The organism is Pedococcus cremeus, assembly GCF_900111375.1.
In the GTDB taxonomy this organism is placed as follows: Bacteria; Actinomycetota; Actinomycetes; order Actinomycetales; family Dermatophilaceae; genus Pedococcus_A; species Pedococcus_A cremeus.
In genome coordinates this window covers 114160-169948 of the sequence record NZ_FOHB01000003.1, presented here as the reverse complement: position 1 = coordinate 169948, position 55789 = coordinate 114160, and the positions used below count along the sequence as shown (strand labels likewise).

The 55789-nt window shown below is 72.1% G+C and carries 55 protein-coding genes and 2 tRNA genes (2 of these 57 running past the window's edge); 32 read left to right on the top strand and 25 right to left on the bottom strand.

Annotated elements, in window-relative coordinates; genetic code table 11:
* Window positions 1-655, top strand: the 3' portion of a protein-coding gene (locus BMW78_RS06800) for an AI-2E family transporter (RefSeq protein ID WP_218144269.1). 575 nt of this gene lie to the left of the window's left edge; only the last 655 of its 1230 coding nucleotides appear in the window; the start codon falls outside the window, past its left edge; it ends in the stop codon at window positions 653-655.
* Window positions 656-721: 66 nt separating this feature from the next.
* Here BMW78_RS06800 and BMW78_RS06795 read toward each other — a convergent pair whose 3' ends face one another.
* The gene (locus BMW78_RS06795; RefSeq protein WP_091757717.1) at window positions 722-1993 is read right to left on the bottom strand and encodes a lamin tail domain-containing protein; all 1272 of its coding nucleotides are present in this window, start codon (window positions 1991-1993) and stop codon (window positions 722-724) included.
* A 162-nt stretch (window positions 1994-2155) separates the two neighbouring features.
* On the opposite strand from BMW78_RS06795, the gene BMW78_RS06790 reads away from it, so the two are divergent.
* The 6 genes from BMW78_RS06790 to BMW78_RS06765 all read left to right on the top strand — a co-directional run bounded on the left by BMW78_RS06790 (window position 2156) and on the right by BMW78_RS06765 (window position 6892).
* Window positions 2156-3265 carry an acyltransferase family protein gene (locus tag BMW78_RS06790; protein WP_177180296.1) on the top strand — a complete coding sequence of 370 codons (1110 nt, stop codon included), beginning with the start codon at window positions 2156-2158 and terminating at the stop codon, window positions 3263-3265.
* Window positions 3266-3300: 35 nt separating this feature from the next.
* Entirely contained in the window at window positions 3301-3927 is a 627-nt protein-coding gene (locus BMW78_RS06785; protein ID WP_245735740.1) for a copper resistance CopC family protein, read from the top strand.
* 59 nt (window positions 3928-3986) lie between these two features.
* A tRNA-Lys gene (locus BMW78_RS06780) sits at window positions 3987-4062 on the top strand.
* Between the two features lie 174 nt (window positions 4063-4236).
* Complete coding sequence (gad, locus tag BMW78_RS06775; RefSeq protein ID WP_091757711.1) at window positions 4237-5622, top strand: glutamate decarboxylase; 1386 nt, start codon at window positions 4237-4239, stop codon at window positions 5620-5622.
* A gap of 254 nt (window positions 5623-5876) precedes the next feature.
* Complete coding sequence (locus tag BMW78_RS06770) at window positions 5877-6539, top strand: hypothetical protein (RefSeq protein WP_218144268.1); 663 nt, start codon at window positions 5877-5879, stop codon at window positions 6537-6539.
* A gap of 200 nt (window positions 6540-6739) precedes the next feature.
* Entirely contained in the window at window positions 6740-6892 is a 153-nt protein-coding gene (locus tag BMW78_RS06765) for a DUF2510 domain-containing protein (RefSeq protein ID WP_091757707.1), read from the top strand.
* Window positions 6893-6931: 39 nt separating this feature from the next.
* On the opposite strand, the gene BMW78_RS06760 is transcribed toward BMW78_RS06765, so the two are convergent.
* The 7 genes from BMW78_RS06760 to bcp all read right to left on the bottom strand — a co-directional run bounded on the left by BMW78_RS06760 (window position 6932) and on the right by bcp (window position 12183).
* Complete coding sequence (locus BMW78_RS06760) at window positions 6932-7855, bottom strand: carbohydrate ABC transporter permease (RefSeq protein WP_091757705.1); 924 nt, start codon at window positions 7853-7855, stop codon at window positions 6932-6934.
* Window positions 7852-8745 (bottom strand): carbohydrate ABC transporter permease, encoded by an 894-nt coding sequence (locus tag BMW78_RS06755; protein ID WP_091757703.1) that lies wholly within the window; start codon window positions 8743-8745, stop codon window positions 7852-7854. Before BMW78_RS06755 ends, BMW78_RS06760 begins: the two co-directional genes overlap by 4 nt.
* A 71-nt stretch (window positions 8746-8816) precedes the next feature.
* Window positions 8817-10199 carry a type 2 periplasmic-binding domain-containing protein gene (locus BMW78_RS06750; RefSeq protein WP_091757699.1) on the bottom strand — a complete coding sequence of 461 codons (1383 nt, stop codon included), beginning with the start codon at window positions 10197-10199 and terminating at the stop codon, window positions 8817-8819.
* 163 nt (window positions 10200-10362) lie between these two features.
* Window positions 10363-10845: a hypothetical protein gene (locus tag BMW78_RS06745; protein ID WP_091757697.1), complete on the bottom strand. Its 483-nt coding sequence runs from the start codon at window positions 10843-10845 to the stop codon at window positions 10363-10365.
* 183 nt (window positions 10846-11028) lie between these two features.
* On the bottom strand, window positions 11029-11364 hold the full coding sequence (locus BMW78_RS06740; protein ID WP_091757695.1) for a GroES family chaperonin: 336 nt from the start codon (window positions 11362-11364) through the stop codon (window positions 11029-11031).
* A 53-nt stretch (window positions 11365-11417) separates the two neighbouring features.
* Window positions 11418-11687, bottom strand: coding sequence for a DUF3618 domain-containing protein (locus BMW78_RS06735; protein WP_091757693.1), 270 nt, complete (start codon window positions 11685-11687; stop codon window positions 11418-11420).
* A 25-nt stretch (window positions 11688-11712) separates the two neighbouring features.
* Window positions 11713-12183, bottom strand: a complete 471-nt coding sequence (gene bcp, locus BMW78_RS06730; RefSeq protein ID WP_091757691.1) for a thioredoxin-dependent thiol peroxidase — start codon at window positions 12181-12183, stop codon at window positions 11713-11715.
* A gap of 107 nt (window positions 12184-12290) precedes the next feature.
* Here bcp and BMW78_RS06725 point away from each other — a divergent pair, with 107 nt between their 5' ends.
* Genes BMW78_RS06725 through BMW78_RS06715 form a run of 4 tightly spaced genes read left to right on the top strand, consistent with a single transcriptional unit; the run spans window position 12291 to window position 14873 of the window.
* Window positions 12291-12992 carry an energy-coupling factor ABC transporter permease gene (locus BMW78_RS06725; RefSeq protein WP_177180294.1) on the top strand — a complete coding sequence of 234 codons (702 nt, stop codon included), beginning with the start codon at window positions 12291-12293 and terminating at the stop codon, window positions 12990-12992.
* A complete protein-coding gene (locus tag BMW78_RS20735) occupies window positions 12989-13363 on the top strand; it encodes a PDGLE domain-containing protein (protein WP_177180293.1) in 375 nt (124 codons plus the stop codon). Before BMW78_RS06725 ends, BMW78_RS20735 begins: the two co-directional genes overlap by 4 nt.
* A gap of 2 nt (window positions 13364-13365) precedes the next feature.
* A complete protein-coding gene (cbiQ, locus tag BMW78_RS06720) occupies window positions 13366-14127 on the top strand; it encodes a cobalt ECF transporter T component CbiQ (RefSeq protein ID WP_091757689.1) in 762 nt (253 codons plus the stop codon).
* Window positions 14124-14873, top strand: coding sequence for an energy-coupling factor ABC transporter ATP-binding protein (locus BMW78_RS06715; protein ID WP_091757687.1), 750 nt, complete (start codon window positions 14124-14126; stop codon window positions 14871-14873). The genes cbiQ and BMW78_RS06715 overlap by 4 nt, the downstream gene beginning before the upstream one ends.
* 22 nt (window positions 14874-14895) lie before the next feature.
* Here the strand turns inward: BMW78_RS06715 and BMW78_RS06710 are convergent, their stop codons facing one another.
* Complete coding sequence (locus BMW78_RS06710; protein WP_245735708.1) at window positions 14896-16272, bottom strand: CoA transferase; 1377 nt, start codon at window positions 16270-16272, stop codon at window positions 14896-14898.
* A gap of 123 nt (window positions 16273-16395) precedes the next feature.
* Between BMW78_RS06710 and BMW78_RS06705 the strand changes: the two genes are divergently transcribed.
* Both BMW78_RS06705 and BMW78_RS06700 read left to right on the top strand, forming a co-directional pair.
* Window positions 16396-17907 (top strand): arylsulfatase, encoded by a 1512-nt coding sequence (locus BMW78_RS06705; RefSeq protein ID WP_091757685.1) that lies wholly within the window; start codon window positions 16396-16398, stop codon window positions 17905-17907.
* Window positions 17904-18875, top strand: coding sequence for a formylglycine-generating enzyme family protein (locus BMW78_RS06700; RefSeq protein WP_281247068.1), 972 nt, complete (start codon window positions 17904-17906; stop codon window positions 18873-18875). Before BMW78_RS06705 ends, BMW78_RS06700 begins: the two co-directional genes overlap by 4 nt.
* 70 nt (window positions 18876-18945) lie before the next feature.
* Here the strand turns inward: BMW78_RS06700 and BMW78_RS06695 are convergent, their stop codons facing one another.
* Window positions 18946-19536, bottom strand: coding sequence for a TMEM175 family protein (locus tag BMW78_RS06695; RefSeq protein WP_091757683.1), 591 nt, complete (start codon window positions 19534-19536; stop codon window positions 18946-18948).
* A gap of 77 nt (window positions 19537-19613) precedes the next feature.
* Window positions 19614-19694 (bottom strand) — tRNA-Leu (locus BMW78_RS06690).
* A 101-nt stretch (window positions 19695-19795) separates the two neighbouring features.
* Between BMW78_RS06690 and BMW78_RS06685 the strand changes: the two genes are divergently transcribed.
* On the top strand, window positions 19796-20596 hold the full coding sequence (locus BMW78_RS06685) for a deoxyribonuclease IV (RefSeq protein WP_091757681.1): 801 nt from the start codon (window positions 19796-19798) through the stop codon (window positions 20594-20596).
* Here the strand turns inward: BMW78_RS06685 and rdgB are convergent.
* The gene (gene rdgB, locus BMW78_RS06680) at window positions 20593-21204 is read right to left on the bottom strand and encodes an RdgB/HAM1 family non-canonical purine NTP pyrophosphatase (RefSeq protein WP_091757679.1); all 612 of its coding nucleotides are present in this window, start codon (window positions 21202-21204) and stop codon (window positions 20593-20595) included. The two genes, BMW78_RS06685 and rdgB, sit on opposite strands and share 4 nt — an antisense overlap.
* Window positions 21201-21947, bottom strand: coding sequence for a ribonuclease PH (gene rph / locus BMW78_RS06675; RefSeq protein WP_091757677.1), 747 nt, complete (start codon window positions 21945-21947; stop codon window positions 21201-21203). The genes rdgB and rph overlap by 4 nt, the downstream gene beginning before the upstream one ends.
* 89 nt (window positions 21948-22036) lie before the next feature.
* Between rph and BMW78_RS06670 the strand changes: the two genes are divergently transcribed.
* Together BMW78_RS06670 and BMW78_RS06665 are read left to right on the top strand one after the other, a co-directional pair.
* A complete protein-coding gene (locus BMW78_RS06670) occupies window positions 22037-22822 on the top strand; it encodes an ABC transporter ATP-binding protein (protein WP_091757675.1) in 786 nt (261 codons plus the stop codon).
* A 6-nt stretch (window positions 22823-22828) separates the two neighbouring features.
* The gene (locus BMW78_RS06665) at window positions 22829-25258 is read left to right on the top strand and encodes an ABC transporter permease (protein WP_091757673.1); all 2430 of its coding nucleotides are present in this window, start codon (window positions 22829-22831) and stop codon (window positions 25256-25258) included.
* A 63-nt stretch (window positions 25259-25321) separates the two neighbouring features.
* On the opposite strand, the gene BMW78_RS06660 is transcribed toward BMW78_RS06665, so the two are convergent.
* The 5 genes from BMW78_RS06660 to clpS all read right to left on the bottom strand — a co-directional run bounded on the left by BMW78_RS06660 (window position 25322) and on the right by clpS (window position 28522).
* Window positions 25322-25813 carry an ASCH domain-containing protein gene (locus BMW78_RS06660; RefSeq protein ID WP_245735707.1) on the bottom strand — a complete coding sequence of 164 codons (492 nt, stop codon included), beginning with the start codon at window positions 25811-25813 and terminating at the stop codon, window positions 25322-25324.
* A 61-nt stretch (window positions 25814-25874) separates the two neighbouring features.
* Window positions 25875-26642 (bottom strand): MBL fold metallo-hydrolase, encoded by a 768-nt coding sequence (locus BMW78_RS06655; protein ID WP_091757671.1) that lies wholly within the window; start codon window positions 26640-26642, stop codon window positions 25875-25877.
* A complete protein-coding gene (murI, locus tag BMW78_RS06650; protein WP_091757669.1) occupies window positions 26639-27445 on the bottom strand; it encodes a glutamate racemase in 807 nt (268 codons plus the stop codon). Before murI ends, BMW78_RS06655 begins: the two co-directional genes overlap by 4 nt.
* A 132-nt stretch (window positions 27446-27577) precedes the next feature.
* Window positions 27578-28231, bottom strand: a complete 654-nt coding sequence (locus BMW78_RS06645) for a DUF2017 domain-containing protein (RefSeq protein WP_091757667.1) — start codon at window positions 28229-28231, stop codon at window positions 27578-27580.
* Window positions 28232-28522, bottom strand: coding sequence for an ATP-dependent Clp protease adapter ClpS (gene clpS / locus BMW78_RS06640; RefSeq protein WP_091757665.1), 291 nt, complete (start codon window positions 28520-28522; stop codon window positions 28232-28234).
* A gap of 76 nt (window positions 28523-28598) precedes the next feature.
* Here clpS and BMW78_RS06635 point away from each other — a divergent pair, with 76 nt between their 5' ends.
* Together BMW78_RS06635 and BMW78_RS06630 are read left to right on the top strand one after the other, a co-directional pair.
* On the top strand, window positions 28599-29861 hold the full coding sequence (locus BMW78_RS06635) for a nicotinate phosphoribosyltransferase (protein ID WP_245735739.1): 1263 nt from the start codon (window positions 28599-28601) through the stop codon (window positions 29859-29861).
* 19 nt (window positions 29862-29880) lie between these two features.
* Entirely contained in the window at window positions 29881-30462 is a 582-nt protein-coding gene (locus BMW78_RS06630) for an isochorismatase family protein (RefSeq protein ID WP_091758241.1), read from the top strand.
* Window positions 30463-30855: 393 nt separating this feature from the next.
* On the opposite strand, the gene BMW78_RS06625 is transcribed toward BMW78_RS06630, so the two are convergent.
* Window positions 30856-31899: a zinc-dependent alcohol dehydrogenase family protein gene (locus BMW78_RS06625; protein ID WP_091757662.1), complete on the bottom strand. Its 1044-nt coding sequence runs from the start codon at window positions 31897-31899 to the stop codon at window positions 30856-30858.
* Window positions 31900-32142: 243 nt separating this feature from the next.
* Here BMW78_RS06625 and BMW78_RS06620 point away from each other — a divergent pair, with 243 nt between their 5' ends.
* The 7 genes from BMW78_RS06620 to BMW78_RS06590 are packed head-to-tail and all read left to right on the top strand — an operon-like array spanning window position 32143 to window position 42554.
* Window positions 32143-33522, top strand: coding sequence for an MFS transporter (locus BMW78_RS06620; protein ID WP_091757660.1), 1380 nt, complete (start codon window positions 32143-32145; stop codon window positions 33520-33522).
* Window positions 33523-33527: 5 nt separating this feature from the next.
* A complete protein-coding gene (locus tag BMW78_RS06615) occupies window positions 33528-35654 on the top strand; it encodes a molybdopterin oxidoreductase family protein (protein WP_218144267.1) in 2127 nt (708 codons plus the stop codon).
* Window positions 35651-37189, top strand: coding sequence for an FAD-dependent oxidoreductase (locus tag BMW78_RS06610; protein WP_091757656.1), 1539 nt, complete (start codon window positions 35651-35653; stop codon window positions 37187-37189). Before BMW78_RS06615 ends, BMW78_RS06610 begins: the two co-directional genes overlap by 4 nt.
* Before the next feature lie 4 nt (window positions 37190-37193).
* Window positions 37194-39782, top strand: a complete 2589-nt coding sequence (nirB, locus tag BMW78_RS06605) for a nitrite reductase large subunit NirB (protein ID WP_425439042.1) — start codon at window positions 37194-37196, stop codon at window positions 39780-39782.
* The gene (gene nirD / locus BMW78_RS06600; protein ID WP_091757652.1) at window positions 39779-40234 is read left to right on the top strand and encodes a nitrite reductase small subunit NirD; all 456 of its coding nucleotides are present in this window, start codon (window positions 39779-39781) and stop codon (window positions 40232-40234) included. The genes nirB and nirD overlap by 4 nt, the downstream gene beginning before the upstream one ends.
* Window positions 40231-41439, top strand: a complete 1209-nt coding sequence (cobA, locus tag BMW78_RS06595) for a uroporphyrinogen-III C-methyltransferase (RefSeq protein ID WP_091757650.1) — start codon at window positions 40231-40233, stop codon at window positions 41437-41439. Before nirD ends, cobA begins: the two co-directional genes overlap by 4 nt.
* Window positions 41436-42554 (top strand): uroporphyrinogen-III synthase, encoded by a 1119-nt coding sequence (locus BMW78_RS06590; protein ID WP_245735706.1) that lies wholly within the window; start codon window positions 41436-41438, stop codon window positions 42552-42554. The genes cobA and BMW78_RS06590 overlap by 4 nt, the downstream gene beginning before the upstream one ends.
* Here BMW78_RS06590 and BMW78_RS06585 read toward each other — a convergent pair.
* The 3 genes from BMW78_RS06585 to BMW78_RS06575 form a co-directional block, all read right to left on the bottom strand.
* Window positions 42547-43332: a sugar nucleotide-binding protein gene (locus tag BMW78_RS06585; RefSeq protein ID WP_245735705.1), complete on the bottom strand. Its 786-nt coding sequence runs from the start codon at window positions 43330-43332 to the stop codon at window positions 42547-42549. The genes BMW78_RS06590 and BMW78_RS06585 overlap by 8 nt on opposite strands.
* Before the next feature lie 44 nt (window positions 43333-43376).
* Window positions 43377-45278 (bottom strand): bifunctional metallophosphatase/5'-nucleotidase, encoded by a 1902-nt coding sequence (locus BMW78_RS06580; RefSeq protein WP_245735704.1) that lies wholly within the window; start codon window positions 45276-45278, stop codon window positions 43377-43379.
* A 243-nt stretch (window positions 45279-45521) separates the two neighbouring features.
* Window positions 45522-46814, bottom strand: coding sequence for a homogentisate 1,2-dioxygenase (locus tag BMW78_RS06575; RefSeq protein ID WP_091757648.1), 1293 nt, complete (start codon window positions 46812-46814; stop codon window positions 45522-45524).
* 86 nt (window positions 46815-46900) lie between these two features.
* Between BMW78_RS06575 and BMW78_RS06570 the strand changes: the two genes are divergently transcribed.
* Both BMW78_RS06570 and fahA read left to right on the top strand, forming a co-directional pair.
* Entirely contained in the window at window positions 46901-47797 is an 897-nt protein-coding gene (locus BMW78_RS06570) for a hypothetical protein (RefSeq protein WP_091757646.1), read from the top strand.
* Window positions 47798-49018 (top strand): fumarylacetoacetase, encoded by a 1221-nt coding sequence (fahA, locus tag BMW78_RS06565; RefSeq protein WP_091757644.1) that lies wholly within the window; start codon window positions 47798-47800, stop codon window positions 49016-49018. It begins immediately after the preceding gene.
* A gap of 51 nt (window positions 49019-49069) precedes the next feature.
* Here the strand turns inward: fahA and BMW78_RS06560 are convergent, their stop codons facing one another.
* Window positions 49070-49954, bottom strand: a complete 885-nt coding sequence (locus BMW78_RS06560) for an RDD family protein (protein ID WP_091757642.1) — start codon at window positions 49952-49954, stop codon at window positions 49070-49072.
* A gap of 149 nt (window positions 49955-50103) precedes the next feature.
* Here BMW78_RS06560 and BMW78_RS06555 point away from each other — a divergent pair, with 149 nt between their 5' ends.
* Window positions 50104-51603 (top strand): amino acid permease, encoded by a 1500-nt coding sequence (locus tag BMW78_RS06555; protein WP_091757640.1) that lies wholly within the window; start codon window positions 50104-50106, stop codon window positions 51601-51603.
* Between the two features lie 84 nt (window positions 51604-51687).
* Here BMW78_RS06555 and hppD read toward each other — a convergent pair whose 3' ends face one another.
* Window positions 51688-52896: a 4-hydroxyphenylpyruvate dioxygenase gene (gene hppD / locus BMW78_RS06550; RefSeq protein WP_091757639.1), complete on the bottom strand. Its 1209-nt coding sequence runs from the start codon at window positions 52894-52896 to the stop codon at window positions 51688-51690.
* A 108-nt stretch (window positions 52897-53004) separates the two neighbouring features.
* Here hppD and BMW78_RS06545 point away from each other — a divergent pair, with 108 nt between their 5' ends.
* Complete coding sequence (locus tag BMW78_RS06545) at window positions 53005-53508, top strand: Lrp/AsnC family transcriptional regulator (protein WP_091757637.1); 504 nt, start codon at window positions 53005-53007, stop codon at window positions 53506-53508.
* Between the two features lie 14 nt (window positions 53509-53522).
* Here BMW78_RS06545 and BMW78_RS06540 read toward each other — a convergent pair whose 3' ends face one another.
* The gene (locus BMW78_RS06540) at window positions 53523-54302 is read right to left on the bottom strand and encodes an AfsR/SARP family transcriptional regulator (RefSeq protein ID WP_091757635.1); all 780 of its coding nucleotides are present in this window, start codon (window positions 54300-54302) and stop codon (window positions 53523-53525) included.
* Window positions 54303-54655: 353 nt separating this feature from the next.
* Here BMW78_RS06540 and BMW78_RS06535 point away from each other — a divergent pair, with 353 nt between their 5' ends.
* From BMW78_RS06535 to BMW78_RS06525, 3 genes are all read left to right on the top strand, one after another.
* Entirely contained in the window at window positions 54656-54862 is a 207-nt protein-coding gene (locus tag BMW78_RS06535) for a hypothetical protein (RefSeq protein WP_143056172.1), read from the top strand.
* A 61-nt stretch (window positions 54863-54923) separates the two neighbouring features.
* The gene (locus BMW78_RS06530) at window positions 54924-55115 is read left to right on the top strand and encodes a hypothetical protein (RefSeq protein ID WP_091757630.1); all 192 of its coding nucleotides are present in this window, start codon (window positions 54924-54926) and stop codon (window positions 55113-55115) included.
* Between the two features lie 63 nt (window positions 55116-55178).
* Window positions 55179-55789, top strand: the 5' portion of a protein-coding gene (locus tag BMW78_RS06525; protein WP_091757628.1) for a MinD/ParA family ATP-binding protein. It continues 2086 nt past the right edge of the window; only the first 611 of its 2697 coding nucleotides appear in the window; its start codon is at window positions 55179-55181; the stop codon falls past the right edge of the window.

Below are 55789 nucleotides of genomic sequence, written 5' to 3'. Positions count from 1 at the left end.
TGGCGTGCTCGGCGGTGTCCTCGGACTGGTGGGTTCCGTCGTCGGCGGCCTGTTCTCGCTCTTCACCATGGCGCTGTTCACCTTCTACCTCTCCGCCGACGGGCCACGGTTCCGGCTGTGGATCGCCTCCCTCATGCCGCCGCGGTTCCAGCCGGCAACGGTCGCGGTGTGGGACGTCACCGCCCAGAAGACCGGTGGCTACGTGGGCGCCCGAGTGGTCCTGGCCGTCCTCAACGCCACCCTGAGCGCCGTGGTCTTCCTCGTCATCGGTATGCCGTCGTGGCTGGCCCTCGCTCTCTGGACCGGCCTGGTCGCGCAGTTCGTGCCCACCATCGGCACCTACATCGCCATCACCCTGCCCGTCCTCGTGGGGCTCCTGACGCCGACGCCGTGGATCGGGGTGGCGGCCCTGGTCTGGGGCGTGCTCTACCAGCAGGTGGAGAACCTGACCATCGAGCCCCGCATCAGCGCCAGGGCCGTCAACGTGCACCCGGCCGTCGCGTTCGCCGCGGTCATGCTCGGTGCCGCGCTGTTCGGGCCGGCCGGGGCGCTGCTGGCCGTGCCGGTCGTGGCCATGCTGCTGGCCCTCGGCGAGACCTACCGCCGGCGCTACGAGGTGCTGCCCCAGCTGTCGCGTCAGACCTCGTCGCCGTAGCGGGCGCTGCAGCGGCTGAGCAACGGCTCAGCGGCCCACCAGGCTGGGCAGCGGCTGGGTAGCCGTTCAGCAGCGGCCGGTGCCCCAGGCCTTGCAGGCGATGCGGACGTTCTCCGGGTTGCGCAGCACGACGGTGCCGCCGGCATTCGCCAGCACCGGTGCGGTGTTGCCCCAGTACTTGGTCAGGCGGGTGCTGGTGCCCTTGCCGATCCGCAGGACGAGGAACTCCCCCGGCTTCACGTACGAGCCCTTCGGGAACTCGTAGGTGTGCCCGAAGGCGGTGGCCACCTTGTACGACAGGTCGACGGTGTAGGAGCCCGCGGGGGCGAACGTCGCGTACTCCCCGTTGAGGTTGGTCGCGTCGGTGCCCGGGGCGTCGGCGCGCACGGTCATCTTCACCTTGCCGGCCAGCGGGTCGGAGCAGGCGTAGACGCACGGGTACATCGACCACGCGCGGACGTCGCCCTGGGCGTCGTAGAGGTACGCGCCGCCGCCCCGCGTGGAGCCGTTGGTGTTGGCGAACTTGGGCTTGGTCCAGCCCCAGTAGAACCTGGTCGTCGTCGCGGTGCCCGTGCCGACGTACAGGGTGGCCATCGAGGCCGCCGGCACCACGGCGCCCGATGGGAAGAAGAAGGAGTCCTGCCCGCTCGTGCGCATCGACCAGCCGCTCAGCGACATCGGCGTGGCCGAGGTGTTGAGGATGCGCACCCACTCCTGGTTGGGGTACACCGACTCGTCGAGGTTGCCGTCCCAGTTGATCCACACCTTCAGCGGGGTCGGCTGCGAGGGCCCGTAGCCGCAGAAGTCGTTGTCCCAGAGGTTGACCCGCGCCTTGGCCGCCTGCTGCGCGCCAACCTCGAAGGGCTTCCAGCGGGTGGCGTCACCGAAGCCGGGCATGGGGAGCGCGTGGCCCGCCGTCAGCATCGGCAGCTGCGTGTCGACCCAGGCCGAGCCGTTCCAGGCGTCGACGTAGCGGATCGGGCGTCCGACGCTGGTCGCCGACGGGTCGGCGATGGACAGGCGCACCCGCTTGCCCTTGGCGAGCCCGGTCATGGCGGCGGTGGCCTGGGCGGCGTGGCAGGTGCCGGTCTCCATGGTCTGGATGCCGGCGTTGCGGATGTGCACCGGGGCGATGCTGCTGCTGTCGCCGTCCACCTTCACGACGACGCTGTCTCCGTCGTCGATGCCGACGACGGTGCCGTAGCTGACGCTCTTGGACCAGACCACCGACGTCGTGGCCGCGTCGGCGCCGCCGCCGGTCAGGAGGGCGGTCGCGGCCAGGGTTCCGACGGCCGCTACGGCCAGGGTGCGCCGGGGGCGCCGGGACAGGACTCGCACGAGTCCGCACGATAGTTCCCGGTATGCCGCTCACGGCCGCCTTTGCGTCCGGATGCCCCCGTTTCCGACCGAACGGTCGATGTGCTCAGAACCGGTCTCCGCCGCCGCGGGTGAGGCGGACCCCACCACACCGCCGACATGCTGGGGTCGCGGAGACCCCTGATGCCCACGCCTGCCCGCCTCGCGTTCCTCGACCGCCTCAAGACGTTCGCAGTCGTGGCGGTCATCAGCGGCCACGCCGTCATGGGGTACGCCCAGGTCGGGTCGTGGCCCTACGAGGAGGTGCGGGAGGTCGTCCTCTCCCCCACGGCCGAGGTGGTCGTGTCGGTGCTGCTCGTCCCGCCGGGGCTGTTCCTCATGCCGCTCTTCTTCTTCATCGGCGGCGCACTCGCGCCGGGGTCGCTGGCCCGCAAGGGCCGTCGGCGCTTCGTGGTCGACCGGCTCCGGCGCTTCGGCCTGCCAGTGGCCTTCTTCGCCCTGGTGCTGTGGCCCCTCTGCTTCTGGTGGGTCGACCGAGTGGGTGGCTCGCGCCTCGGCTTCTGGCAGACCTTCCTCGAGGGCGACCCGTTCCTGGACCCCGGCCCGCTGTGGTTCGTGCTGGTGCTGCTGTTCTTCTCGGTCGGGCTCGCCTTCTGGCCGTGGCCGGCCCGGCGCCCCTCGGCCGAGCCCTCGCCGGGTCGTGTCGGGTGGTACGTCGCCGCGATCGCGGTGGGCACCTTCGGGATGCGGCTGTTCTTCCCCGTGGACAGCTCGCAGGTCCTCGGCCTCCACCTGTGGCAGTGGGCCTCGTGCCTGGGCCTGTTCTGCCTCGGCGCGAGCGCCCCGGGAGCGTGGACCTGCGGGGTCTCGCGGGGCCTGCGCCGGTGGGCCGGGTGGTCGGCACTCACCGGAGTCGTCCTCATCGGTGTGGTGGTGCTGCTCGGCGGCCCGTTCGGCTACTCGGAGGAGCAGGCGTCAGGCGGCTTCCACGGGGCCGCCGCGGCCATGGCCCTCGTCGAGGGGCTGGTGACGGTCGGCACCTCGCTGTGGCTGGTCGGCCTCTCAGCAGCCCACGACCGCTCGCCGGGCCGGCTGGCGCGGGCGGGTGCGCGGGCGGCATACGGGGCCTATGTGCTGCAGGCGCCGGTGCTCATCGCCCTGGCGATGGCACTGCGTCCGCTGCCGGCACCGGCGGAGGTGAAGGCGCCCCTGCTGGCGGCCCTGGCGGTGACCGCCTCGTTCGCCGTCGCGCACCTGCTCGTGACCCGCACGCCTGTGGGGCGGGTGCTGTAGCGCACGCGGCGTGGGCGAGGATGGGGGGCGTGTTCATGGAGTCTGAGGGCAAGAAGAAACTGATCCGGATCTCGGTGTGGGTGGCCGTGCTGTCGATGCTGCTCGCGGTGCTCTCGTCGCTGGCCACCGCCCTCGAGGCCTCCGCGCACGCAACCCTGCGCTCCATGACGCCCGCGGCCGGCTCGACCGTCAAGACCGCGCCCACGAAGGTCGTGCTGACGTTCAACGAGCCGATCAGCACGAGCTTCGCGACCGTCACGGTGACCGACGCCAAGGGCGGCTCGGTGGCGTCGGGCAGGGCGGTCGTCAGCGGCGAGACGGTGACCCAGCAGCTGGAGCCGGTGGGCTCCGGGCGCTACACCGTGGCCTTCCGCGTGGTCAGCGAGGACGGCCACCCCGTCTCGCAGAAGGCGAGCTTCACGGTGGCGCTTCCCGCCGCCGCGACCTCCACCTCGACCGCGTCGTCCTCCGCCTCGTCCGACCCCGGCAGCGCCAGCCCCTCCGCGTCCCCCTCGAGCGTCCCCACCGGTGCCTCCGCAGCGGTCACCGGGAGCGACGACGGCCCGTCGACCGCGCTCCTCTGGGGACTCGGCGTGGTCGTTCTCGCGGCTGTCGCCGGCGGCGCACTGGCCTGGCAGAGGGGGCGACGGAACGGCGAATGACCTGCAGGGACCGCCGATTTCGTCCTGCGGTCCGACAGGTGCTAACGTTCTTTCCCGTTGCGCCATTAGCTCAATTGGCAGAGCAGCTGACTCTTAATCAGCGGGTTCGGGGTTCGAGTCCCTGATGGCGCACCACCCCCACCGCCCCGGTCCAGAGATGGCCCGGGGCGGTGGCGTTTTCTCCCCTCTTCTGCGCGTCTGGCCTGCGGCGGTCACCCGGCGCGGGTGAGGAAGCGCGCCCTGTTTCCCGGTTGGCTGGTCGGCACACCCACAGACCAAGCACACCCAGAGACCAAGGGAGGCGCGGCCATGGCCGTACACAGGAGGCGTGCTGCGGAGGCGGAGTCCACCATCGTCCCGCGGTTCACCCGCGCAGGGATGCAGCACGTGCCCAAGGACCGGCTCCCGGAACGGGAGATGCTGCCCGGGACGGCATACCAGATCGTCCTCGACGAGGTGATGCTCGACGGGAACGCCCGGTTCAACCTGGCGACCTTCGTGACGACCTGGATGGACGAGGAGGCCGACCGCCTCTACGCGGCCACCTTCGACAAGAACATGATCGACAAGGACGAGTACCCACAGACCGCGGAGATCGAGTCGCGGTGCGTGACGATGCTCGCCGAGCTGTGGCACGCCCCGTACGGCGCCGAGGCGGTCGGGACCTCGACCACGGGCAGCTCGGAGGGATGCATGCTCGCCGGCCTCGCCCTCAAGCGCCGGTGGCAGCAGGCGCGCCGGCAGGCCGGCCAGCCGACCGACCGGCCCAACATCGTCATGGGCGCCAACGTGCAGGTGGTCTGGGAGAAGTTCGCCAACTACTGGGAGGTCGAGCCCCGCTACGTGCCCTGCGAGGGGAACGTCTTCCACCTGACCGCCGACCGGCTGCTCGAGCACGTCGACGAGAACACCATCGGGGTCGTGGCCGTGCTCGGCTCGACCATGGACGGCAGCTACGAGCCGGTGCTGGAGATCTGCGAGGCGCTCGACCGGTACGAGGCGAGCAGCGGGGTCTCGGTGCCGGTGCACGTCGACGCCGCCTCGGGAGGCTTCGTGGCACCGTTCCTGCAGCCGGAGCTGCCGTGGGACTTCCGCCTGCCCCGCGTGGTGTCGATCCAGAGCTCGGGCCACAAGTTCGGACTGGTCTACCCCGGGGTCGGCTGGGTGCTGTGGCGCGACGCCGAGCACCTGCCCGAGGACCTCGTCTTCCACGTCAACTACCTCGGCGGGGACATGCCCACGTTCGCCCTCAACTTCTCGCGGCCGGGCGCGCAGGTCATTCTCCAGTACTTCCAGTTCCTGCGGCTGGGGATGGACGGCTACCGACTGGTGCAGCAGGCCTGCCGCGACGTCGCCCTGCACATCGCACGGGCGGTGGAGGACATGCCGGAGTACGACCTCGTCGCCGGAGGCACCGACCTGCCCGTCGTCTGCTTCGCCATGAGCGGTGAGGTCTCCAAGTACACCGTCTACGACGTCTCGAGGAAGCTGCGCGAACGCGGTTGGCTCGTGCCGGCCTACACCATGCCGCCGAAGCGGGAAGACCTCGCGGTGCTGCGGGTCGTCGTCCGCAACGGGTTCAGCCACGACATGGCCGACCTCTTCCTGCGCGACCTACGGGACGCGACGCGGTGGCTGGACCACCTCGATGCGGCCATGCCGCACGAGGAACAGCCGAGCAGCTTCCACCACTGACCCCGGGTCCGGCCGTGGCTCGAACCCCCACCTCCCGACGCGGCCGTGCGCCGTCAGGTGAGGAGTACCCCGCCACCCCTCAGGGGTGGACAGTGGTGGGGCGACGACGTGCCTGGTGGTTCACCACCGCAGTGACCTTCCGGGACCGGGACGGGCGGACGGTCCAGTGGTCCTCCCGACGTCACCGCAAGCTCGGCTCCCGCCTCCTTCGGCAACCGGGCCATCGGGAGCACCTCCTGTGGGCGCCGCACCGGGTGTCGTGGTGGATCGGGGTGCTCTTCATCCTCGGCTCGGCCTGCTTCGTGGTCGCGCCGCTCCCGCCCTACCTCGCGTGGGTCGGGGCGAGCGCTGACGGCGTGACCTTCTTCGTCGGCTCGTTGTTCTTCACCACGGCCGCCGCGCTGCAGTGGCTGGAGACCATCAACGCCGACCGCGGACCGCGAGCGCCGTCAGCGGTCCGGGTGCGTCTGGTGCGCTGGGAACCGGCGAGGATCGACTGGTGGAGCAGCGGGCTCCAGCTCCTCGGAACCCTCTTCTTCAACGCCACCACCTTCCGGGCTCTCACCACGGCGACGACGAGCCCGTCCTACGACAAGGTGGTCTGGCGACCCGACGCCCTCGGCTCCCTGTGCTTCCTGGTGTCCGGCTACCTCGCGTACCTGGAGGTGTCGGGCCGCCCGCTCGCCCGTCCCCCACGGTCGTTGGAGGGGGCCATCGTGTCGGTCAACCTCTTCGGCTGCGTGGCGTTCGCGGCCTCCGCCGTGGCGGGGTTCGTCCTGCCCGCCACGAGCGCGGACCTCGACCAGCGCGTCGCGAACGCCACCACGTGCCTTGGCGCAGCGGCGTTCCTCGTCGGTGCGGCCCTGCTGCTGCGCGAGGGCATGGCGGGCGGCCAGCCACCCCGGCAGCCGGCCTGAGCTCTGCGCCCTCTTGAGTTCCACCACGCGGAGTCGACCGGAGGTCCTAGGCCGCATCAGGAGAACGGATGGCATTCGGGCGCGCCTGCCGTGCCGCACGGGTGTGGTCGGTCACACTTTTTCGTGGCGGTGGAGAGGGTCGAGACCGCCGCGCGGACGGCAACGGCGCCGCCTGCGCAGGACGAGCAGGGAGTGCAGTCATGCCCGCACCCGCTGGGTGGTATCCCGATCCCCAGGTTGAGCGGCAGCGTCGGTACTGGGACGGCCAGAAGTGGACCGATCGCCGCGCACCGGTGGTGATCCCCCGCAGCAGCCCGTACCTCGAGCAGGTGCAGGAGCGCACGCGGCGCTGAGCCGCCGCCCTCCTCGGACAGCGGCTCAGCCCGCAGGGCTCAGCCCTTCGAGCCCGTGGTGGCGATGCCCTCCACGAAGTGCCGCTGACCCAGGAAGAACAGCACGATCATCGGCACGGTGGCGATGACGCTGGCGGTGACCACGATCTCCCAGTGCCACTCCCCTCCGAAGCCGAACTGGTCGAGCATCGCCTTCAGCCCCCGCGGGATGGTGAAGGTGCTCGAGTCGCGCAGGTAGATCAGGGGCCGCATCAGGTCGGTCCACGCCGCCTGGAACTCGAACAGCGCGGTGACGACGAGCGCCGGCCTGGTGAGGGGAAGCGCGATGCGGGTGAACACCTGCCACTGGTTGGCGCCGTCCATCCGCGCCGCCTCGAACAGCTCCCTCGGCAGGCCGAGGAAGAACTGCCGCAGCAGGAAGATGTAGAAGGCGCTGCCGAAGAGGTTCTGCGCCCACAGCGGCGTCAGCGTGCCGACCTGGCCCAGCGAGTTCCAGATCAGGTAGGTCGGGATCATCGTCACCGCACCGGGCAGCATCATCGTCGCCAGCACCAGGCCGAACAGCGGCCCCCGTCCGCGGAACCGGAAGTAGCTGAACCCCCACGCCACCATGGCGCTCGAGACGGTCACCGCCGCCGTCGCCAGCACCGTGACGATCACGGTGTTGAGGAGCCACAGGGCCATCGGCGCCTCGTGCCACACCTGCACGTAGTTGTCGAGGGTGAAGGTGTCGGGGATGAGCTTGTTGTCGAAGACCTCCGAGCGCGGCTTGAACGACGCGCTGACGAGCCACACGAACGGGTAGACGAACGCCACCGTGACCGCGGCCAGCGCGGCATACAGCAGCCAGCTGGCCATCCTGCCCCGCCGGCGCGGCGACCGCCGCGCTGGTGCCGGCCGCTCGGGTTCGGTGACCAGCGGCGCGAGCTCGGCCCGTTCCTGGGGTGCCCCGACGGCGGTCATCGCTGCTCCCCTTCGTAGAAGACGAACCGCTTGCTGACGCGGAACTGCACCAGCGTCACGAGCATGATCACGACGAACAGCAGCCAGGCCAGCGCGGACGCGTAGCCCATGTGCAGGAACTGGAACGCCTGCTGGAACAGGTAGATCGCGTAGAACAGCGCCGCGTCGTTGCTGTAGGTGGTGTTGCCCGAGCCGAAGTACGCCGTGTAGGCCTCGGTGAAGGACTGGAACGCGTGGATCGTGTTGACGATGAACACGAAGAAGAGGGCACCACTGATCATGGGGACCGTGACGTGCCACGTCTGGCGCCACCAGCCGGCGCCGTCGACCCGCGCTGCGTCGTAGAGCTCCTGCGGCACGCTGCGCAGGGCGGCGAGCAGGATCACCACCGAGCCGCCGACCGTCCAGAGGGTCATCATCACCAGGCCGGGCTTGACCCACGTGGGGTCGGTCGTCCATGCCGGGCCGTCGATGCCCACGCTGCCGAGCACGCGGTTGATGAGCCCGCTCTGGCCGTTGAAGAGCAGCAGCAGCAGGATGCCCACTGCCACCGGCGGCGTCATCTTCGGCAGGAAGAACGCGGTGCGGAAGAACCCCGACGCCCGCCCCGCCCGGTTGAGGAGCAGGGCCAGGAACAGCGCGATGAGCAGGTGCGTCGGCACCGACATCACCACGAAGACCGCGGTGTTGCGCAGCGCCAGCGCGACCTTGGGGTCGTCCATGAGGGTGCGGAAGTTCTCCAGCCCCACGAAGTGCGGGTCGTTGATGACGTCGTAGTCCGTGAGCGACAGGTATGCCGTGTAGAGCACCGGGTAGGCGGTGAAGACGAGGAACCCGACCACCCAGGGACTGATGAAGAGCCACGCGGCGCGCGTCTCGGAGCGCCGCATGCTCCGCGCCTTGCGCGGGCGCCCCGGCGGCCGTGGGGTGGCCCCGGAGCCCGCGGGGACAGCGGTGCTCGTCACTTCTTGTCCCACTCCGCCCAGGCTGCGTCGAGCGCCTTCTGCGCCTCCTGCTGCGCCTGGTCGAGGGCCGCCTTCGGCTCCTGCTGGCCGTTGAGGACCCGGTTCACGGCGTCCTGCCAGGCCGTCTTGAACTCGGCGTCAGCCGGGTTGGCCGGCAGCGAGAAGGTCGCGTCGTTCGCGGCATACGTCTTCTCCACCGCGCTGTCCCACGTCGGGTTGCCGCTCGGCTTGACCAGCTTGCGGACCTCCTCGTCGGCCTTGGCGTTGCCGGTCAGCAGGCCGGTGAAGACCTTGCCCTCCTTCTGGCGCAGCTCCACGCGCTTCTGGGCGGCCTTGACCCAGCTCTCCGTCTGCGTCATCACCTTGGCGAAGCGGCAGGCGGCCTGGGCGTTCTTGCTGCCCTTGGGGATCGCCCAAGCCGAGCCCGAGGCGAACGCCAGCGGCTTGCCGTCCTTGCCGCGCACGGTGTCGAAGACCATGGGGGCGTTCGGCGAGACGTCGTTGAGCACGTTGACGTACCACTGCTCCATCGGCATCGCGCCGAGCACGCCGGTGGCGAACTGGTTGCCCTTGCCGAAGAAGTCCGCGGAGTCGCGGAACGCCTTCACCTTGCTGAAGCCGCCCTGGTCCTCGTAGATGCCGACGGCGAACTGGAGCGCCTCGACGACCTTGGGGTCGTTGAGCTGGGCCTTCTTGCCGTCGGCCGAGATCAGGTCCGCGCCGTTGGCCTTCGCCCACAGCGGCAGGAACTCGGGCAGCTTGCTGTCGAACCCGATCACCTTGAGCTTGCCGCCGCTCGTCTTGGCGAGCTTCTTGTTCGCAGCCGTCACCTTGTCCCAGCTCGAGCCGTTGACGTCGTCGACGGTCAGCCCGGCCTGCGAGAGCAGGTCCTTGTTGGCCTGGGTGATCTGGACGACGTTGAACTCGGGGATGCCGTAGACGTGCCCGGCGAAGGTGACCTGGTCGAGGGCCGGATTGCGGAACGCCGAGGTGTCGATGCCCTCGCCCTTGATGCACGAGTCGAGCGGCACGATGGCGCCGCGCGAGGCGAAGGTGCCGATCTGGTCGCGGTTGGCGTAGACGATCTCCGGCGGCTGCCCCGACGCCACCGCGGAGAGGAACTGCTGGATGTCGAGGTCGCCCTTGACCTGCGAGACCTTCACGCCGCTGCCCAGCGCTTTCTTGGCCTCGGCGAGCCGCACCTGGCCGATCTCGTCGTCGCCGCCGAAGCCCATCACCTGCAGGGAGCCGCTGAGCGTCGCCGAGGGGTTGAAGGAGCTCTGCGGCTCGGCGGCGTTGCCAGTTCCCTTCGCGCAGGCGGCAGCGAGGGTGACGCTGAGGGTGACTGCAGCGAGCGAGGAGACGCGGCGCAGGGTCATGGTGTGTCCTTTCGTCCATCGGCTCCGGGCACCGTCATGCGGCGCACGACGGTGGGAGCGCTGGGAGGGACGTATCCACTTCCTCCCTGACGAAACGCCTCGAGACGGATTTGTTACTTCTCCCCACGAGGCCGAGGCCGGCTGGAACCACCTCACAGCACGGTCAGCGGTGCCGCCCCTCGTGACCCTGGCCCTCCGGACCCCGGCCCTCCTGGCCTCGACTCTCCTGCCGCCGGTCCGTGCCCACCTCGTCCGGGCGCGGCCACTTCCAGGCGTGCCAGAGGATCAGCAGCGGGACCAGCACGCCGACCGCGCCGACGACCACCCCCGCGGGCGTCACCCCGCCCTGCCCGGGAACCAGCATGGCGACCCCGTTCAGCGCACCGCCACCGCCGAGCACCGCATTGACTCCGCGGTTGTCGGCGTCCTTGAGCACCAGGGTCAGGTACGCCATCACCATGGGCACGAGCCACAAGAGCAGGGTGTAGACCTGAACACCGGCGCCCTGGACGTCCTCTCCCTGCAGGTGCCCCGTCATCAGGTCGCGCACCGCCCCCGGCTGCAGCAGGAGCAGGTACGTGCTGGCCGACTGGCAGACCGCCAGCGAGATCCACAGGACCACGATCCGCAGCTTCCAGGCGAGCACCCGAACCACCTCCCCCAGGTGGCGCGCTCCCCCAGCGGTGTCACCCCACCCGTCGACGTTCGACCCCCACACCGTGGAACAGGCGGATGCGGGGAGGGAGGGGCAAAGGTCCCGGCAGCCACCGACCCGCGTGGTGCGGACCGCGGGGCGCGCGACACGCAGCTGAGGCAGAGGCAGGGTTGCCTAGAGGTAGAGGCCCGTCTGCCCGTCCTGGACCCGCGGTGCCGCCACGGCGTGGAGGTCGCGTTCGCGCAGCAGCACGTAGTCGTGGGACTGGATCTCGACCTCGGCGCGGTCCTCGGGGTCGAAGAGGACGCGGTCGTCGACCTTCACCTGGCGCACGCTGGCGCCGACCGCGACGACGGTCGCCCAGGCCAGCCGCTTGCCGACGCTGGCGGTCGCGGGGATGACGATGCCGCCGCCGGAGCGGCGCTCGCCCTCGTTCTCCATCGAGACGAGGACGCGGTCGTGCAGCATCCGGATGGGAAGCCGCTCGACGGGGCTTGTCGGGTCAGCCATGTTCTCCAGCCACAGGGTCGTTCGGGGGGACGACGTCAGCGGGGACGACGACGTCAGCGGTGGGCGCGACGCCAGACACCGAGCCCGACGAGGGCCACGGCCGCAGCCGCGAGAGCGGCCACCCGATCGGTGCGCAGACGGCCGTCCGGCGTGTGCGTGGCGTCGACGAGACGGTTGCGCAGCGCCTCGACCTGCCTGCGGAGGATCTCCTTCGGGGCGGTCCGGTACTGCAGCTCGTCGACCGTGCCGGCCAGGCGCTGGCGGGCCGCGACGATCTCCGCCTCGATCTGCTGCACGGACCTGCTCTGGGTGCTCTCACTCATCGCTGTCTCCTTCAGTCGATCCGGGTCAGTCGAGCCCGAGGTCGCGCCGCAGCTTCGCGACGTGGCCGGTTGCCTTGACGTTGTACCAGGCGTGCGACACGGTGCCCTCCTCGTCGAGGACGACCGTGCTGCGGATGACGCCTTCCACGGTCTTGCCGTAGAGCTTCTTCTCGCCGTAGGCGCCCCAGGCGCGCAGGACGTCCTTGTCGGGGTCCGACAGGAGCGTCAGGGTGAGTGCATCGCGCTCGCGGAACTTCGCCAGCTTCTCCGGCTTGTCGGGCGAGATGCCGAGCACCTCGTAGCCGTCCTTGCGCAGTGACTCGAGGCTGTCGGAGAAGTCGCAGGCCTGCTTGGTGCAGCCGGGGGTCATCGCAGCCGGGTAGAAGTACACGATCACCTTGCGACCGCGCAGGCTCGACAGGGTGACCTCGCCACCGCGGTCGTCGGCCAGCGTGAAGTCGGGGGCGGTGTCCCCCGGGGTCAGGCGGTCGCTCACTAGGGCTCCTCGGGCGCGTTCGTTATTGCAACTCGTTTGCAATAGACTCGGTTCCAGTTGGCCTCCAACGTATCCCAGCCGCCCCAGAACCACCTCAGGAGCCGCTCGTGCACGTGCCAGACGGATTCCTCGACGTCCCCACCTCGGTCGGGACCGCGGTGGTCGCCGCCACCGGTGTCGGCCTGGCCCTGCGCGGTGCGCGGCGCGAGCTCGACGACCGCACCGCCCCCCTGGCCGGGCTCGTGGCCGCGTTCGTCTTCGCGGCGCAGATGCTGAACTTCCCGGTCGGGGCCGGGACCTCGGGCCACCTGCTGGGCGGCGCGTTGGCGGCCGTGCTCGTGGGGCCGTGGACCGCCACCTTGAGCATCGCCGTCGTCCTGCTCGTGCAGGGCCTGCTCTTCGCCGACGGCGGGCTGACCGCCCTCGGGACCAACGTCACGCTCATGGGTCTCGTCGGCGTGTGGACCGGCTGGCTCGTCTTCCGCACCGTCCAGGGCCTGCTGCCCAAGCGGGTGTCGATGGTGGTGCCCGCGGCCGCGGTCGCTGCCTTCGTCTCCGTGCCGGTCGCCGCGCTGGCCTTCACCGGCCTGTATGCCGTGGGCGGGCAGGCGCCCATCCCGCTCGGTTCGCTCGCCACGGCGATGCTCGGCTGGCACACGCTGATCGGGCTCGGGGAGGCGGCCATCACCGGCCTGGTCGTCTCGGCCGTGGTCGCGGTGCGTCCCGACCTCGTGCACGGCGCCCGGCGCGTGCTCGCGACTCGAAAGCTGGTCGTGGTGCGGCCCGAGCGCGACGAGGTGGCCGCGTGAGGAGGGTCAGCACCCGAGCCCTCGTGGTCACGGGCGTGCTCCTCACGCTGCTCCTGGCCGGGGTCGTCTCGTTCTACGCCTCCAGCCATCCCGACGGGCTCAACTACGTCGCCGAGAAGGTCGGCTTCAGCGGCGCCGCGAAGCCGCACGCCAGCGACGGCTCCCCGCTCTCCGGCTACGCGACCCGCGGCGTGACCGACCACCGGTTGTCCCGGGGTGTCGCCGGTGTCATCGGTGTCGTGGTGGTCGGCCTGCTCTTCACCGGCCTGACCTGGGCGCTGCGCCGCCGGCGAGGCGACGAGCCCGGCGGCTCGACCTCGCCGGACGCGGCCGACCGCGAGCGCGACGGCTCGACGCCGGTGGGCCGGTAGCGGTGGGCGCCGGACACGGACACCAGCTGCACTTCCACGGGCACTCCCCCGTGCACCGCATGCCTGCCCACCTGAAGCTGCTGTCGCTGCTCTCCTTCATCGTGCTCGTGGTGGCGACGCCGCGGGAGCAGTACTGGGCCTTCGTCGTCTACGCGCTGCTCCTGGCCGGGGTGGTCGCGATCTCCGGCGTGCCCGCCGGCTACCTGCTCCGCCGCATGGTCGTCGAGGTGCCGTTCGTCGTCTTCGCCGCACTGATGCCGTTCGTGGCCACCGGCCCCCGCGTGCAGGTCGGCCCGTTCACGGTCTCCGAAGCCGGGCTCCTCGCGGCCTGGGGCCTGCTCGCCAAGGGCACGCTCGGTGTGCTGGCGTCGCTCACCCTCGGCGCGACGACCGAGCCGCGCGACCTGCTGCTGGGGCTGGAGCGCCTGCGGCTGCCGCACCAGCTGGTGCAGATCATGGGCTTCATGATGCGCTACCTCGAGGTCGTCACCGACGAGCTGAGGCGCATGCGCATCGCCCGCGAGTCCCGCGGTTTCACCGCCACCTCCGTGCGCGCGTGGCCCGCGCTCGGGTCGACGGCCGGCGCGCTCTTCATCCGGTCCTACGAGCGCGGCGAACGCATCCACCTCGCGATGCTGTCGCGCGGCTACAACGGCCGCCTGCCGGTGACCCACCAGGCGGCGGCGACGCCGGCGCAGTGGGCCCAGGCCGGCATACTCCCCGCACTGGCCCTGGCCACGGCGGTCCTGGCGGTGGCCCTGTGACCACACCGGTCCTCGACGTCCGCGGGCTCGCCTACGCCTACCCCGACGGCCACCAGGCCCTCTTCGGGGTCGACCTGCACGTGCACCGCGGCGAGCGGGTCGCGCTGCTCGGCCCCAACGGCGCGGGCAAGACGACACTGGTGCTGCACCTCAACGGCATCCTCACCGCGGGCGCCGGCTCGGTGCACGTCTCGGGCCTGCCGGTCGCCAGGGAGAACCTGCTCGAGATCCGTCGCCGCGTCGGGGTGGTCTTCCAGGACCCCGACGACCAGCTCTTCATGCCGTCGGTGCGCGACGACGTCGCGTTCGGCCCGGCCAACCTCGGCCTGCGCGGTGCCGCCCTCGAGCAGCGGGTCGTCGACGCGCTCGACCGGGTCGGCATGGTCGACTTCATCGACCGGCCACCGCACCACCTGTCGTTCGGGCAGCGGCGCCGCGTGGCCGTGGCCACCGTGCTGGCGATGGAGCCAGAGGTCCTGGTGCTCGACGAGCCGTCGAGCAACCTCGACCCCGCCTCGCGCCGCGAGCTCGCCGACATCCTGCGCTCGCTCGACGTCACGGTGCTGATGGTGACCCACGACCTGCCGTACGCCTACGAGCTGTGCCCCCGCTCGGTGGTGCTGTCCGACGGCGTCGTCGTCGCCGACGGGTCCACCCGCGACGTGCTCACCGACGACGCGCTCATGGCGGCGCACCGCCTCGAGCTGCCCTTCGGCTTCGACCCGCGGACGATCCCCGCTCCCTGACCCGGCGCTGGTCCGGCGCGGCTCACCGGCCGTCGCGCCCGGAGGAGCCCCACTCGGGCGGGTCGGCACCCCACCGGCGGGCCGGCCACGCGAACGTGGCTGGGCCCTCGTCGATCCGGCAAGCCGGGCGCGGCTGCACCACCTTCCCGTATGCCGTGTCGGCGCCCACCAGCCAGGGCGTCGGGTCCGCGACCAGCTCCCCACGGGGGTCGAGGGCGTCGGTGCGCAGCAGCCAGTGCGCGGTGCGGGCCAGGTGGGCGCGGACGCGCCAGGAGCCGCCCTCCTCGGCGCGCCGACGCAGGGCTGCCATGACGCCGGCGGCCAGGAGGTAGCCGGTGGCGTGGTCGAGCGCCTGCGCCGGGAGGGCTCCCGGCCGCACGCCGTCGGGCGACTCCACCAGGGCGATGCCGGTGGCGGCCTGCACGATGCTGTCGAAGCCCCGCCGGCCGCCCCACGGCCCGGTCGTGCCCCAGGCGCTGAGGGAGGCGTGGACCAGCCCGGGGTGGCTCGCTGCCAGCTCGTCGTCGCCGAGGCCGACCGCGTCGAGGGCCCCGGGGCGGTAGCCGGTGACGAGCACGTCGGCCGTGGCGAGCAACCGCAGGAAGGCTGCCCGGTCGTCGGCGTCACGCAGGTCGAGCAGCGTCGACCGCTTGCCCGCGCCGGTGTCGACGTGCTGCGGCTCCAGCTCCGGCAGGGTGGGCGAGTCGACGCGCAGGACGTCGCAGCCGAGCAGTGCGAGGGTGCGGGTGGCCACCGGCCCGGCGATGACGCGGGTCAGGTCGAGCACGCGCGGCCGGCGGGACAGCGGCACCGGGCGGGCATCGGCGCGGTCTGCTCCGCCCTCCCTGCGGGTGTGCCGCGACACCTCCAGGAGGGGATGGCTGTCGACGGCGGTGGCCTGCTCCCCCGCGAACCACGTGCGGTGGTCGCGCACGGCGACGGCGATGCCGCCCGCGGCGGTGACGTCGTCCTCGACCTGCTGGGCCGCACGCTTCGCGAGCGCCGCCTCGGCCTCGGTCCGTCCCGCCTCGTCGGGCAACCCGAGGGCGCGGAGCAGCCGCTCCCGGTGGTGGGGGTAGTTGGCGTGGGTGCGCACCCACCCGTCCGCGGTGGGGAAGAAGCCGGACAGGGGTGCGAAGGAGTCGGGTCGCGTGCCGTCGACGGTCATGAGCTGGTCGGCCCGGAACGACGCCGACACCTGCAGCGGGTCGACCAGCACCCGCTCTCCCCCGCGCATCGCCAGGCCCGCGAGACCGGCCGCCGCCACCGCGCCACAGGCGAGCGTGTTGACCGGGAGGTTCGACGGCAGGCCGTTGCCGCCGGCGAGGGCGAGCCGGTCGGCGGCGAATCCCTCGTCGAGGCCGAGCGCCGGGAGGACCTCACGCAGCAGGTGGTTCACCCCTGCAGGCTAGAGCGCCCCCACAGGTTGTCGGGCGAAAGGGGACGCACCCCCACATCGGTCGCGGCGCCTCCCCCGCGGCGGATGATGACGCGGCCGTCGCACCGCCGGTTCCGTAGGCTCATGGCTCCCACCAGCGACCAGCCCAACATCCTCGTGATCTGGGGCGACGACATCGGCATCTCCAACCTCAGCTGCTACAGCGACGGCCTGATGGGCTACCGGACGCCGAACATCGACCGGATCGCGGACGAGGGCGCGCGGTTCACGGACTACTACGGCGAGCAGAGCTGCACGGCCGGGCGGGCGGCCTTCATCTGCGGGCAGAACCCGATTCGCACCGGCCTGACGAAGGTCGGCATGCCGGGGGCGGAGATCGGGATCCGCGAGGAGGACCCCACCATCGCGACCGCCCTGAGGGCCCACGGCTACGCCACCGGCCAGTTCGGCAAGAACCACCTCGGCGACCGCGACGAGCACCTGCCCACGGTGCACGGCTTCGACGAGTTCTTCGGCAACCTCTACCACCTCAACGCGGAGGAGGAGCCGGAGCAGCCCGACTACCCCACGGAGCAGGACTTCCCGCACTTCCGCGAGCGCTTCGGACCCCGTGGCGTCATCCACTCCTGGGCGAACGAGGACGGCAGCCAGCGCATCGAGGACACCGGCCCGCTGACCAAGAAGCGCATGGAGACCGTCGACGACGAGTTCCTCGCGGAGGCGTCCCGCTTCATCCGGGAGAAGACCGAGGCCGAGCGTCCGTTCTTCGTGTGGTTCAACACGACGCACATGCACTTCCGCACGCACGTGAAGCCCGAGAGCAGGGGGCAGTCCGGGCGCTGGCAGTCGGAGTACCACGACGCGATGATCGACCACGACAAGGTGGTCGGTGAGCTGCTCTCGCTCGTCGACGAGCTGGGCATCGCCGACGACACGATCGTCATCTACTCCACCGACAACGGCCCCCACATGAACTCGTGGCCGGACGCGGGCATGACGCCGTTCCGTGGTGAGAAGAACTCGAACTGGGAGGGCGCCTACCGCGTTCCTGCAGTGGTGCGCTGGCCCGGTCACATCGCACCGGGCACCGTCTTCAACGGCCTGGTCAGCCACAACGACTGGTTCCCGACACTGCTGGCCGCGGCGGGCGTCCCTGACATCGCCGAGCAGCTCCGGGCGGGTGCAGACCTGGGCGGCGCGGCGCCGTACAAGGTGCACCTCGACGGCCACAACCAGCTGCCGTACCTCACCGGCGAGGTCCGGGAGAGCCCTCGGCAGCACTTCTTCTACGTCTCGGACGACGGCGACCTCACGGCCGTGCGCGTCGACAACTGGAAGCTGGTCTTCCTCGAGCAGCGTGCCCCCGGCACCCTCCAGGTGTGGGCCGAGCCGTTCACCCCCCTGCGTATCCCGAAGATGTTCAACCTGCGCACCGACCCCTACGAGCGCGCCGACACCACCTCGAACACCTATTTCGACTGGATGCTCGACCACGCCTGGCTCTGCGTGCCCATGCAGGCCTACGTCGCCGACATGCTGCAGTCGTTCGGGGAGTTCCCGCCACGGCAGAAGCCCGCCACCTTCAGCCTCGAGCAGGTCCTGGAAAAGCTGCAGACGGGGATCCCCAGCCCGTGAGCGACCCGGCGGCCACCATCCCCGGCCACGCCCCAAAGGTCGAGGACCTGGTGCGGGTCCCGGGCGGCACGTTCCGCATGGGCTCCGACGACCACTACCCCGAGGAGGGTCCGGCGCGGAACGTCACGGTAGGCGACCTCCTGGTCGCACGGACGCCGGTCACGAACGCCGCCTACGCGGCCTTCGTCGCCGCCACCGGGTACACGACGGTGGCGGAACGACCACTGGACCCGGCCGACTTCCCGGGCGCGCCACCGGAGAACCTGGTGCCCGGCTCGATGGTGTTCGTCGGAACGCCGGGACCGGTCGACCTCCGGCACCTGAGCCAGTGGTGGGCCTGGACGCCCGGTGCGTCCTGGCGCCACCCCGAGGGGCCGGGCAGTGGGCTGGAGGGACGGGCCGACCACCCCGTGGTGCACGTCGCCTTCGAGGACGCCGAGGCGTATGCCGCGTGGGCCGGCCTCGCCCTGCCGACCGAGGCGCAGTGGGAACACGCCGCCCGCGGAGGGCTCGACGGTGCTGCCTACACGTGGGGCGACGAGCCCGAGCCACCGGGACAGCGGCTGGCGAACTTCTGGCACGGGGACTTCCCGTGGCGAGCCGCTCCCGGGTACGGCCGCACCTCACCGGTGGGGTCCTTCCCCGCCAACGGCTACGGGCTCTTCGACATGGCGGGCAACGTGTGGGAGTGGACCCGGGACTGGTACGTCGAACGACGCTGGGCGGAGGTCTCCGCCTGCTGCGTCCCGCAGGACCCCCGTGGAGGCTCGCGCGAGGACAGCTACGACCCGGCGCAGCCGCAGTTTCGGGTCCCGCGGAAGGTCGTCAAGGGTGGGTCGTTCCTGTGTGCCGACAGCTACTGCCGGCGCTACCGCCCCGCGGCGAGGCGCCCGCAGATGGTGGACACCGGGATGAGCCACGTCGGCTTCCGGTGCGTCAGTCCGTCACGTGCGCACGGCGGGACCTGAACCCGCACGCCCCAAGGCACGTGGACCTCGGCAGGCGCCCCCTGCCTCTCGCCGCGGAGACGCGTGGCGGTCAGTCCTCCAGGGCGTGCTCGTGGACGAAGCGCTCGGCCCGGCGGTCCGGCACGAGCCAGGTCACCGCCACCGCGACGTATGCCGCGATGCCGAGCCACGGGGACAGGAAGGTCCCGAGGATGCCGAGGACGTAGACGACCGGGCTGAGCTTGCCCTTGACGTCACGCCCGACGGCCTGGCGCAGCAGGCTGGCGGAGCCCTCGCGGCGGAAGATCGCCAGCTGCAGCACGTAGTACGCCAGGGCGGCCAGCAAGAGGTTGACGCCGTAGATCCCGACGGGGAGTGCCGCGAACCGGGTGTCGTCCATCCACGCCGTGGTGAACGGGACGAGCGAGAGCATGAACAGCAGGGCGAGGTTGGCCCAGAGGATCGCACCGCTCACGTGTCGGACGAGCTGGAACATGTGGTGGTGGTTGTTCCAGTAGATGCCGATGTAGACGAAGCTCAGCAGGTACGTGAGCAGCCCCACGAGCGACGGCCGTAGGGCCTCGAGCGTCGGCTCCTCGGGCACCTTGAGCTCGAGCACCATGATCGTGATGAGGATCGCCAGGACCCCGTCGCTGAACGCCTCGAGCCGCCCGGTCCGCATGCCGCGAGTCTAGGTGCGGGTTCGGCAACCTGGCTCTGTCCCAGCCACGTCGGCTTCCGATGCGTGAGTCGTGTGAGTGCGCAAGGCGGGACTTGAACCCGCACGCCCGAGGGCACGGCATCCTAAGTGCCGCGTGTCTGCCATTCCACCACTTGCGCGCGGCGCCCACTGTAGTGGTGCCCGCACTGCCCCGAAGGGCGGTGCCCGTGACAGCACCGGCGGATCCGCCCTGTCCGAGACGGGGCCTACTGTGGAGCCCATGGCAGCACCAGCTCTCGGCGCCCACGTCGACCAGGCCGACCCGATCACCGCAGCCAAGGAGCGCGGCGCCACCATCGCGCAGTTCTTCCTCGGCGACCCGCAGGGCTACAAGGGCCCGGAGTGGGAGTACCCCGGCGGCGCCGAAGCCCTGCGGGCCGACGCCGAGGCGGCCGGCATCGAGCTGTACGTGCACGCGCCGTACCTCATCAACGTGGCGACGACGAACAACCGGATCCGCATCCCGAGCCGCAAGCTCCTCCAGCAGCACATGGATGCGGCGGCCTCGATCGGCGCCAAGGGCCTGATCGTGCACGGCGGCCACGTCAACAAGGCCGACGACCCCGAGAAGGGCTTCGACAACTGGCGCAAGGCCGTGGAGGCCACCGACATCAAGATCCCGCTGCTCATCGAGAACACCGCCGGCGGCGACAACGCGATGGCACGGCACCTCGACCGGATCGGTCGCCTCTGGGAGGCGATCTCGGGAGCCGAGGGCTTCGAGGACGTGGGGTTCTGCCTCGACACCTGCCACGCCCACGCCGGCGGCAACGACCTGTCGACCATCGTCGACGACGTCCGGGCCATCACCGGGCGCATCGACCTGGTGCACTGCAACGACAGCCGCGACGAGTTCGGCTCCGGCGCCGACCGCCACACCAACCTCGGCTCTGGCCTGATCGAGCTCGAGCAGGTGGCCGCCGTGGTGAAGGCGGCCGGGGCGCCGGTCATCGTGGAGACGCCCGGTGGGCTCGAGGGTCAGTCGGCCGACCTCGACTGGCTCCGCGAGCAGCTCGCCTAGCTCCCGAGCAGCTCGCGCAGGTGGGGCACCATCGCGCGGAAAGCCTTGCCGCGGTGGGAGATCGCGTTCTTCTCCTCCTTGGACAGCTCGGCGCAGTGACGCCCGTCGCCCTCCACCACGAGGATCGGGTCGTAACCGAAACCGTTGGTGCCCTTGGGTTCCCGGGCGATGGAACCCGGCATACGCCCCTCCGCGGAGCGGGTGGTGCCGTCGGGCAGCGCGAGCACGGCGGCGCACACGAACGCCGCGCCGCGGTGCTCGTCCTTGACGTCGGAGAGCTGGTCGAGCAGCAGCTCGAGGTTGGCCCGGTCGTTGCCGTGGCTGCCCGCCCAGCGGGCGCTGAAGATGCCGGGCGCCCCACCGAGCACGTCGACGGCCAGTCCGGAGTCGTCGGCGATCGAGGGCAGGCCGGTGGCCTCCGCGACCGCGACGGCCTTGAGGCGGGCGTTCTCCTCGAAGGTCACGCCGTCCTCGACCACGTCGGGCGCGTTCGGGAAGTCGGAGGCACCCACGATCTCGAGGCCCAGCTCGTCGCAGACGTCGGCCAGGATGTGCCGCAGCTCGACGACCTTGTGCCGGTTCTGGGTGGCGAGGACCAGCTTGCTCATCGCAGCCGCTCCCGAGGGGTCGCGGTCAGCGCGGCCTCCTGCATCGCGGTCAGGTCGGCGCAGCCCTTGGCGGCCAGGTCGAGGAGCGTGTTGAGCAGGTCGCGGTCGAACGGCTTGCCCTCGGCGGTGCCCTGCACCTCGACGTACTCCCCGGAGCCCGTCATGACGACGTTCATGTCGGTGCCGGCGTTCACGTCTTCGGGGTAGTCGAGGTCGAGCACCGGCTCGCCGTTCACGATGCCGACGGAGATCGCGGACACCGAGCCGGTGAGCGGTGCGGCGGTCGCGGACAGCAGCTTCTTGGAGCGGGCGTCCTCGATGGCGTCGACGAGCGCCACGTAGGCGCCGGTGATCGCCGCGGTGCGGGTGCCGCCGTCGGCCTGGAGCACGTCACAGTCGAGCACGATGGTGTTCTCGCCCAGGGCCTTGGTGTCGATGATCGCGCGCAGGCTGCGGCCGATGAGGCGGGAGATCTCGTGCGTGCGTCCGCCGACCCGGCCCTTGCGGGACTCGCGGTCGCTGCGGGTGTTGGTCGAGCGCGGCAGCATCTCGTACTCGGCGGTGACCCAGCCGGTGCCCTGGCCCTTGAGCCAGCGCGGCACCCCCGCGGTGAACGAGGCGGCGCAGAGCACCCGCGTGCGGCCGAACTCCACCAGGACGCTGCCCTCGGCGTGGTCGAGCCAGTTGCGGGTGATCCGCACCTCGCGGAGCTGGTAGGGGGCGCGGCCGTCGTGACGAGTCATGGCCGCAAGGCTAGCGACTGCTCCCGACGTCGCTGTGCGGGGACCTTCGGCTCTGGGACGCCGTTCGGGCCCCGGCGGACGCTGAGGTCATGGAGCGGTTGGAGCACACCGCGGACCTCGGCCCCCTCGCGTCGGCGGCTGCCACGGCCGAGGGCGAGGCGCGCGGCACGCGGGTCGACCTCGACAACGTGTCCAAGCGCTACCAGGTCGGTGACGTGACGGTCACAGCGCTCGACGACGTCAGCCTGCACGTGGACGAGATGGCCTTCGTGGTGGTGCTCGGGCCCTCCGGGAGCGGCAAGACCACGCTGCTCAACCTCATCGGCGTGCTCGACACCCCCACCGAGGGCCGGGTCGCCATCAACGGCCAGGACCTGAGCCGGGCCTCCCGCCGGGAGATGTTCGACTTCCGCCGGCGCAGCGTCTCGTTCATCTTCCAGACGTTCAACCTCTTCCCCGGCCTCACGGCGCTGGAGAACGTGCAGTTCGGGGCGGACGTCGCCGGGCGCACCGACGCCGAGGCCGTCGCGCGCGAGGTGCTCGAGCGGGTCGGCCTCGGCGGCCGCGTCCAGCACTTCCCCCACCAGCTGTCCGGTGGTGAGCAGCAGCGGGTGGCCATCGCCCGGGCACTGGCCACCGAGAACCCCATCCTGCTGGCGGACGAGCCCACCGGGGAGCTCGACTTCACCACCGGTGTGCAGATCCTCCAGCTGCTGCAGGCGCAGGCCGAGGCAGGCAAGTCGGTGCTGGTGGTGAGCCACAACCGAGAGATCTCACGGATCGCCGACCGGGTCATCGAGCTCTCGAGCGGCCGCCTCGTCCGCGACGGACCGCCCGTCGGCGGCAAGCGGCGGGCCGACGAGCTGCGCTGGTAGGCCGCGATGACCCGGGCCAGGGCGCGCCTGTGGTTGCGGTGGTCGTGGCGCGACCTGCGGCGCCGCTGGGTCCTCGTCACGGCCCTCGCACTGGTCATCGCGCTCGGCACCGGGGCCTTCGCCGGGCTCGGTGGCACGACGGCCTGGCGGATCGCGTCGCAGGACGCCAGCTACGCGTCGCTGCGGATGCACGACCTGAAGGTGCGCCTGCCCGACGGCGGGTTCGCCCCGCAGGGAGCCCTCCTGAAGGCACTCGGCTCCCTCCCGTCCTCCGGTGACGTCCAGGCGGCCGACGAGCGCCTCGTCGTACCCACCCAGGTGGATGCCAGCCACGGCCCCGCCAGCGTGCTCGTCCCCGGAGAGCTCGTCGGCCAGTCGGTCACGGCGCGGGTCGACACCGTCCACGTCGGCGCCGGGCGGTCCCTCGCCCCCACCGACGACGGCCTGCCGACAGCGGTCCTGGAGTCCAAGTTCGCCGGGGTCCACCACCTGCCGGCCTCCGGCCCGCTGGTGCTGAGCGGCGGTCAGCGGCTCACCTACGTGGGCACCGGCTACTCCCCCGAGTACTTCCGCATCACCGGCCACAGCGGGCAGGTGCTCGGAGACTCCGGGTATGCCGTGCTCTACCTGCCGCTGCGCAGCGCCCAGCAGGTGTCGGGCCACCCGGGCCAGGTCAACGACCTGGTGCTGCGTCTGCGCCCGGGCGCGGACCGTGACCGGCTCCGGCGCGAGCTGGCGGCAGTGGTGGCCCCGATCGGCGGCACGGTCACCACCCGGGACGACGACATCGTCTACCGGGGCCTCTACGCCGACGCGCGCAACGACCAGACCACCTGGAACACCTTCGCCCTGCTGATCCTGCTCGGCGCCGCGTTCGCCTGCTTCAACCTGGTGACCCGGATGATCGAGGCCCAGCGCCGGGAGCTGGGGGTCGGGATGGCCCTCGGGGTGACCCCCGCGACGCTCGCCATCCGTCCCCTGCTGGTGGGCGTGCAGATCGCCGTGGCCGGTGTCGCCGCCGGCGTCGGCGTGGGCTGGCTCATGGGGCTCGCGATGCGCCGGGAGTTCGAGGGCCTCCTGCCCCTGCCGGTGTGGCTCACGCCGTTCCAGACGACACGCTTCCTCCAGGCCGCGGCGCTCGGGTTCATCATCCCGGTGGTGGCCACGGTGCTGCCGCTGCGACGGGCCCTGCGGCTCCAGCCGGTGGAGGCCATCCGCACCAGCGTGTACGCATCCTCCGGCTCGCGCGGCGCCGGCCGCCTGGTCCGCCGGGTCCGGCTCCCGGGCCGCAGCTGGTGGTCGATGCCGCTGCGCAACGTGGTGCGGGCTCCACGCCGGACGCTGCTCACCGCACTCGGCATCGCAGCCGCGGTCACCTGTCTCGTCGCGGTCCTCGGCCTGCTGGACACCTTCACCGCGGTGAAGGACCGGAGCAGCGCCGAGGTCGAGCGCACGTCCGCCCAGCGGCTCACCGTCTCGCTGGACCGCTTCTACCCGAGCTCCTCCGAGGTGGTCCGGGGGGTGGCGCAGGCACCGGGCGCCGGCGACGTGAGCGGGTCGGTGCGGCTGCCGGCCACCGTCACCTCGCGTGGACAGACGGTCGAGGTGGTGGTGGAGGTGCTCGACCTCGGCAACCGCGTCTGGTCACCCAGCCTCGCCGAAGGCAGCCGGGCCACCGCCGCTGACGGAATCATTCTGTCGCGCAAAGCCGCCCACGACCTCCGGGTCGGAGTCGGCGACACCGTCGACGTGCGGCACCCGGTGCTCTCCCCCACGGGCCTGACCCTCGCCACCACCCCCTTCCGCGTCAGCGGGCTGCACCCCCACCCCCTCCGCGCGTACGCCTACATCGACTCGCGGTGGGCCGCCTCCATGGGCCTGGCCGGCACGGTCAACACCCTCGCGGTCGTGCCGGCCAAGGACACCTCGCAGTCGGCCCTCGTGCGCACCCTGTTCGCCCGCCCCGGTGTGAGCGCCGTCGAACCGGCGGCAGGTTTCGCCCAGATGGTCGAGAGCCGGCTCGACGAGTTCACCGGCATCCTGCGGGTCATCGAGGTGGCGCCCCTCCTCCTCGCGCTGCTCATCGCCTTCAACGCCGCCAGCCTCAGCGCCGACGAACGCGCCCGCGACAACGCGACCATGTTCGCCTTCGGCCTCCCGCCACGGGTGGTCTCGGGGATGGGGATGGCGGAGAACGCCGTCATCGGCGCCCTCGGTGCCCTCGTCGGGCTCGGGGGCGGCTGGCTGGCGCTGACCTACCTCGTCGCGGGCTTCGACACCGTCATGCCCGAGGTCGAGATCGACCCCACGGTGTCGACGGCCACGTGGTTGCTGACCTTCGGCCTCACCGTCGTGGTGGTCAGCCTGGCGCCGCTGCTGAGCACCCGCCGGCTGCGCCGGATGGACATCCCGGCCACGCTGCGCGTCGTCGAGTGACAGACCCGCGTCAGAAATCGTCGTCAGGCGTCGGGGTGAGGGATCGTCCTCAGGCCCTCGGCGTCAGGCGTCGGCGTGCTCGGGCGGCCAGACCACGGCGAAGCGCTCGAAGACGACCTCCAGGCTGTCGTCGTAGTCCAGGCCCATCTTGGTGCAGATGCGCTGCCAGTAGCCGCGGTGGGCGTCGAGCCACCAGTCGCGGGTCCGCTCCCCCTCGCCCTCGTCGTAGGCGAACGCCTCGTCGACGCTGGTGACCGGACCGACGCGCAGCTCCACCGAGCGCAGCACCAGGCGCGGGTTGCCCTTGCCGTCGCAGGCGATCCAGTGCGACCCGATGCGCGGCAGTGCCTCGTCGCCGTCGGCGAACTCCGCGACCAGGGCGGCCGTCGCGCGCTTGGGCCCGTCGAGCACCTCGGTGAGCAGCTCGTCGGCCATCTCCGGTGAGTCACCGAAGTGCTCGGCCGGTGGGGACTCGGTGTCCGTGTGCCGGCCCGGGTGGGCCCGGCGGTAGTCGTCCCACATCCGCTCGGCGGCCGCCTCGTCGATCCTGATCACAGCGCCACCCTAGAGTCCGCGCAGGGGTCGTCGTCGCCGGTTCGGCCAGCTGGCGTCGTCGCTAGATCGTGTACGTGGCGTCGGGTCGGGCCAGCTCGACCTCGCCCGGCCACACCGCCGCAGCCTGCGCCCGGCACACGGCCGGGTCGTTCCACGAGGGCAGGTGGGTCAGCATCAGCCGCGACACTCCCCCGGCGTCGAGCGCGGCCTGGGCTGCGCGGCTGCCGGAGAGGTGGATGTCGCGCGTGGTGTCGCGGCCGTCGACGAAGGCCGAGTCGGCGAGCACGAGGTCGGCACCGGTGAACAGCGGCGTCAGCGCCTCGCACGAGTCGGTGTCGCCGCTGTAGGCGAGCACGCGACCGCCGGCCTCGACCCGGAACCCGTAGGTCTCGACGGGGTGGTTGACCCGGAACGGGGTCACGGTGAACGGCCCGACGGTGACCGCTTCCTGGTCGGTGAGGCCCTGGAAGTCGAACTCCTTGTGCATCCCGCCGTCCTCGAGCCCGTGGTAGGCCAGCTCGATCCGCTCGGCGGTGTCCTTGGGCCCGTAGACCGGCAGCGGGTCGTCCAGCGCACCGGACGGCTCGTACTTGCGCGCGACGTAGAGGCCGAGCAGGTCGACGCAGTGGTCGGGGTGCAGGTGGCTCACCATCACGGCGTCGAGGTCGGCGGGGTCGATGTGCCGCTGCAGCGCGCCGAGGGCGCCGCTGCCGAGGTCGAGCAGCAGGTTGACGTCGCGGCCGTCCTGCTCGGCGCGGAGCAGGTAGCTCGACGCCGGTGAGTTCGGCCCGGCGAACGACCCGGAGCAGCCGACGATGGTCAACCTCATGCGGGCACCACCGCCTCGGGACGGGCCGCGACGACCTCGGGCCCGAGGAAGCGCCGGGCCAGCCGGGCGAACTCGTCGGGGTCACCGGTCGTGAGGAACTCGTGCCGCGGCTCGGGCAGGTGGTCGGGGCGCAGCGCGTCGCCGTCGGCGAGGAGGCGGAAGACGTCCTTGGCCGTCTCCTCGGCGCTCGAGACGAGGGTGACGCCGTCGCCCATGACGTAGGAGATGACGCCCGTGAGCAGCGGGTAGTGGGTGCAGCCCAGGATGAGCGTGTCGACGGCGTGGGCCTGCACCGGGGCGAGGTACTCGCGCGCCACACCGAGCAGCTCGGGCCCGCTCGTCACGCCCGCCTCGACGAACTCGACGAACCGCGGGCAGGGCTGCGACGTCACCTGTACGTGCGGGGCAGCCGCGAACGCGTCGATGTAGGCACCCGACTGGTGCGTGCCCTTGGTGGAGATGACACCGACACGCTGGTTGCGCGTGGCGGCCGCGGCACGACGCACGGCGGGGCGGATCACCTCGACCACCGGCACGTCGTAGCGCTCGCGGGCGTCGTGGAGCACGGCCGCGCTGGCCGTGTTGCACGCGATGACCAGTGCCTTCACGCCGCGCTCGACGAGCCGGTCGAGGCACTCGAGGGCGTACTCGCGGGTCTGCGCGATCGGCTTGGGGCCGTACGGCTGGCGAGCGGTGTCGGCGAGGTAGATGACCGGCTCGTGGGGCAGCTGGTCGAGGACGGCCCGGGCCACGGTCAACCCGCCGTAGCCGGAGTCGAAGATCCCGATCGGTGCATCTGCCACCGGACAAATGTAGGCCGGGGCACCGTCAGCGCTCGCATCGACAGCCCGTCACGTCGGTCACAGAGTCGGTCACCACGTGGGTCACCGTGTTGGTCACCAGGTCGGTCACACTGGTGGGACGGTGCGGACGGCTCACCGGTTCAGCGCGTGCGCGAGGGTCTGCTGCAGCCAGGTGAGGAAGTCGTAGACGGCCAGCGCGTAGACCGCCGGGTCGTCGTCGTCGAGCGAGGAGACCTGCTCCTCGATCAGCTCGAGGTCCTCGTCGGTGCGCAGCCCGAGCCGCTCACCGAGCACCAGCCGCACGTCGGTGAGCGCCACGACGAGGGCCACGGCCTGCGGCTGGTCGAGCTCGACCCGCTGCTCCTCCGCCCCGGAGAGGGCGGCGATCGCTGTCGACAGGTTGGCCGTCTTGCGGGCCCGCAGGCCGTGCTCGGTGAAGCGGCGGAACTCCGCCGCGATCTGCTCGTCCTCGCGGTGCGCAGGCGGCAGCAGGCGGTCGAGGGCGGGGTCGCGGTCCTCCAGCGCCCCCGGCGAGGCCGGCGCACCGGGCACCTGGTCCTCAGGTGAGACCGAGACGCCCCAACCGGAGCCCCCGAGCCCAGCGACGATCTGGTCGAAGGCGTCGCCCCCCTGCTCCTTCGCCGACCGGCTCGCCGAGTCACCGCCGGGCTCGTCCGGCTCGAGGAGCTCGCGCACCTGCTCCATGAGCCCGACGACGAGGCCGCGCTCCACCGCGTCCAGCTTGGCCACGAAGAGCTCGCCCTTGCGCTTGAACCCGCGCGCCACTCAGCGGTCCTTCTGGAACGTGGCCCACAGGCCGTAGCCCTGGAGGGCCTCGGTGTCGGCCTCCATCTTCTCGCGCGCGCCGGTCGAGACCACGGCCCTGCCCTTGACGTGGACGTCCATCATCAGCTTCTCGGCCTTGGTGCGGGAGTAGCCGAAGTAGGTCTGGAAGACGTAGGTGACGTAGGACATCAGGTTCACGGGGTCGTTCCACACCAGCGTGATCCACGGGACGTCGAGCTCGGACTCCTCGCTGGTGGAGACGCTCTCCTGCTCTACGGGGGCGATCGACACGACCCCACAATAGGCTGCCGTCGTGACTGCATCGGCACCCAGCACGGCACTGCTCACCGACCACTACGAGCTCACCATGGTGGAGGCTGCGCTGCGCAGCGGGGCGGCCTCGCGCGAGTGCGTCTTCGAGGTCTTCGCACGCCGCCTGCCCGAGGGCCGTCGCTACGGCGTCGTCGCCGGCACCGGCCGCCTGCTCGACGCCATCGAGAGCTTCCGCTTCTCCGACCAGGAGATCGACCACCTCCGGCGCACCACCGTGGTCGACGACACGACCCTGGAGTTCCTCGCGTCCTACCGGTTCCAGGGCGACATCTGGGGCTACGCCGAGGGCGAGTGCTACTTCCCCTACTCCCCCGTGCTGGTCGTCGAGTCCGACTTCGCCCACGGCGTCATCCTCGAGACCCTGGTGCTCAGCATCCTCAACCACGACAGCGCGGTTGCCAGCGCCGCGTCGCGGATGACCTCGGCGGCCGGTGACCGGCCCTGCATCGAGATGGGCTCGCGGCGCACCCACGAGGAGGCGGCCGTGGCCGCCGCCCGCGCGGCATACATCGCCGGCTTCGCCACCACCTCCAACCTGGAGGCCGGCCGCCGCTACGGCGTGCCCACCGCGGGCACCGCAGCCCACGCGTTCACCCTGCTGCACGACGACGAGCGCGAGGCGTTCGCGGCCCAGGTGGAGGCGCTGGGCAAGGGCACCACCCTGCTCGTCGACACCTACGACGTCGCCAGCGCCGTGCGGACCGCCGTCGAGATCGCCGGCCCGCAGCTGGGCGCGGTGCGCCTCGACTCCGGCGACCTGCTGAGCCAGGCCCGGGAGGTGCGCGCCCTGCTCAACGACCTCGGCAACCAGGACACCAGGATCGTCGTGACCTCCGACCTCGACGAGTACGCCATCGCCGGGCTGGCCGCCGGACCGGTCGACCTGTACGGCGTGGGCACCTCCCTGGTCACCGGGTCCGGTGCCCCCACGGCCGGGATGGTCTACAAGCTGGTGGCCCGCACCGACGACAGCGGCACCATGGTCAGCGTCGCCAAGAAGAGCAAGGACAAGCAGTCCGTCGGCGGCCGCAAGTACGCCCTGCGGCGGCTGAACGCCAAGGGGTGCGCCGAGGCCGAGGTCATCGGGCTCGGCGAGACGCCGGCCGACGACGGCGACGACCGGCCGCTGCTGGTGCCCCTCGTGCGGGACGGCGAGGTCGTCGGCCGCGAGAGCTGCACCATCGAGGCCGCCCGTGCCCGGCACGAGGCCTCCCGCGCCGAGCTGCCCGCGGCCGCGCACCGCCTCCAGCGCGGCGAGCCGGCCGTCCCCACCCTCTTCGAGGACAACCTGCCCTGACCGCACTAGCGTGGTGGACATGCCCGAGTCCCCGCGCGCGCTGATCATCGTCGACGTCCAGAACGACTTCTGCGAGGGCGGTTCGCTCGCCGTGGCGGGCGGGGCCGAGACCGCGCGCCGGATCAGCGAGCACGTGGCTGCGCACGGGGCCGAGTATGCCGCGGTGGTGGCCACCGCCGACTGGCACGAGGACCCGGGCCCGCACTTCAGCGACGAGCCCGACTTCGTCGAGTCGTGGCCGGCCCACTGCCGAGCCGGCAGCGACGGCGCCCTGTTCCACCCGCACGCCGCGGGGGCGCTCGACGCCGTGGACGCCGTCTTCCGCAAGGGTCACCACAGCGCCGCCTACAGCGGCTTCGAGGGCCTCACCGTCGAGCCCGACGGGCAGGTCGGCCTGGCCGCCTGGCTGCGCGGCCGCGACGTCGAGGAGGTGCACGTCGTGGGCATCGCCACCGACCACTGTGTGCGGGCCACCGCCCTCGACGCCGCGACCGAGGGCTTCGCCACGACCGTGCTGCTGGACCTGACCGCCGGCGTCGCGCCGGAGACCACCGAGCGGGCCCTGCTGCAGCTGCGCGACGCCGGCGTCACGCTCGCCTAGCTGGCCTACGCCCGGATGAAGTACGCCCGGCTGACGCGGCGGGGCCGGCACGGCAGCTGGGGAGGCCCGCAGCCCGGGAGGCCCCTGGACGCACGGCGAGGCCCCGGCTGACGTGCTGAGTCGGTCGGGGCCTCGTCTCTTGCGCCCGGTAGGACATTGCCGGGCTCGCGCTGGGTGGTCCACCTTTCCCGTCCTCGTCGGGGACCGGTCCTCCGGCTTTCCCGGCAGGTGAGGGTCTCGCAGTCCAGCGTGGTCGCTCCCGGTGACTGGTCGCCGTCCCGCTGGCCGGCGGGACCGCTCTCCTTGACCAGGTGCGGCAGTACCTTTATCTCTCCGGAGATCGGTTGTGCGACAGGGACTTTGGTCCCCACGCGCGACCGACCGGCGTGTCGTTCACGACCGCTGCAGCACCACCTTGAGCGCACTGGTTTCCGCGGCCCGCGCGAACACGTCGTAGGCCTCCATGAACTGCTCGAGCGCGAAGTGGTGGGTCACGAACTTGGCGGACTCGAGCTGGCGGCTGGTCACCAGGCGCAGCAGGGTCGGCGTCGAGTAGGTGTCGACCAGCCCCGTGGTGATGGTGACGTTCTTGATCCAGAGGTCCTCGAGGTGCAGCGAGGCCGGCGCGCCGTGCACGCCCACGTTGGCGACGCGGCCGCCGGGGCGGATGAGCTCGGCGCACTGCTCGAAGGAGGCCGGCACACCGACCGCCTCGATGGCGGTGTCGGCACCGAGGCCACCAGTGAGCTCCTTGACCACCGCGACTGCGTCCTCCTTCGAGGCGTTGACCACCACGTCGGCGCCGAACCGCTTCGCCGCCTCCAGGCGGGAGTCGGCCAGGTCGATGGCCACGACGTGGGCGGGGCTGAAGAGCTTGGCGCCCATGATGGCGGCGAGCCCGATCGGGCCCGACCCGACCACGGCCACGGTGTCACCGGGGCGCACCGCACCGTTGAGGACGCCGACCTCGTAGCCCGTGGGCAGGATGTCGGCCAGCATCAGGACCTCCTCGTCGCTGACGCCCTCGGGCACGAGGTAGGTCGAGGTGTCGGCGAAGGGGACGCGGACCTTCTCGGCCTGGGTGCCGTTGATCTTGTGGCCGAGGATCCAGCCACCGCCGCCGAGGCACTGGCCGTACATGCCCTCACGGCAGTACCGGCAGGCACCACAGGCGGTGATGCAGGACACGAGCACGTGGTCGCCGACCTTGACGTTCTTGACGCCGGCCCCGACCCGCTCGACGGTGCCGACAGCCTCGTGGCCGAGGATGCGACCGTCGGTGACGGCGGGCACGTCACCCTTGAGGATGTGCAGGTCGGTCCCGCAGATGGTCACGGCGTCGACGCGGACGATGGCGTCGGTGTCGTCGATGATCTGGGGATCAGGCACTTCCTCCCACGCCTTGTTCCCGGGTCCGTGGTAGATGACTGCGAACATGGTTGCTCCTCCTGCGTCCTCATGGCGGTTGGCACCTCCACGCTAGGAAGCGCCCGTGGTGGCGGGCAGTGCCGTAGGTCCCCTGGCAGCCGACCTCACAGGCGTGCGCCGTGCGCTGTGCGGTGACCGTTACGGACGTTTAACGGCGGGCGCGCCGACGGGTAACACGCGCTCGGCAGGGTGAGCCGCGTCCCCTCCCCGGCACCGGACCCCAGCGTCCCCGCCGTCACCCAAGGAGCCACCATGACCGCGACTCCCCGGGCCAGCCTCTCCTCGCTCGAGGCCCCCGCCCTCCCGGCGCCGTCGACGCCCGCCGTGCCGGTGCACCGCGCCGGCCGGTGGATCGACCACTGGGACCCCGAGGACGCCGTCTTCTGGCGCGGCGGGGGTCGCTCCATCGCCCGCCGCAACCTCACCCTGTCGGTCTACGCCGAGTTCCTGGGGTTCTGCGTCTGGGCGCTGTGGAGCGTCGTCGTGCCTCAGCTGCCGGCGGCCGGTTTCGACCTCACCCTCGACCAGCAGTTCTGGCTGATCGCCGTGCCCAGCCTGGTCGGGGCGACCCTGCGGATCCCCTACACCTTCGCGGTGCCCGTCTTCGGCGGCCGCAACTGGACCGTCGTCTCCGCCCTGCTGCTGCTCGTCCCCGCCCTGGCCCTCACCTGGGCCGTGTCCGACCCGCAGCGGTCGTTCGGGGTGCTGCTCGCCTGTGCCGCCCTGGCCGGCTTCGGCGGTGGGAACTTCGCCTCCTCGATGACCAACATCTCGTTCTTCTTCCCGGAAGCGGAGAAGGGAAAGGCGTTGGGCCTCAATGCCGCCGGGGGCAACCTCGGCACCGGCGTGGTGCAGCTGCTCGTGCCGGCGGTCATCGCGGTCGGCGCCAGTGTGCACCTCGAGAGAGCCGGCCTGGCGTTCGTGCCGCTGGCCCTGCTGGCCGCCGTCCTCGCGTGGCGCGGCATGGACAACCTGACCGGCGTGCGGTCCGACTTCCGCAGCTTCGCCGCCGCCACGAGGAACCCGCACACGTGGGTCATCTCGTTCCTCTACATCGGCACGTTCGGGTCGTTCATCGGCTACTCCGGCGCCTTCCCCACGCTGCTGAAGACGCAGTTCCCCGAGGTGTCGACGTCCATCGCGTTCCTCGGTGCCCTCGTCGGCGCGCTGACCCGCCCGCTCGGCGGCATGGTGGCCGACCGGCTCGGCGGTGCGCGCGTGACCATCGCCTCCTTCGCGGTGCTCGCGGTCGGAGCCCTGGGGGCGGTCACCGGGCTGCGGCTGCACAGCTTCTGGCTCTTCTTCGCCGCCTTCATGGTGCTGTTCACGGGCGCCGGCGTCGGCAACGGTGCGACCTACCGGATGATCCCGGCGGTCTTCCGTGCGGGCGTCAGCGGCCCGGACCGGCTGGCCGCGGCGCGCAAGTCGGCGGCAGGCTGCATCGGCATCGCCGGCGCGGTCGGTGCCTACGGCGGCTTCCTCATCCCCCGGGGCTTCGCCATGGCGAAGGAGGCCTACGGCTCGCTGGTCCCCGCCCTGTGGGTCTTCGTCGCGGCCTACCTCGTCATGGCGACCCTGACGTATGCCGTGTACGCGCGGCGCGGGGCGGCCCTCGCCGCCGAGAAGGTGTGAGGCCCGTGACCGCGAGCGGCGTGAGCACGCACTGCCCCTACTGCGCGCTGCAGTGCGCACAGGCCCTCACCCCGGTGGCCGGTGGGGTCGAGGTGGACGGGCGCGACTTCCCCACCAACCGGGGCGGGCTGTGCCGCAAGGGCTGGACCTCGGCCGCCGTGCTGCGGGCGCCCGACCGACTCACCACGCCGCTGGTGCGCGGCACCGACGGTGCCCTCCGGCCCGCCTCGTGGGAGGAGGCCCTCGACCTGGTGGCCGAGCGCCTGCTCCGGACCCGGCAGGTGCACGGCGCCGACGCCGTCGCCGTCTTCGGCGGCGGCGGGCTGACCAACGAGAAGGCCTACCAGCTGGGCAAGTTCGCGCGGGTCGCGCTCGGCACCGCGAACATCGACTACAACGGCCGATTCTGCATGTCGAGCGCCGCCGCGGCGGCCAACCGGTCGCTCGGCCTCGACCGGGGGCTCCCCTTCCCCCTCGCCGACCTGGGCGGCGCCGGCGCGGTGCTGCTGCTCGGCAGCAACCTCGCCGAGACGATGCCGCCGGCCGTGCAGCACCTGGCCGGTGCCCGCGCACGGGGCGGACTCGTGGTGGTGGACCCGCGCCGGAGCGCCACCGCCCGGCTCGTGGAGGGCGGCCAGGGCCTGCACCTGCAACCGGTGCCCGGCACCGACCTCGTGGTGCTGCTCGCCCTGCTGCACGTCGTGCTGGCCGAGGGGCTGGCCGACGCGGCATACGTGCAGGAGCGCACGTCCGGCCTGGCCGACGTGCAGCGCTCCGTCGCCGCCTGGTGGCCCGAACGGGCCGAGCGCGAGTGCGGGGTGCCGGCCGGCCTGCTGCGCCGCACCGCCCGCCTGCTCGCCGCGGCGAGCCCCACGCACGGCGGACCCGGCGCGTACGTGCTGACCGGGCGCGGCGTCGAGCAGAGCTCGCAGGGCACCGCCACCGTCACGGCGGCGATCAACCTCGCGCTGGCCCTCGGGCTGCCGGGACGAGTCGGCTCGGGCTATGGCGCCCTCACCGGGCAGGGCAACGGCCAGGGCGGCCGGGAGCACGGCCAGAAGGCCGACCAGCTGCCCGGCTACCGCATGGTCGACGACCCGGCCGCCCGGGCGCACGTGGCCGCGGTCTGGGGCGTCGCGCCGGAGTCGCTGCCCGGCAAGGGGCTTCCCGCCGTCGAGCTGCTCCGGTCCATCGGCACCGACGGTGGTCCCCGGGCTCTGCTCGTGCACGGCTCCAACCTCGCGGTGAGCGCCCCCAACGTGGACGAGGTCCGGCGGCGACTGCGCGGCCTCGACCTGCTCGTCGTCTGCGATTTCGTGCCGTCGGAGACGGCCCAGCTCGCCGACGTCGTGCTGCCGGTGACGCAGTGGGCCGAGGAGGAGGGCACCCTGACCTCCCTCGAGGGCCGGGTGATCCGGCGCCGGAAGGTGCTCGACCCGCCGGACGGCGTGCGGTCGGAGCTGTGGGTCTGGTCCGAGCTGGCCCGGCGGCTGGGCTCCCCCGGCGTCTTCGACACCGACCCGGCCGCGGTGTTCGACGAGCTGGCCCGCGCCAGCGCCGGTGGCCGAGCCGACTACAGCGGGCTGAGCCACGAGCGGCTCGACACCGGCGAGGCGCTCCACTGGCCGTGCCCAGCGACGTCGGGCGCGCCGCACCCGGGCACCCCCCGGGTCTTCACCGACCGCTTCCCGACGCCCGACGGCCGCGCCCGGCTCGTGCCGGTGGACCACCACGGCCCGCTCGACGACGTCCGCCCCGACGCCCCGGTCTACCTCGTCACCGGCCGCGTGCTGCAGCACTACCAGTCGGGCGCCCAGACCCGGCGGGTGCCCGAGCTGGCCGCCGAGGTGCCGCAGCCCTGGGTCGAGCTGCACCCGCTGCTCGCCCTGCGCCTCGGGGTCGAGGACGCCGCACCGGTGCGCCTCACCGGGCGAAGAGGCCGGCTGACCGCCGCGGCCCGGGTCACCGACACCATCCGCCCCGACACGGTGTTCATGCCCTTCCACTGGGGCGGGGCCGAGAGCGTCAACCTGCTCACCAACGACGCCACCGACCCGGTCTCGGGCATGCCCGAGTTCAAGGTGTGCGCGGTCGACGTGCAGGCCGGAGCCCCGAGAGGGGCGCGCGCATGACCCGCGTCGTGGTGGTCGGCAACGGCATGGTCGGGTCCCGGTTCGTCGAGGACCTGCTCGCCGCAGACACTGCCGGCCGGTTCACCGTCACCGTGCTCGGAGCCGAGGCGTGTGAGCCCTACAACCGCGTGCTGCTCAGCGAGGTGCTGGCGGGACGCTACGGTCTGGGCTCGCTGACCCTGCCGACCCCGCAGGACCCCCGGCTCGACATCCGGCTCGGCACCGCGGCGGTCGCGATCGACCGCGGCGACCGGTCGGTGCTCGACACCGACGGGGTGCGGCACCGCTACGACCGACTTGTCCTGGCCACCGGCGCGGCGGCGCGCATCCCCCCTCTGCGCGGGCTGGCGCCCGACCCGGCCACGCTGCCCCGCGGCGTGCACCCGCTGCGGACCATCGACGACGCACGCGAGATCGTCGCCGCCACCCTCAACGCCCGGCGGGCCGTGGTGCTCGGCGCCGGCGTGCTGGGGCTGGAGGCGGCCTGCGGGCTCGCCGATCGAGGAGTGCACGTCACCGTCGTGCACCCCGCCCCGGCCCTCATGGAGCGGCAGCTCGACGGCGACGCGAGCCGGGCCGTCGAGGCCGCGATGGGCAGCCTGGGCATCGAGCACCGGGTCGGCGTCGGCGCCGAGGAGGTCGTGCTCGCCGACGGCGCCCTCACGGGGGTGCGCCTGGCCGACGGCGAGGTGCTCGCGGCCCAGCTCCTCGTGCTCGCCACCGGCACCGTGGCCGCCACCGCCCTCGCCGCCGACGCGGGGCTCGCGACCGACCGCGGCGTCCTGGTGACCGACGCGCTCTCGTGCGCGGCCGACCGGCGCATCCACGCCATCGGCGACTGCGCCCAGCCGCCGGAGGGCGGCAGCGGGCTGGTTGCCCAGGGTTGGGACCAGGCGCGCCGGCTCGCCGCCCTGCTGTCGGGTGCAGCCCCCGCCGTGGCGACCAGGGACGCCACCGGCAACGACGTGGTGCGCCTCAAGGCCAACGGGCTCGACGTCGTCACCATGGGCGTGTGCGGCTCGCAGCGGCCGGACGACAAGGCGCACCGGCAGCTCAGGCTCAGCGACCCGGCCGCCGGTCGCCACGTCGAGGTCGTCGTCTCTGACGGCGTTCTCGTCGGCGCCACCTGCGTCGGTGACGCAGCCGTGGGGGCGGACCTGGTCGCGACGTACACGCGCCGGACGCCCGTGCCGGCCGACCCGGCATACCTGCTGCTGCCCGCCCTGCCCACCGGGGAGGCGACGACCGCCGCGTCCCCGGCCGACCTGCCCGACAGCGCCACGGTGTGCCGCTGCAACAGCGTCACCAAGGGCGCGATCGCGGCGCAGTGGGAGCACGGCAGCCGCACGGTCGAGGAGCTCGCCGCCACCACGCGCGCGACGACGGGCTGCGGCGGCTGCACCCAGGAGGTCTGCGACCTCCTCACCTGGCTCGGGGGCCGCACCGAGGCCTCACAGAACGTCCCGATGGAGGGTGAGATGCGTTTTACGCCCGGGAAACACACGATCCACAGCGCGGAAACCAGCGCTTCCTAACGTCATGGCCATGGAACCCAGAGGCAAGGCGCCCCACCACCTCGTCGTCGTCGGCGGCGGCATGGTGGCCCGTCGGCTCGTCGACGCGCTCCGCGCCCGTGACGGCGAGGGCCGGTGGGCGGTCACCCTGCTGTGCGAGGAGCGGCGGGCGCCCTACGACCGCGTCGCCCTCACGTCGTACTTCACCGGCCGCGACCCGGAGGACCTCGCCCTCGGGGGCCAGGAGATCTGGGACGACCCGCTGGTCACGATCCGGCGCGGGGTGGCCGCCACCGCCATCGACCGGGCGGCGCGGACGGTCACCACCTCCGACGGCCGCACGCTCGGATACGACTCGCTGGTGCTGGCCACCGGCTCGTATGCCGCGGTGCCGCCGGTCCCCGGCCACGACCTGCGCGGCGCCTTCGTCTACCGCACCATCGACGACGTCGCCGACCTGCGCAGCTACGTCGAGTCGCTGCGCGGCGAGCTCGACCGCCCGCTGCGCGGCGCCGTCGTCGGCGGTGGCCTGCTGGGGCTCGAGGCCGCCGGCGCGCTGCGAGCCCTCGACGTCGACGCCACGGTGGTGGAGTTCGCGCCCCGGCTCATGCCGCTGCAGGTCGACGACGGCGGCGGCGAGGCGCTGCGCCGGCTCATCGAGGGCCTCGGCGTCTCGGTGCGCACCGGCACCGCCACGGCCCGGCTCACCGACCACCTCGGCCGGGTCGCGAGGATGCACTTCGCCGACGGTCCGGCGCTCGACGTCGACGTGGTCATCTTCGCCGTCGGCGTGCGGCCCCGCGACGAGCTCGCCCGCGGCGCAGGCCTGGAGGTCGGCGAGCGAGGTGGCGTGGTGGTCGACGACGCCTGCCGCACAAGGGATCCCGCTGTCTGGGCCATCGGCGAGGTCGCCTGCATCGGTGGCCGGTGCCTGGGCCTGGTGTCCCCGGGGTACGCCATGGCCGAGGTCGTGGCCGACCGGCTGCTCGGCGGAGAGGGCACCTTCCCCGGTGCGGACCTCTCCACCAAGCTCAAGCTCCTCGGCGTCGACGTCGCCAGTTTCGGCGACGCCTTCGCGCAGGAGCCCGGCGCCCTCGAGGTCGTCGTCTCCGACCCGGTCGCGGGCGTCTACAAGAAGCTCGTCATGTCGGATGACGCCAAGACGCTGCGCGGCGGCATCCTCGTCGGCGACGCCAGTGCGTATGCCGCCTTGCGGCCCATGGTCGGCCGTGAGCTCGGTGGCGACCCCGTCGCCCACCTGCTCCCCGAGGGCGCGACACCGGCTCCGACCGGCGACCTGCCCGACGACGCGGCCGTCTGTTCGTGCAACAACGTCTCGGCAGGAGCCATCCGCTGCGCCGTCACCGAGGGCGGCTGCACCGACCTGGCCGGGGTGAAGGCCTGCACGAAGGCGGGCACCTCCTGCGGCTCGTGCCTGCCGCTGGTGAAGAGGCTCGTCACCACCGAGCTGGAGAAGTCGGGCGTCGCGGTGAGCAACGCCCTGTGCGAGCACTTCGACCTCTCGCGCGCCCAGCTCTTCGACGTGGTGCGCGTGCAGGGACTCACCTCGTTCAGCGAGATCATCGCCGGTCACGGACGCGGCCGCGGCTGCGACATCTGCAAGCCGGTCATCGGCTCGGTCCTCGCCTCGCTCGGCACGGGCCACATCCTCGACGGCGAGCGGGCCACGCTGCAGGACACCAACGACCACGTGATGGCGAACCTGCAGAAGGACGGCTCCTACTCGGTGGTGCCACGCATCCCCGGCGGCGAGATCACGCCCGAGGGTCTGCTCGTCATCGGCCAGGTCGCCAAGGACTTCGGGCTCTACACGAAGATCACCGGGGGGCAGCGGATCGACCTCTTCGGCGCCCGCATCGACCAGGTTCCCGCCATCTGGAAACGACTGGTGGACGCCGGTTTCGAGTCCGGACACGCCTACGGCAAGTCCCTGCGCACCGTGAAGTCCTGCGTCGGCTCGACGTGGTGCCGCTTCGGCGTGCAGGACTCGGTGGGCCTGGCCATCGACCTCGAGCTGCGCTACCGCGGCCTGCGCAGCCCGCACAAGCTCAAGCTCGGCGTCTCCGGCTGTGCCCGCGAGTGCGCCGAGGCGAGAGGCAAGGACGTCGGCGTCATCGCCACCGACAACGGCTGGAACCTCTACGTCGGCGGCAACGGCGGCTTCACCCCGCGACACGCCAGGCTGCTGGCCGAGGACCTCGACACCGAGACGCTGGTGCGCACCATCGACCGGTTCCTCATGCTCTACATCCGCACCGCCGACCGCCTGCAGCGCACCGCCGCCTGGGTCGAGGACTACGAGGGCGGTCTGGACGCCATCCGGGCCGTGGTACTCGAGGACTCCCTCGGCATCGCCGGCGACCTCGACGCCGCCATGGCCGCGCACGTCGGCTCCTACGAGGACGAGTGGGCCGCCACGCTCGCGGACCCCGAGAAGCTGCGCCGGTTCGCCTCGTTCGTCAACGCACCCGACGAGCCCGACCCCTCCCTGGCCTACGTCGGTGAACGCGGCCAGGCCCGGCCCGCCACCCCGGAGGAACGAGAGGGCGGCGCGGTGCTCATCGCCGGCACGACACTGGAGGTCCGCCCATGACACCCCCCGCGACGACCGCACCGAGCTCGGCCGCACCCGTCCCGACCGACCTCGACCCGACCGACCCCGACCCGACCGCCCTCGGCGACACCGCCGGTGTGTGGGAGGAGGTCTGCCACCTCGACGACCTGCCGCGTGAGCGCGGCGCCGCCGCGCTCGTCGACGGCGTGCAGGTCGCGCTGTTCCGCACCCACGACGACACGGTGCACGCGCTGCAGCAGTACGACCCCTACTGCGGGGCACACGTCCTCTCGCGCGGCATCGTCGGCACGCGCGGCGACGTGCCGACCGTCGCGTCGCCGATGTACAAGCAGGTCTTCGACCTGCGCACCGGGGCGTGCCTCGACCCGGTGGGCCGCGAGCCGGTGCATCTCGCCACCTACCCCGTGGTCGTCCGCGACGGGGTCGTGCTGGTCGGCCGCGAGCCGCGCCACGGGTCCGGTCCGTCATGACCTCGTTGCTCGGCCTCGACCTCGCCGGGCGTCCGGTGCTCGTCGCGGGCGGCGGCCCGGTGGCCTCCCGGCGCGCCACCGCGCTGGCGTCCGAGGGAGCGGTGGTCACGGTCGTCAGCCCAGTGGTCTGCGAGGACCTCGCCGATGCCTGGGCGGCAGGCGCCGTCACCTGGGTCGACCGGGAGGTGCGTGAGGCCGACGTCGACGGCGTGTGGCTGGTGCACGCCGCCACCGGCGACCCGCGAACGGACGCCGCGCTGTGTGGCTGGGCCACCGAGCGCCGCATCTGGAGCGTCAACGCCGGCGCCGTCGACCAGGGCACGGCGCGCACCCCTGCCACCGCCAGACACTCCGGCCTCGCGGTCGGCGTCGTCTCCACCGGCACCGCCGACCCCGCCCGGGCCCGTGCGGTGCGGGACGCGCTGGTCAGCGTCCTCGAGCTCGAGCCGCTGGACCTCCGAGCGCACCGGCGCACCGACCACCCGGGCCGCGTGGTGCTCGTCGGCGGTGGCCCGGGCGCACCCGACCTGCTGACCCTGCGCGGCCGACGGGCGCTGTCGGAGGCCGACGTCGTGGTGGCCGACCGGCTCGGACCCACCTCGCTGCTGGACGACCTGCCCGAGACCGTCGAGGTCATCGACGTCGGCAAGGTGCCCGGCCACCACGCGGTGACCCAGGAGCAGATCAACCACATCATCGTCGAGCAGGCCACGCTCGGCCGAAACGTCGTGCGGCTCAAGGGCGGCGACGCCTACCTGTTCGGCCGTGGAGGTGAGGAGGTGCTCGCCTGCCGGACCCACGGCATACCCGTGGAGGTGGTGCCCGGGGTGAGCAGCGCGCTGGCGGTCCCGGCCGCCGCGGACATCCCCCTCACCCACCGGGGGGTCGTCGCCGGCGCCCACGTCACGCACGGGCACGGGACCCTCGACGATGCGGCCGTGGCCGGTGTGGTCGACGGCACCGCGACCCTGGTCGTGCTCATGGGCATCGCCCTCCTCGAGCGGCACGTGTCGCACCTCCTCGAGGCCGGCGCCGACCCCGCCACACCGGTCGCCATCGTCGAGAACGGCACGCTGCCCACCCAGCGCACGACGCGGGCGCCACTGGGCGGCATCGTCGACGCCGCCGCGGCGGCAGCGGTGCAGGCTCCCGCGGTCGTCGTGGTCGGCGGGGTCGCCGCCACCGGCCTGCTGGAGACCGGATGAGCACCAGCAGCCTCGGGCAGGTCATGGCCGGCTGCGTCGTGCTCGTCACCGCCGACCGGCGCTCGGGTGAGCTGGCCGCAGCCCTGTCCCGCCGCGGGGCGACGGTGCGCCACGCCCCCGCGCTCAGCATCGTGCCCACCGACCATGACGACCAGCTGGTGGCCGACACCAAGGCGGTGGTCGCCGAGCCGCCCGACGCAGTCGTGGTCACCACCGGCATCGGATTCCGCGGCTGGGTCGAGGCCGCCGACGCAGCCGGATTGGCCGACGACCTGCTCGCGGTGCTGGGTGGCGCCCGGCTCATCGCGCGGGGGCCCAAGGCCCGCGGCGCCATCCAGGCCACCGGGCTGCACGCCGACTGGGTGGCCGAGTCGGAGACCTCGGCCGAGATCCTCGACCTGCTGCTCCGGGAAGGCGTCGCCGGGCAGCGGATCGCGGTGCAGCACCACGGGGCCGGTGCCGACGGCCTCGACGTCGAGCTCGCCGCCGCGGGGGCCGATGTCGCCAGCCTGGTCGTCTACCGGTGGGGCCCGCCACCGGACCCCGAGGCCCTCGCGACGTCGGTGGCAGCCGCGGCGGCCGGCGAGATCGACGCCGTGGTGTTCACCTCCGCGCCGGGCGCCCACGCGTGGCTGGAGGCGGCGGAGACCTGCGGCGTGGGTGAACTCGTGCTGGCCCGGCTGCGCCAGGGCCTCATGGTGGCGGCGGCTGTCGGCCCCGTGACGGCAAAACCGCTGCGGGACAGGGGGGTCGAGCCCATCGTGCCCGAGCGCGGCAGGTTGGGGGCGCTCGTCCGCACGCTGGTGGCGCACTACGACGAGGCCGCCACCGCAGCGGTCTGCACCGTCGCCGGACGGCTCCAGGTGCGACGAACGGTAGCGCTGCTCGACGGGCACGTGCTGCCGCTCTCCCCCACCAGCCTGGAGCTGCTGCGCCTCCTGACGGCGGCCGGCGGTGACGTCGTGACCCGGCCGCAGGTGCTGGCCACCCTTCCGGGTGACTCGCGCGACCCCCACGCCGCCGAGGTGGCCATCGCCCGGCTGCGGGACGCCGTGCCCGACCGACGGCTCGTGCAGACCGTGGTCAAACGGGGCTACCGCCTCGCGCTCAGCTGAACGGCTGCGCGAGGAACTCCCGTGCCCCGCGCAGCCGGGTGCGCAGCGTCGACTGGGTCCAGGTGCCGTCGAGCCGCACGTCGAGCGGCCCGGGCACCCCTGCCTCGCGACGCGAACCCCGTTGCAGCACGGACGGATCGGCGCCGTCCCGGTGTGCGATGAGCTCGCCGATCTCGAACCGGCTCACGGCGTCGGGACCGGCGACGTGCCGCACGCCCGTCGCGTCCGAGAAGGCGAGCTCGAGCAGGGCCGCGGCGAGGTCGTCGACGTGGACCGGGCAGCGGACGTCGTCGTCGAACAGGACGCCGGTGGCCCGGCCGGCCAGCAGGTCGGCGACGCGCCGCTCCATCGGCGCGTCCGGCCTGCCCATGACGAGCGACGTCCGGGCGACCACGGCGTCGGGCGCCACGGCTTCGACCGCGACCTCGGCCGCCGCCTTGGCCGCACCGTACGGGCTCACCGGGTCGGGCTCGGCGTCCTCGGTGTAGGTCACGGCGGCGCCGGAGAAGACCACGTCGCTCGAGACGTGCACCAGCCGCGCCCCGGCGGCAGCCGCCGCCAGCGCCACGTTGGCGGCGCCCACCGCGGTGACCGCCCAGGAGTCCTGCCGGTATGCCGTGTGCACCACGACGTCGGGTGCCTCCTCCTCGAGCAGGCGCTGAACGGCATACCGGTCGCGGACATCGAGAAGGCGGTCCCGGACACGGGTGTCCGGGACCGCCTTCGTCACGCGGGTGCCGACGACCTCGTGGCCGGCGTCAGCGGCGAGCGCGGCCACGACGCGGCCGAGCGCACCACTGGCGCCGGTGACGAGGACTCGGGTCAGTGGCGGCCGCCCTCGGAGGCGCCCTCGACCTTGATCGCCGTGCCGTTCGCGACCAGTCGCCAGTCGTAGACGGTGAAGGTGGGCGGGTCGATGACGCCCTTGTCGGTCACCCAGTCGATGATCGCCTGACGGATCTCGAGCTGGGCGTTGTAGACGACCGGCGCGGTCTTGACGCCGGGGAAGTTGCCGCCGCCCGACTGCCGGTAGTTGTTGATCGCGACGATGAACTCGCCGGCGAGGTCGATCGGCTGGCCGTCGTAGGTCAGCTTCGTGATGCGGCTGCCCGGCGCCTTGGCGAGGTCGATGTCGTAGGACAGCGAGGCGTCGAGGCCGGCCATGACGTCGTAGTTGTAGTCCGGCGTGCCGTTCGGGGCGAGCGCCGTCTTGGCGTTGGTGACCTCGTCGGGCAGGTAGGTGTCCTTGCTGCCGTCGACCTGCTGGAAGTAGGTCGCCGAGAACTCCAGGTAGTCCTTGACCTGCTGACCGGTCAGCTTGATGCCGAGCAGCGTGTTGTCGTAGATGTACAGCCCCGCCACGTCGCGGACGGTCACCTCGCCGGCAGGGATCGCCGCGTCGCGGTTGAACGGTGCGGCGATCGACAGCATCGGCAGGCTCGCCTCGGGGGTGCCGGCCAGCGCCTCCCGCACGACCAGGCCCTGCACGTAGTTGATGAAGTCGAGCGCTGCCGTGTCCTCGAAGCGCGCCGTCTGCGCCGACATGGCGGAGGTGCAGGAACCGATCACGGAGTTCACGTAGGTCACGACGATGTCGTGGTCCTGCTGGAGCAGGCCCTTGACCTGCGCGTCCTCCGCGACGGTGTTGGCGTTCAGCAGGGTGGCGTGCTGGTGCGCCACCGTCCACCGGCCGCCCACCTTGCTGATGTCGAAGTCGAGAACGGCCAGGCGCATGCCCCACTTGAGGGGCTCGGTGAGGAGCACGTCCTTGCCGGTGGCCTTGTTCTTCACGACGCGCTCGATGATCTCCTCGTGGGCGTGCCCGACGAGGATCGCGTCGATGCCGGGCACCTCCTGGGCGAGCTGCGTGGAGGCGTTCTCCGGGAAGGGCAGGGCGTCGCCGTAGGAGGAGCCGGGCGTGGCGCCGGAGTGGCAGGCCACCACGACGATGTCGCAGCCGGCCTGCTTCAGCTTGGGCACCCAGACCTTGCCCTGCTCGACGATGCCGCCGAACTTCACCCGGCCCTCGACGTTGGCCTTGTCCCAGATGGCCACACCGGGGGTGACCAGGCCGACGATGCCGACCTTCACCGGCTTGGCCTCACCGGGCACCTTGAAGCTGCGGATGAGGTGCGGCTGGAAGACGGGGGCGCCGGTGCTCCAGTCGAGCGAGTTGGCGCTGAGCAGTGGGAAGTCGCACTGCTCCTCGAAGGCGCGCAGGGTCTCGAGGCCGTAGTTGTACTCGTGATTGCCGAGCGCCGCCGCGTCGTAGCCGATGGTGTTCATCGCGGTGGCCATGGGGTGCTTCGCGCCGCCGGTGATCGGGTCGATCTTGGCGTAGTAGTAGGACAGCGGCGTGCCCTGGATGGTGTCACCCGCGTCGAGCAGGAGGCAGTTCTCCGTGCCGCGCTCCGCACGCACCGCCTTGACCAGCGTGGCGATCTTGGCCAGGCCGATGTCGTTGCTCTTGCTGTCGGTGTACTCCGCGTCCTTGAAGTAGTCCCAGTTGAAGACGTTGCCGTGGGTGTCGGTGGTGCCCATCACGGTCAGGCGGAAGGTGCCCGAACCGCCTCCCGGTCCCTTGTTCTGGGCGGCCGACGCGCGGCCCGGGGCGGAGAGGAAGGCGGCACTGGCGCCGCCGACGACGGCCATGCCGAGCATCGCGCGACGGGAGTGCTCCGACGCGGCGAGGGTGGCCAGGGCTGCGGTGGACTTGTCGGACACGGGTTGCCTCCAGTTCAGGCGGGTGCCGGGGATGACCCGGCGCACGAGAGGCGTGGGCCTGGTCGGCGCACGCGCGTGGACACACTAGGCGGCGGGGCCCGGCGAGGGAACCGACATCGGCAAGAATTTCCCCTCCGTTGACCTGCGGTGGTGAAACCGTCCTGGCGCTGGTGGCGCTTCCCCAGCAGGCGCTGGTGGCGCTCCCCCGGCCTTAGCGACCAGCGCGTCGCCCGAGAGGTCGGGTCAGCCGATGGAGAAGTCGCCTCCGCCGGACTCGGGGCCGCTTCCACGTCCGCCCGACCACGACCAGGCGTACTTCCCGTCGTCGACGGCACGGGCGCCCTCGCCCAGCTCGAGCGGGCGGAAGGTGTCGACCATGACGGCGGTCTCGTCGAAGTACTCGACCCCCAGCGAGGCCTCGCTCGCCCCCGGCTGCGGGCCGTGGGCGTGGCCGCCCGGGTGCACCGAGATGGAGCCGCGCCCGATGCCCGACCCCTTGCGGGCCTCGTAGTCGCCGTCGACGTAGAACATGATCTCGTCGCTGTCGACGTTGGAGTGGTAGTAGGGCACCGGCACCGCGAGCGGGTGGTAGTCGACCTTGCGGGGCACGAAGTTGCAGATCACGAAGTTCCAGCCCTCGAAGACCTGGTGCACGGGCGGCGGCTGGTGCACGCGGCCGGTGATCGGCTCGAAGTCGCGGAGGTTGAACGCGTAGGGGTAGAGGCAGCCGTCCCAGCCGACGACGTCGAGCGGGTGGAACGGCAGGGTGTGGACCGTGCCGACGATGCCGCCGGGCCCGTTGCCGCGGTGCTTGATGAAGACCTCGGTCTCCTCGGCCGGGTCCGCCCCGATGTCCTCGGCCAGCAAGGTCCCCACGGGCGGTCGCAGGTCGCGCTCGCAGTAGGGGGCGTGCTCGAGGAACTGGCCGTACTTGCTGAGGTAGCGCTTCGGCGGCGCGATGTGGCTGTTGGCCTCGATGCAGTAGGCGCGCAGCGGCTCCTCCCCGTCGGTGACGGGGATCCAGCGGTGCGTGGTCGCGCGCGGGATGACCAGGTAGTCGCCCTGGGCGACGTCGAACGCGCCGAAGACCGTCTCGACGCGCGCGGCACCGCGCTCGACGTAGACGCACTCGTCGCCGATCCCGTTGCGGTACCACGGGCTGGTGGCGCCGGCGACGGCATACGAGATCCGCACGTCGCCGTTGCCGAGCACCAGGCGGCGGCCCGTGACGACGTCGGTGCTCGCCACCTCCTCGGCCGTGAAGAGGTCGTGCAGCCTGAGGTGGCGGGGCACCAGCGGGTGGTTCGGCGTGGTGCTGAGGTCACCGACCTCCCACTCGCGGGCGCCGGCGATGGTCGAGGGGATGTTGCGGTGGTAGAGCAGCGAGGAGTCGGAGGAGAAGCCCTCCTCGCCCATGAGCTCCTCGTAGTAGAGCTCCCCCTTGGCGCCCTCGCCGCCGTTGCCGCCCTCTGAGGGCCGCCGGTGCTGGGTGTGCCGCTTGGGCGGGATGTCGCCCTGCTGCTGGTAGTGCGCCACTGCTCCACCTCACTGTGGTCAGGCCTGCCGATGGGTCGTTCCGGGCGGGGGGTGTGCCCGAGCGCCACCCTAGTAGCCTCACCCCCATGACACCGCTGTCGGGCGCAGCCGCGAGCTCGCCTGCCGAGCCGGCCCTGTTCGCAGCGCTCATCGACGACGCGGCCGTCTTCCCACCGGGGCTCGCGCCCCTGCCCGACGCCGTGCGCGAGCACCGTGCCCACCGCGCCAGCCGGTATGCCGCGCTCATCGGCCCGTTGCTGGTGCCCGCCTCCGACGCGGCCGCGCTGGTCGAGCTCGTGCCGCAGGCCGCCGAGCCGCTGCGGGTGGGCCTCATCGCCCGTCCCGGCACCCCGCTGCACACGGTGACCGACGCGCTGCACCTGCTGCGCGAGCACCCCCAGGTGCAGGTGTCGGCCGTCGAGGTCGGCTGGACCCCGGAGTGGCGCGACCTCGACCTCGGCGTGCTCGAGCAGGTGCCTGCGCTGGTGCTCGAGGTGCCCCGGGGCACCGACCAGGTCCGCGCGCTCGACGACCTCGCCGAGGCCGGCGCCTCCGGGACGGCCGTCTCGGGCTCGGTGCTGGCCAAGTTCCGCACCGGCGCCACCCCGGCCTGGGCGTGGCCCGACGAGGAGGAGCTGGCCGCCTTCCTCCACGCCGCCACCGCACGGCGCCTGCCGTTCAAGCTCACCGGCGGGCTCCACCACGTGGTGCGGGGCACCTACACGGTCAAGGACCACGCCGAGGAGCAGCACGGCCTGCTCAACGTGCTGTGCGCCGTGGCGGGCGCCGTCGACGGGCTGCACCCCGAGTCGCTGGCCCCCCTGCTGGCCGCGCGTGACCCCGAGCCGCTGGCCCGGGAGGTCGCCGCCCTCACCGCGGCGGACGCGGAGCGCGTGCGCGCGCTCTTCACGGCATACGGGTGCTGCGGCGTCACCGACCCCGTCACGGAACTGTCCGAGCTCAACCTCGTCGAGGAGATGTAAGTGACCACCTGGCTGGACCTGCCCGCCGACCACCCCTACGGCGTGGACAACCTGCCCTACGGCGTCTTCTCCACCGCGGACCGCACGCCGCGGGTGGGGGTGCGGATCGGCGACTGGGTGCTCGACGCGGGCGCCGCCGCCGAGCTGGGCGGCATGGAGTCCGGCGAGGTGTGGCTGCAGCCGAGCCTCAACGCCTTCCTCGCCGAGGGCCGCGACGCATGGACGGCCGGACGGGCCTGGCTGGTGGAGCAGCTGACCAACGAAGCCCGCCGCGACTCGATCGAGCCGCACCTCGTGCCGCTCGACCAGGTGCGGATGCACCTGCCCTTCGAGGTCGCCGACTACGTCGACTTCTACGCCGGTGAGCACCACGCCACCAACGTCGGGAAGATCTTCCGCCCCGACGGGGACGCCCTGACGCCCAACTGGAAGCACCTGCCGATCGGCTACCACGGGCGGTCCGGCACGGTCGTGGTCTCCGGCACCGACATCGTGCGCCCGCAGGGCCAGCGCAAGGCGCCCTCGGAGCCGGCGCCCACGTTCGGCCCCAGCATCCGCCTCGACATCGAGGCCGAGCTCGGCTTCGTCGTGGGCGGCGCCACCGCCCTCGGCGAGCCGGTCGGCGTGGCCGAGGCTGCCGACCACCTCTTCGGCGTCACGCTGCTCAACGACTGGAGCGCCCGCGACATCCAGGCCTGGGAGTACGTGCCGCTCGGCCCGTTCCTGGGCAAGTCGTTCGCCACCAGCGTCTCGCCGTGGGTGGTGACCCTCGACGCCCTCGAGGCCGCGCGCGTGCCGCTGCCCGGCCAGGACCCGCAGCCGCTCCCCTACCTGCGCGGCGACGAGCGCAGCGTGTTCGGCCTCGACATCCACTACGAGGTCGTCATCAACGGCACCGTCGTCGCGCGCCCCGAGTACCGCGACATGTACTGGTCGCCGACGCAGATGCTGGCGCACCTGACCGTCAACGGCGCCTCGCTGCGCAACGGCGACCTCTTCGCCTCCGGCACCATCTCGGGTCCGCAGAAGGAGACCCGCGGCAGCCTGCTCGAGCTGACGTGGAACGGCACCGAGCCGCTCTCCCTCGACGACGGCACGACCCGCGGCTTCCTCGAGGACGGCGACGTCGTCACGCTTCGCGCGTGGGCGCCCGGCCCCGGCGGCAGCCGCGTCGGCCTCGACGAGGTGACGGGGACGATCCAGCCGGCTCGCCAGCGCTGAGCCGCCGGTCGCGCCGGCCGGCCGCGCAGGTGGGGCCGCCCGCGCCGCCCGCTAGTACTTGCGGGTGTCGACGACGTTGGTCTTGGCCATCAGGTCGTGGATGGCCTGCTTGCGCTCGTTGACCAGCGGCAGCAGCACATCGGCGACCTGGAGCAGCCCGACCAGCTGGCTGAGCAGCGGCAGGCTGGCGAAGAGGTTTCCGCCGATGGGGATCACCGTCCGCTGCAGCGCGGCCTGCACCGGCAGCGGTCCGGGCTGCTCGCGCAGCCGCACCCGCAGGCCGAGCGCCTTCTTGCCCGGCGTCGCACCGCTTCGCGTGGTGAAGAAGACCTCGTAGACGGTCGCCACCAGGGTGAGCAGCACCGAGTAGCCGACCAGCCACTTGACCATCTCGGGCGTCGCGCTCGGCGTGACCGCGCTGCTGTTGCCGGCCTCGACCTGCTTGGCGTAGTCCTGCACGGCGGGCCACAGCTCGGCGAACGCGCGATAGAGGAAGTAGCCGGTCAGGGGCAGCGCGACCACCCAGACGATGATCCAGTCGATGATCCGGGCGGCGGCCCGCTTCCACCAGCCGGCGAGCGGCTCGCCGTCGGGCGTGCGCGCCTGCGTGCCGTAGGACGTGGGGGCCGGAGGCCTGCTCCAGCCACCCCGGCCGTGGGGCTGCTCACCGTAGGGGTACTGGCCCGGAGGCCGCTGCCCGGGCGCCTGCTGCGGTGGGTACTGCTGCGGTGGGTACTGCGGGTGCTGTCCCCACGACTGGGCGCCCTGGGGGGCGGCCAGCTGCTCAGGAGCGCTCTGCTGCGGGGCGACGGGGCCGGAAGCCGGCCGGGTGCTGCGCGGGGACGTGTGCCGAGTCCACACGACGCCGTCGAAGTACCGCAGCTGCTGCGGGTTGTCCGGGTCGTCGTACCAGCCCGGCGACTGCGGGTTCGCCATGCCGCCAGCCTCTCACGCGGCACCGCCCGATCCGGAGCCGGGACTCGCCTGAGGAGCCGGGCCGGGACTCGCGCCGGGCTCGCCCCACCGAGCTGGGCCGAGACCCGCATCGTGTGCGGCCTGCAGCACCTCCCCCTACCGTGGTCGGAATGAGCACCACGGACTCGGTCCTGCGGACCAAACCCGTCGAGGACGTCCTTGCCCAAGCCGCGGACCCTGTCGAGGGCTCGGGCCACGAGGGGGCCGTTCACCGGCTCGCGAGACGCCTGACCGCCAAGGACCTCATGGGGTTCGGCATCGGCATCGTCATCGGCACGGGCATCTTCACCCTGACCGGTGTCGAGGCGAAGCAGCACGCCGGCCCCGGAGTCGTGATCTCCTTCGGCATCGCCGGCCTGGTCAGCCTGCTGGCCGCCCTCTGCTACGCCGAGATGGCCTCCGCCGTGCCGACCGCCGGCAGCGCCTACACCTACGCCTACGCCACCATCGGCGAGATCTTCGCCTGGATCATCGGGTGGGACCTCATCCTCGAGTTCGCCCTCGGTGCGGCGGTGGTGGCCCGCGGCTGGTCGGGCTACCTCGCCAACCTCTTCGACCTTCCCCCGACGCTGTTCAGCGAGAAGGCCACCGTCAACATCGGGGCCATCGCCATCGTGCTGGTGCTCGGGGCGGTGGCGACCCTGGGCATCCGCGAGAGCGCGCGGGTCACCAATGCCCTCGTCGTCGTCAAGGTCGCCATCTGCGCCTTCGTCGTCATCGCCGGCCTCTTCTTCATCGACAAGGCCAACCTGACCCCCTTCATCCCCGCCTCGGAGCCGGTGGAGAAGGGCACCTCCGGGCTGGCCCAGCCGCTCAGCCAGGCGGTCTTCGGCCTCGAGCCCACGGCGTTCGGCTTCGCCGGGGTGCTCACGGCCGCCGCTGTCGTCTTCTTCGCCTACACCGGTTTCGAGGCGGTGGCCAACCTCGGCGAGGAGACCCGCAACCCCAGCCGCGACCTGCCCGTCGGCCTCTTCGGGACCCTGGCGCTGTGCACCGTGCTCTACATGGGCGTCTCGTTCGTCATCACCGCGATGGTCGACTACCGCAAGATCGACGAGGGCGCCCCGATCGCCAGCGCCTTCGACGCCGTCGGCGCCGGCTGGGCCGCTGCGCTGATCTCCATCGCCGCGGTCGCAGGGCTCACCTCGGTGATCCTCGTCGACATCGTGGCGATGGGCCGCATCGGCTTCTCGATGGGCCGCGACCGGCTGCTGCCGCCCGCCATCGCCAAGGTCCACCCGAAGTGGGGCACGCCCTACCGCATCACCGCGATCACCGTCGTCTTCGTGGCGGTGCTGGCCGGCTTCGTGCCGCTGGGCACCCTCGCCAACCTCGTCAGCATCGGCACGCTCTTCGCGTTCATCATCGTGTCGATCGCCGTGCCGATCCTGCGCCGCACCAGGCCCGACATGGAGCGCCCCTTCCGGGTCCCCTTCTCCCCCGTCATCCCCGCCCTGTCGGCGCTCGCCTGCCTCTACCTGATGACCAACCTCTCGGTCGAGACGTGGCTGCGGTTCGCCGTCTGGATGGTCATCGGCGTGGTGCTCTACCTCAGCTACGGGCGCCGCAACGCCCGCCTCGCCCAGCGCGAGAAGGTCCCCGCCGCCTGACGTCCGGCCTCACACAGGAGGAGCCGGTATGCCGCGTGGTGACCACGCGGCATACCGGCTCCTCGGTGCGGAAAAGCTTGCGGCTCAGAGGTTCCCGCGGCGCTCCTGCTCGCGCTCGATGGCCTCGAAGAGGGCCTTGAAGTTGCCCTTGCCGAAGCCGAGCGAGCCGTGGCGCTCGATGATCTCGAAGAAGACCGTGGGGCGGTCGCCGAGCGGCTTGGTGAAGATCTGCAGCAGGTAGCCGTCCTCGTCACGGTCGACGAGGATGCCACGCTTCTGCAGCTCCTCGATCGGCACGCGGACCTCGCCGATGCGCGCGCGCAGCTCGGCGTCCTCGTAGTAGGAATCCGGGGTGTCGAGGAACTCAACGCCGTTGGCGCGCAGCTCGTCGACGGTGCGGAGGATGTCGTTCGTGGCCAGCGCCAGGTGCTGCGCCCCCGGGCCGTTGTAGAACTCGAGGTACTCGTCGATCTGGCTCTTCTTCTTGGCGATCGCCGGCTCGTTGAGCGGGAACTTCACCCGGTGGTTGCCGTTGGCGACGACCTTGGACATCAGGGCGGAGTAGTCCGTGGCGATGTCGTCGCCGATGAACTCCGCCATGTTCACGAAGCCCATCACCTTGTTGTAGAAGGTGACCCACTCGTCCATGCGACCGAGCTCGACGTTGCCGACGATGTGGTCGAGGGCCTGGAAGAGGCGCTTCGGGGCGCCCTCGCGCTTGACGTAGGTCGAGGACCGGGCGACGTAGCCGGGCAGGTACGGGCCGGTGTACCGCGAGCGGTCGACCAGGGTGTGCACGGTCTCGCCGTAGGTGGCGATCGAGGCGATCCGCACGGTGCCGTGCTCGTCGGTGAGGTCCTCGGGCTCCCGCACGACGCGGGCGCCGGCCCGCTTGGCCTGCTCGATGCACTTGTCGACGTCCGGCACCTCGAGGGAGATGTCGACGACCCCGTCACCGTGCTTGGCGTGGTGGGCGATCAGCGGGCTGTCGGGCGAGACGGCGCCGTTGATGACGAAGCGGATGGAGCCGGACTTCAGCACGAACGACTTGTGGTCGCGCTGGCCGTTCTCCGGGCCGGCGTAGGCGATGAGGTCCATGCCCCAGGCGGACTGGTAGTAGTGCGCGGTCTGCGTCGCGTTGCCGACGACGAAGACGATGGCGTCCCACCCGGTCACGGGGAAGGGGTCCTTGCTCTCGTCGTACTCGACGAGGCCGACGAGCTGCTTGAGCTGGTCGAGGTCCAGGTTGGCCTCGCGCTCCTGCGGGGTCAGGTCCAGGGTGGTGTCAGTCATAGGCGGCAGCGTGGCGGTGGGTCCAGCCATGTGCAACTGTGCCCGCATCCGCTGCGCACAATGCGCACAGTGCTGGCCGTTCGGCGCTCTCCACTGCACAATCTGCTCATGCCCTCTCCCGCACCGGCCGCCCTCGACGACCTCGATGCCCGCCTCATCGCGCTCTTCACCGCCCAGCCGCAGGTCGGGGTGCTGGGCGCCTCGCGGGAGTTGGGCGTCGCGCGGGGCACGGTGCAGGCCCGGCTCGACCGGCTGGCCGAGCGCGGGGTGATCCGGTCCTGGGCGCCGCAGCTCGACCCGGCGGCCATGGGGTACCCCGTGTCCGCCTTCTGCACCCTGGAGATCCGGCAGGGGCGCGGCCACTCCCCCGTCGTCGCCCACCTCTCGTCGATCCCGGAGGTGCTCGAGGCGCACACCATCACCGGCTCGGGCGACCTGCTCGTACGCGTCGTCGCCCGCGACAACCCCGACCTGCAGCGGGTCATCGACCAGGTGGTCGACGACCGCCACGTCATCCGGGCCTCCACCGTCATCTCGCTGGCGACCCGCATCGACTACCGGACCCTCCCCCTGGTCACCGAGGCGGCGGCGTCAGGCACCGCACCGGCTTAGGGCAGCAAGCCCGACTAGGCCGGTCGTGACCCACTGGGGCGTCCTCCGCCACGCGGTTGCGCACGCGAGCGCTGCCGCTGGGGCCGCGAGCGCAGGAACGGCTGCACGAGCGCCGTCGTCGCCGGCTCGGGGGCGATGTCGAGCTCCCGGTGCAGCAGCTTCGCGAACCCCTCGTAGTGGGTGAGCGCCGCGGTGCGGTTGCCGGCCGCGACGTAGATGCGGATGAGGTCGCGGTGGGAGGACTCCCGCAGCGGCTCGAGCCGGATGGCCCGGATCGCCGCGTCGACCGCCTCGCCGAGCCGCCCCCGCTCGACCCGTTGCTCCACGAGGGAGTCGAGCACCTGCAGCTCGAGCTGGCGCAGCCGTTCGCGTTCCAAGGTGACCCACTCGTCCTGCCAGCCGGGCAGCAGCTCGAGGTTGAAGCTGCCCAGGAAGGGCGCGTCGTCGACGGCCCCGTCGCGCAGCCGAGCCGCCATCTCGCCGAGGTCCGTGACGTCGACGGCCACGACCGGCGACAGCCGGATGGTCTGTGGCCCAGCCACCAGCAACGGCCCGAGCCGGTTGACTCGCCAGAGCGCGGAGCGGAGGCTCGTCGCCGCGCGGGTGGCATCCACCTCGGGCCACAGGTCGTCGGCGACCCGGCTGCGGGTCACGGAACGGCCCTGCAGGGCGATGTAGGCGAGCAGCTTCTGCACACCGGGGGGCACCTCCACGGTGCCCTGCGGACCCACCAGCTCGAAGCCGCCGAGCAGCCGCAGCGACCAACCGGCTGGCTGATTGTGCCCCGTGCTCATGTCGGTGCACCCCCTTGCTGCTGCTCGTTGCTGGTGTGTGTGGTGTGGCGATCCCTACGCGAAACGGCTGCTCCGCTGCGAGCCGAGCACGACGAGGGCTCCTCGGTGCCAACGCGGGCAAACCCGCGTTACCCGCATCACGATGGCGCGTCCCGGCCCCGCACACATACCGCGAAAGGCGTAGAGCGGCCGATCCCCCGGTCACGGAACGGCAACGGAGCAGTGCTGCCGCCGCACCGCAGCAAGGACGGGCCGGCGACGGATACGACGCGACCGGGGCACGACCTGGTGACACCCGAAGGCCTTGATGGGACGACGTGACACAACACGAGCAGGAGAAGGGGGTGAACACCATGACGACCTTCACTTCAGAGGAGCTCCTCGACGAGGCGGTCGAGCTGCTCCCGACGCGAGAGACGCTCTCGTTGGGGCACGGCCTCTTCGGCACCAACTGGGCCAACGTCAGCGCGACCAACGTGGCCCTGGCCATGAACTCGGGCGCTTTCCTGTCGTCCGCCACCGCGTACGCGAACCAGGCGGTCCTCGTGAACCAGCTCTGACGGCTGGACGCCCACAAGAGCCCACCACACCAGTGCTGTACGGCTGGAAGGAGCAACACCCATGCACGAGCACCTGTCCATCGCCGAGCTGGAGGCGACGTCGGTCGAGCTGCTCCCACCACGGGAGACCCTCGCGCTGTTCAACTTCGCCAACGTCACGGCGGTCAACCTCGCCATCGCCGTCAACGCCGCTTCCCTCGGGTCGTCGGCGTGGGCCTCGGCGAACCAGCTGGTCGCGGTCAGCCAGGCCTGACGACCGATCCGGTGGGAGCCCGGTGCGAGAGCGCCGGGCCCCCATCCGACCGAGGGGGTGTCCATGAGCGCAGGCTCGTCGCGGGAGCTTGCCGAGCCGGTGTCGTCAGCGACCCAGCCGACGCGGACTGCTGCCGCCCCGCCCCGCCTGGCGGCCGGCGTGCGGCTGCTCGGTGAGTTCGGCGGACCGGGCTTCACCGAGCCGCACTACCTGGTCGAGCGCGGTGACGGGCAGCTGCTCCAGGTCAGCCGCCTGCTCTTCCTGGTGGCGCTGGCGCTCGACGGCCGGCGCACGGCCGAGCAGGTCACCGACCGGGTCAGCGCGCAGTACGGCCGCACCCTCACGACAGGGGGCCTGGACCTGCTCCTCGAGCAGCGGCTGCGCCCCATGGGCATCGCCGCACCCGCCCACCCGGCGCCTCTGTCCGGCCAGGCGCCCCAAGCGACGCACCGGTCGGAAAGTGAGTCCCCTCAAACCGCCGATGACACATCGCGGCCGGCCGTCGCACCGCCGCCCCCGGGAAGAGAGGCCGGCACGGCATACCCTGCTGGTGCCGGCGCGGCACCGCCCACCGCGCGTCCCGTGCTGGCACTGCGCATGCGCCGCGTCCTGCTGCCGGCGCCCGTGGTGCAGGCCCTGGCCCACCTCCTGGCGCCGCTGTTCCACCCGGCCGT

What these genes read in the sequence shown, in the direction of transcription:
- BMW78_RS06790 (WP_177180296.1), top strand. Translation starts at nt 2,156, where the DNA reads ATGCCCACGCCTGCCCGCCTCGCGTTCCTCGACCGCCTCAAGACGTTC.
- BMW78_RS06785 (WP_245735740.1), top strand. Translation starts at nt 3,301, where the DNA reads ATGGAGTCTGAGGGCAAGAAGAAACTGATCCGGATCTCGGTGTGGGTG.
- gad (WP_091757711.1), top strand. Translation starts at nt 4,237, where the DNA reads ATGGCCGTACACAGGAGGCGTGCTGCGGAGGCGGAGTCCACCATCGTC.
- BMW78_RS06765 (WP_091757707.1), top strand. Translation starts at nt 6,740, where the DNA reads ATGCCCGCACCCGCTGGGTGGTATCCCGATCCCCAGGTTGAGCGGCAG.
- BMW78_RS06760 (WP_091757705.1), bottom strand. Translation starts at nt 7,855, where the DNA reads ATGACCGCCGTCGGGGCACCCCAGGAACGGGCCGAGCTCGCGCCGCTG.
- BMW78_RS06755 (WP_091757703.1), bottom strand. Translation starts at nt 8,745, where the DNA reads ATGCGGCGCTCCGAGACGCGCGCCGCGTGGCTCTTCATCAGTCCCTGG.
- BMW78_RS06750 (WP_091757699.1), bottom strand. Translation starts at nt 10,199, where the DNA reads ATGACCCTGCGCCGCGTCTCCTCGCTCGCTGCAGTCACCCTCAGCGTC.
- BMW78_RS06740 (WP_091757695.1), bottom strand. Translation starts at nt 11,364, where the DNA reads ATGGCTGACCCGACAAGCCCCGTCGAGCGGCTTCCCATCCGGATGCTG.
- BMW78_RS06735 (WP_091757693.1), bottom strand. Translation starts at nt 11,687, where the DNA reads ATGAGTGAGAGCACCCAGAGCAGGTCCGTGCAGCAGATCGAGGCGGAG.
- BMW78_RS06705 (WP_091757685.1), top strand. Translation starts at nt 16,396, where the DNA reads ATGGCTCCCACCAGCGACCAGCCCAACATCCTCGTGATCTGGGGCGAC.
- BMW78_RS06695 (WP_091757683.1), bottom strand. Translation starts at nt 19,536, where the DNA reads ATGCGGACCGGGCGGCTCGAGGCGTTCAGCGACGGGGTCCTGGCGATC.
- BMW78_RS06685 (WP_091757681.1), top strand. Translation starts at nt 19,796, where the DNA reads ATGGCAGCACCAGCTCTCGGCGCCCACGTCGACCAGGCCGACCCGATC.
- rdgB (WP_091757679.1), bottom strand. Translation starts at nt 21,204, where the DNA reads ATGAGCAAGCTGGTCCTCGCCACCCAGAACCGGCACAAGGTCGTCGAG.
- rph (WP_091757677.1), bottom strand. Translation starts at nt 21,947, where the DNA reads ATGACTCGTCACGACGGCCGCGCCCCCTACCAGCTCCGCGAGGTGCGG.
- BMW78_RS06670 (WP_091757675.1), top strand. Translation starts at nt 22,037, where the DNA reads ATGGAGCGGTTGGAGCACACCGCGGACCTCGGCCCCCTCGCGTCGGCG.
- BMW78_RS06665 (WP_091757673.1), top strand. Translation starts at nt 22,829, where the DNA reads ATGACCCGGGCCAGGGCGCGCCTGTGGTTGCGGTGGTCGTGGCGCGAC.
- BMW78_RS06655 (WP_091757671.1), bottom strand. Translation starts at nt 26,642, where the DNA reads ATGAGGTTGACCATCGTCGGCTGCTCCGGGTCGTTCGCCGGGCCGAAC.
- BMW78_RS06635 (WP_245735739.1), top strand. Translation starts at nt 28,599, where the DNA reads ATGGTGGAGGCTGCGCTGCGCAGCGGGGCGGCCTCGCGCGAGTGCGTC.
- BMW78_RS06630 (WP_091758241.1), top strand. Translation starts at nt 29,881, where the DNA reads ATGCCCGAGTCCCCGCGCGCGCTGATCATCGTCGACGTCCAGAACGAC.
- BMW78_RS06625 (WP_091757662.1), bottom strand. Translation starts at nt 31,899, where the DNA reads ATGTTCGCAGTCATCTACCACGGACCCGGGAACAAGGCGTGGGAGGAA.
- BMW78_RS06620 (WP_091757660.1), top strand. Translation starts at nt 32,143, where the DNA reads ATGACCGCGACTCCCCGGGCCAGCCTCTCCTCGCTCGAGGCCCCCGCC.
- BMW78_RS06610 (WP_091757656.1), top strand. Translation starts at nt 35,651, where the DNA reads ATGACCCGCGTCGTGGTGGTCGGCAACGGCATGGTCGGGTCCCGGTTC.
- nirB (WP_425439042.1), top strand. Translation starts at nt 37,194, where the DNA reads ATGGCCATGGAACCCAGAGGCAAGGCGCCCCACCACCTCGTCGTCGTC.
- nirD (WP_091757652.1), top strand. Translation starts at nt 39,779, where the DNA reads ATGACACCCCCCGCGACGACCGCACCGAGCTCGGCCGCACCCGTCCCG.
- cobA (WP_091757650.1), top strand. Translation starts at nt 40,231, where the DNA reads ATGACCTCGTTGCTCGGCCTCGACCTCGCCGGGCGTCCGGTGCTCGTC.
- BMW78_RS06590 (WP_245735706.1), top strand. Translation starts at nt 41,436, where the DNA reads ATGAGCACCAGCAGCCTCGGGCAGGTCATGGCCGGCTGCGTCGTGCTC.
- BMW78_RS06570 (WP_091757646.1), top strand. Translation starts at nt 46,901, where the DNA reads ATGACACCGCTGTCGGGCGCAGCCGCGAGCTCGCCTGCCGAGCCGGCC.
- BMW78_RS06560 (WP_091757642.1), bottom strand. Translation starts at nt 49,954, where the DNA reads ATGGCGAACCCGCAGTCGCCGGGCTGGTACGACGACCCGGACAACCCG.
- BMW78_RS06555 (WP_091757640.1), top strand. Translation starts at nt 50,104, where the DNA reads ATGAGCACCACGGACTCGGTCCTGCGGACCAAACCCGTCGAGGACGTC.
- hppD (WP_091757639.1), bottom strand. Translation starts at nt 52,896, where the DNA reads ATGACTGACACCACCCTGGACCTGACCCCGCAGGAGCGCGAGGCCAAC.
- BMW78_RS06545 (WP_091757637.1), top strand. Translation starts at nt 53,005, where the DNA reads ATGCCCTCTCCCGCACCGGCCGCCCTCGACGACCTCGATGCCCGCCTC.
- BMW78_RS06540 (WP_091757635.1), bottom strand. Translation starts at nt 54,302, where the DNA reads ATGAGCACGGGGCACAATCAGCCAGCCGGTTGGTCGCTGCGGCTGCTC.
- BMW78_RS06535 (WP_143056172.1), top strand. Translation starts at nt 54,656, where the DNA reads ATGACGACCTTCACTTCAGAGGAGCTCCTCGACGAGGCGGTCGAGCTG.
- BMW78_RS06530 (WP_091757630.1), top strand. Translation starts at nt 54,924, where the DNA reads ATGCACGAGCACCTGTCCATCGCCGAGCTGGAGGCGACGTCGGTCGAG.